The sequence below is a fragment of the Streptomyces sp. NPDC055099 genome, assembly GCF_053607685.1.
Genome location: NZ_JBSGUA010000004.1, coordinates 1 through 54,935 on the forward strand (window position 1 = coordinate 1; position 54,935 = coordinate 54,935).

Below are 54,935 nucleotides of genomic sequence, written 5' to 3' on the forward strand. Positions count from 1 at the left end.
CACCCCATAGGGGTGTCTGGACGGAGGAGCCCCACCCAACAGCCAGTTGGGCGCTACCTCCAAGCCCGGCCCTTCAGGGCCGGGTCAAGTTGACGACAGCACCTTGCCGGGGTTCAGCACCCCGTACGGGTCGAGGGCCTGCTTCACGGCCCGCTGCATGGCCATCACCTCCGGCGTGACCTCCGCGGCAAGTCCCGGGCGCTTGAGCAGGCCCACTCCGTGCTCGCCGGTGACCGTGCCGCCCAGGGCGATCGCGTCGGCGATGATCTCCTCGAAGGCCGCCTGGGCGCGCGTGCGGGCCGCGTCGTCACCGGGCTCCGTGATCAACAGGGGATGCAGATTTCCGTCACCCACATGTGCGATGTTGGCGATGAGGATGTCGTGCCGTGCGGCGGTCTTCTCGATGCGGCCGAGCATCTCCGGGATGCGCTCCTTGGGCACGCAGACGTCCTCGGTGAGCACCGGGCCCAGGCGTTCCAGCGCCGGGTAGGCGAGCCTGCGGGCCGCGAACAGTGCATCGGCCTCGTGCTCGTCGGTGGACCGCTCGGCCCAGGAGGCGCCCGCCCCGCGGAAGCAGTCGACCATGCGCTCGGCCTGCGCGGCGCCGGTCTCGCCCGGCTCGTCGATCCGGCCGAGGAGCACCACGTCCGCGTCGAGCGAGAGGCCCATGTTCTTCCACGCGTCCACGGCGCGCAGGCAGTGCCGGTCGATCAGTTCGAGCGCCGAGGGGGTCAGCCCGGCCTCGGCGACCGCGCGTACGGCGGCTCCCGCGTCCACGACGGAACCGAAATGCCCGGCGACGGTGACCGCGGCCGGCGGCAGGGGCCGCAGGCGGACGGTCACCTCCGTGACGATGCCCAGCGTCCCTTCCGACCCGACGACGAGACCCGTGAGGTCGTAGCCCGCTACGCCTTTCGCGGTACGCCGGCCGAGCCGCACGATCTCGCCGAGTCCGTTGACCATCTCCAGGGCCAGTACGTAGTCCCCGGTGACGCCGTACTTGACGCAGCAGACGCCGCCCGCGTTGGTGGCCACGTTGCCGCCGATGGTCGACCACGGGGAACTGGCCGGATCGGGCGGGTACCACAGACCGTGCTCGGCCACCGCGGCCCGCAAGTGGTCGTTGATCACCCCGGGTTGGACCACCGCGAGCCGCTCCAAGGGGCTGACCTCGACGATCCGGTCCATGGCGTCGAGCGCCACGACCACGTGCCCCTCACCCGAGTTGGCTCCCCCGGAAAGGCCGGTGCCCGCCCCGCGGGCCACGACCGGGGTGCGGTGACGGATACAGGCGCGGACCGTGTCGGCGACCTCTTGGGTGGAGGTCGCGCGGACGACGGCCGCGGGGCGGCCGCTGGGCGCCCATGCCGCTTGGTCACTGCGGAAGGCCTCGACGCTGTCCGGATCGGTGAGCACCCGGTCGGCTGGAACGTGCTCGAGGATCGCTCGAACGACCGTGGTACTCATCGTGTTTCCTCTCGGTGGGTTCGCCCCGAGGCGGGCCTTCCGGTGGCGTGCATACCTGTATCCGTCCCCTCGGCGCAGGACCGCCTGGCCGGCGCGGGCGGTGCTGCTGATGTCGATCGAAACACGGCGGCACGGCGATCCGTACGGAGACAACCTCCAGGCTCTGGCCCCCGCCACGGAGAGACCCTCCACAGTGGGCCGGTGGAGCCCCCTGCATCATGAGGGGGTGCACATGAGTGAGAACCGCTGGCTGCGGCTGCTGTCCGAGGCTCCGTCGCCCGACGAGATCGACGCGCTGCGCCGCGCGCTCCTCACCGAGGGGCGGCCCGCCGCGGAAGTCGAGGACTCCGCCGCGCACGCCCGCGAGATCCTGCGGCGCATGAACCGCCAGCAGCGCGAGTCGGCCGAGCTCGCGGCGCTCAACGACCTGGCCCGGCGCCTGGGGGCACTGACCGCGTCCAGCGGAGTCCTGCGGGAAGTGGCGGCGCACGCGCGGCGCCTGCTCTCCGTGGACCTCGCCTACATCATGGTGCTCCACGACGACCGGCGGCTGCGGATCGAGACCGTCGACGGCTCGATGGGCTCGACCCTGCGGGGCATCGAACTCGAACCGGACACGGGCCTCGGGGGACTGGTCCTGCGCAGCGGTGCTCCGCAGTCGACCGTCCGCTACCGCGAGGACCCGGCCATCAACCGCTCCCCCGCCGTCGACAGTGCCGCGGCCGCCGAGCAGCTCGGCGGGATCCTGGGCGTGCCGATGATCGTCGACGACGAGCCGGTCGGGGTGCTGCTCGCCGCCGACCGCAGCCCGCGCCGGTTCACCGACCGGGAGGTGGAGCTGCTGGCCGCGCTGGCGGCCCACGCGGCGGTGGCCCTGCGCAACGCCGCGCTCATCGCGGACCTGCGCGAGGCCAACCTGACGCTGCGCGGCAACGATTCCCTGCGTCGGGCCGAGGCCGAGCTGCGCGACCGGCTCACCGACGTCGTGGTCGGCGGGGGCGGCTACCGCGAGGTGGCGCAGGCCATCACCGGCGCCACCGGCCTGACGGTGTCGGTCCTCGACTCGCACGGCGAGCTGGTCGCCGGGCCGCGGTGCGAGCGCCCCCGGCCCTGGGCGGACGACGAGCCGCAGTCCCCACGCCGGTTCGAGCACGACGGCCGCCACGGCGTGGCCCTGCCCGTGGTGGTCCGCGGCGGTCACACGGGCTCGCTCGTGGCGACCGGGGAACGCGCGTTCCACGACGAGGACGTACGGCTCCTTTCGATCGGCGCGGACACCGTGGCGCTGGTGGCCGCGCTGGAACGCTCGGTCCTGGAGACGCAGTTGCGCACCCGCGGCGAGGTGCTGACCTCGCTGCTGTCCGCCGAGGCCGACGAGGCCGGTGTACGGCGCCGGGCGCTGGGCGCGGGCATGGACGTGGACTCCGTGGCGGCTGTCGCCGTCGTGGACGCCCGCGACACCGACCACACTGCCGACCAGGTCGCGCGGCTCGCCCAGGAGACTTCGGGCTGGAGTGCCCAGCTCGGCGACCAGATCACGTTCCTGGTGCCGGGTCTCGACCTGGCCGCGCTCAGGGCGCTGGTGGAACAGCGCGCTCTGGCCGGGCCCGTGGGCCTCGCGGCGTGCGGGCGGGGCGTCGCGGAGATCCGCCGGGCGCACCGGGAGGCCAGGCAGACGGCGACGATGCTGCGGGCCCTCGGCCGGCAGGGCGTGGTGGCCGAGCCGGCCGAACTGGGCGCCTACCGTTCCCTGTTCACCCAGGCCGGGGCCGACGAGGCCCGGGTCTTCGTGCGTACGACCGTGGGCCCGCTGCTCGATCACGACCGGGCGCGGGGGCGGGGCGGCGACCTGGCGGCCACGGTGGGGGTGTACCTGGCCAACGCGCAGCACCACGCCCGCACGTGCGCGGACCTGCACATCCACGCGAACACGCTCTACCAGCGCCTCAGCCGGGCCGATGGGCTGCTCGGCGAGGGCTGGCGCGGCGCGGACCGGGCCCTGGACATCCAGCTCGCCCTGCGGCTGCACGAACTGGCGAGCCGGCTCGTCTAGGCTCCCGCCCATGCTGAAGCTCGGAATCCCCGTCGTCGGAGTCACCGACATCCCCCGCGCTGTCGCCTTCTGGACGCAGGCCCTGGACCTGGTCGCCACCGAGGAGTGGAAGAGCGAGACCTGGCGGACACTCGATCACGCCGACGGACGTGGCCGCGCCCTCGGCCTGCAGCACAGCGCGTCACCGGCGGAGCCCCGGCCGCGCCTGCACCTGGATCTGTTCGCCGACACCACCGAGGAACAACAGGCAGAGGTGCGTCGGCTGATCTCGCTGGGCGCGCGAGCCGTCGACTGGGAGCTGTATCCGCCCGACCCCGACTTCGTCGTTCTCGCCGACCCCGACGGCAACCTCTTCTGCGTGGTCGACCTGAGCCGCGCGCCCAGCGGCAGCAACCGGCCGCCTACCTGACGGACGCCCCTCCCCTGCCCCCTTGGACGGCCGGCCTCGCACGGACCGCCGATTCGCCGCCCTTGCCCCGCGGCCCTTCGCGCAACACGGCCGCCCCCACCCCGGCGGCGACCATCACGATGCCGACGATCCACAGCCCGGTGTCCATCTCCCCGGTCGCGTCACGGGCCCACCCCGTCACGTACGGCGCGAGGAAACCCGACGCGTTGCCGAGGGTGTTGATCAGCGCGATGCCCGCCGCCGCTCCGGCGCTCGTCAGGACCGTGGGCGGGAAATGCCAGAAGACCGGCAGCGCGCAGAAGATGCCCACCGAGGTGACGGTGACCATGAGCATGACCGCGTACGGCGAGTCCAGGTAGAGGGCGACGGGGATCGTCAGGCCGCCGACGACGGCGGGTCCGGCCAGGTGCCAGCGCCGTTCCCCGGTGCGGTCCGAGTGGCGGCTCCACAGGACCATCGCGATCGCTCCGGCCACGAAGGGCACGGCCACGATGGCGCCGGTCTGCACGAGGCTGGACTCGGTGTCGAAGCGCTCGGAGAAGCCCGCCACCAGCGTCGGCCCGAAGAACGACAGGGCGTACAGGCCGTAGACGATGCCGAAGTAGATGCCGCCGAGGGCCAGGACCTTGCCGCTGAGCAGGGCCCGCCAGGCGGAGCCCTCCGCGGCGGGCGCGAGCTCGGCCCGCTCGGCGTCCAGGGCGGAGGTGAGCGCCCGGCGTTCGCCGGGAGTGAGCCAGGCGGCGCTCTCCGGCCGGTCGGTGAGGTAGAACCAGCAGACCACGCCGAGCACCACGGCAGGCACGCCTTCCAGCAGGAACATCACACGCCAGCCCTCAAGTCCGAGGAACCCGTCGAGGTAGGTGATGATCGCCGTGGACAGCGGTGCGCCCAGGGCGCTGGACAGGGGAATGGCGACCAGGAACGTACCGATCAGCCGCACTCGTTCGGCCCTCGGCAGCCACCACGTCAGGTACAGCATGATCCCGGGGAAGAAGCCCGCCTCCGCGACCCCGAGCAGCACGCGCACCGCGTACAGCTGCCCGGCCGACTGCACGAAGGCCAGCAGCATCGCGCACAGGCCCCACGTCACCATGATGCGGGCGATCCAGCGCCGGGCGCCGAAGCGGTGCAGGGCCAGGTTGCTCGGCACCTCGAACAGCAGATAGCCGATGAAGAACAGCCCCGAGGCGAGCCCGAACATGGTCTCCGTGAGCCCGAGGTCCGCGCTCATCGTCAGTTTGGCGAAGCCGATGTTCGTGCGGTCCAGGTAGTTGATGAAGTACACGAGGCCCAGGAACGGGATGAGCCTCCGGGCGATCTTGCGCAGTGCGCTGCGGCGCAGCGTCTCGGCTTCCGTCATCGACGACTCCTCATGTCCCTGTGCCGGGCGTACGACCGTCTCGCCAGGTGAGCCCGCTCACCGTAGGCAGGCGGTCGCGCCAGGCACAGGGAGAAGTCCTCCGGCCTCACGGAGTGTCGATGGAGAGAACGTCCATCCCGAAGGGCGGGTCGGCGCCCCAGGCGACCACGGCTCTCCCGTGGCGAATGGCAGGCTGGGCACCGCACCCGTACAGGAAGGTCGGCCCGAACCTCCATGAACAGCAGCACCGTTACCGCCGCCAGCACCGCCAGTGCCTTCGAGCGTGCCGCAGGCCACCGGCAGCGCTTCGACGCGGCCTTCGAGAAGTACTTCGCCGGGCTCGCGGGTGACCTCGACGGCGCACGTCTCGGCCGCTTCCCGCCTCGCTGCCTGGAACTTCTGGCGCAGTTGTCACTGCGCGGCGGGAAGCGGATACGGACCACCCTGCTCTACGAGGCCGCCGCCCTCGTCACCCGGGACGAGATACCGGGGCTCACGGAAGCCGCGTTGAGTCTCGAACTGCTCCACAGCCACGCGCTCGTCCTCGACGACATCATGGACGACTCGCCGATGCGGCGTGGCGGCCCCTCGACGTACTACGCGTGCCGCGAGGATCTCCCCGACCACCCGCAGGCCGCGCTGGGCCTGGCCATGATGGCGGGCGATCTCGCCGGTTTCCTGGCGCTGCGCGTCCTGTTCGACGCCGACCTGCCCGCCGACCGCAAGCAGGCCATGCTCGACGTCCAGTTCGGGGTGACGACCGACACCGTCATCGGCCAGGTCCTCGACCTCGAACGCGACGTGCACCCCTCAGCCGGCGAAGGCGACGCGGGCGGGCAGGGAGACGACGAGCTGCTGGAGACCGTGTGCGAGTACAAGACCTCGCGCTACACCATCCTCGCGCCCATGCGCCTTGGCCTGCTCGCCGCCGGCCAGGACCTGGCGGAACACGAGGAGAGCCTGCACCGCTACGCCCGGCTGGCCGGTCTCAGCGGCCAGATGCGCGATGACCACCTCGATCTCTTCGGCGATCCCGGCCTCACCGGCAAGCCCAGCGGCGCCGACCTGCGGGCAGGCCGCCACACCTACCTGACCCGCGAACTCCTGGCCGCCACCGACGGCGACGATCACGACACGGTGAAAGCCGCCCTCGCCGACCCCGACTGCACCCCGGAGACCATCGACCGCATCCGGGACATCGCCCACCGCCACGACGTCCACACCCGCCTCCAGGCGGCCATCGACCGGCACGCCCACGCCGCGGCGGCCGAAGCCGCCTCCTGGTACCGGCACTGGAACAGCGAGGCCGTCGAGCTGTTCGAGCAACTGCCGCTGTGGAACACCCGCAGGACCCGGTGAGCGGCACGGGTGCGCGCTCCATCGCCCACTACAGCATCCGCACCTCGCCCGCGGGCTCCGGGAGCTTCGCCCACCAGTGGTGGTATCTGCTGTAGACGGCCACCTCGCGCTCACTCAGGAGGGCCTTCAAAGACTGGGCCTCCGCGGCCAGTTGGTCCCATGTCGCCGGTGGCAGCGGGTGGAAGGCCGTGGCCTCGATGCCGTCGTCCAGCGGGCGCCACACACCGGCGACATGGCCGTCGACCAGCAACGTGGGCAGTACGTCGCCGTTGCGCCGGATGACCCACGGCCGGTAGGCCGGGGGTATCACCCGGCCGCGGTCGGAGTACGCCAGCAGAACGCTGTCCCACATGGCCATGAGGCGGGAAGGAGCGGGCGTTTCGGCGGGTGGCCGGGAGGCGCCCGGGATGTCGAAGAGGACGTCCCCGTCCGGTCCCTTGAGCTGCTCGACGCTGTCGCCCAGCGCGAGGAACGCCGCGCGGACAGGCGCTCGTTGCACCATGGCGAACTGCGCCACGTCCGCGACCGACGCGGGCCCGAACCCCGCCAGATAGCGCAGGATCAATGCCCGCAGCGCCTGCGGGTCCGCCGCCCGGCCCGTGGGGACGAACCCGTTGGGGGCCGCCACGAAGGACGGCCGGTGGCCGAAGGACCAGGGATGTTCCGTCGGGGCGTGGTGCAACGGCGCGTACGCCTTCAGGCCCCACCACGCCCCTTCCTTCTTCTCCGCGCCGAGGCGCTCCTCGACCCACGCCTGCATCTGCGCCGAGGTCCGCGGCCGTGCGGCGAAGTCGAGGAGTTCCGGGACCAGTGCGTCGGCGTCGTCCGGGCTCAGCCCCGAGACCGCGAAGCGGGAGCCGAGCCGGGAGGCATACAGGGTGGGCTGCAACGCGGCACGGAAGTCGGGGTAGTCCTCGGCGTGTACGGCGTGCAGCGTGATGCGCATCAGGGTCGCCTTGACCAGCGAACGCTCGGTGAACGCGGCGTCGAGGTCCGCCGCGGTGAACTTGGTGAGCCGGTTCCACAGGGCGACGTAAGGAGAGGCGGGCTGCTGCGCCTGGAGTGCGACCACGCGCCGCATGCCCTCCTGGACGGTCAATGGCTCACGTTCGAGCAGCAGTTGGCGGCTGAGGGTGGCCCGGTTCAGTTCGCGCGCGGTGATCGTCACGGTCAAGGATTCTGCCCTTCCCGCGCTCCCGCGTCGTACGCGCTCAGCGCGGCCCGCAGTGTCAGCAGATCGGTGTGTGCGGCGAGGTCGAGGCCCGTGAGGGCGGCGATGCGGCGCAGCCGGTAGTCGACGGTGTTGGGGTGCACGTGCAGGCGGGCCGCCGTCTCGCGGCGGTCCAGGTTCGACGTGAAGTACGTCCGCAGGGTCACGGTCAGGTCGGGGCCGTCCGCCAAGGGGGTCAGTAGGGCGGCCAGGTGCGCGCGGGCGGGGCTCGCGCGGGTGAGCTGGTAGTCGAGGAGCAGCGCGGTCAGGGGGTAGACGCCCGGTGGCCGCCCGGTGCCCGTCGCGGTGTCGCGCAGCTCGGTGGCCAGGCGGACGGCGTGCGGGACGTCGGCCGGGGTGCTGGCGGCGACTCCCGCGACCAGGGGCACGCCGCTGGCGGTGATGAGGGATGCCGTCAGCCTCTCCAGGCGGGCCCGGTCGCCGTCGGCCGCCCGGTCCGGCGCGAGGTCGGACGGGATGAGCGCGAGCCCCTCGTCGGCCGAGAGGCGGGTGAGCACGGGGTGGCCGAGGGCGCGGTCCAGCTCCGTACGCAGGCGTCTGATCTTGCGCCGGGAGGCCACGGTGGTGTCGACGTCCGCGCGGTCCTCGTCGGGGTGGCGGCCGATGGTGAAGGCGAGCACCAGATAGCACGGTGGGAGGCGTATCCCGAGCTGGGCGGAGTCGAGTTGCGGGCCTCTGCCGTCGAGCAGGGCGGACAGCACGGTGTGGCGGGCCGCGTCGCGCTCCCCGATCAGCGACTGGCTCTCCTCCACGTATCCCGATGTGACGGCGGCCGTGATCTCCCGCAGGCAGTCGAGCAGCAGCCGGTGGGCCTCGATCAGGTCCTGCGGTTCGGCCTTCGCCGTCACCTCCTCCACGCAGATGCGGGCGCCGTAGTAGTAGGCGCTGACCACGGCCTCCACGGGGATGCGTTCCTCCGCGCGTCTGGCCGCCGAGCGGCGCACCGTTTGGAGGAACTCCGGGGGCGGCATGCGCTCCGTGCGCAGCACGTCGGCGAAGACCCGGATCGTCATGTCGACGATGGCGCGCACGTCCCCGTGCAGTTCCTCGGCGGGCAAGCGGCCGTAGACCGGCAGGTCGTCCGCGAGGCGCCGGGTGACGGTCGCGGCGAGCCCCGGCACGTCGGCGATCAGGAAGCGGCCCACGCTTTTGTCACCGGTCACAACTGGCCCCTCGGAAAGTCTGGTTGCGCGCCTAGAACACCAAGGCGTCGATGGCCCGGATCATAAGGGCGTCCGTTACCCCCGGTACACCCCACTCAGGAGAGCCCGTGCGCCCCACACGCGCCCGCACCACCGCGGTCATGGCCGCCGCCCTGTCCGCCTGCGCCCTCGGCGTGTCTCCGGCCGGCGCGACGTCTTCGCAGGCCGAGGAGCCTTTGGAGTACGTCGCCATCGGCGATTCCTTCGCGGCGGGGCCCCTCATCCCCGACCAGAGCCAGTGGTCCTGTCTGCGCTCCGCACGGAACTACCCGGCCGTCGTCGCCGAGGCGCTGGGCGCGCGGCTCACCGACGTCAGCTGCTCGGGCGCGACGGTCGGTGACTTCTCCGGCCGCCAGTTCGGCCTGCTGCCGCCCCAGTACAACGCCCTCAAGCCGAGCACCGACCTGGTGACCCTGACCATCGGCGGCAACGACGTCAGCCTCGTCAGCACCGCGCTCGGCTGCGTCAACCTCCTGCCCAAGCCCGCCGGCATCTCCTGCGCCGACACCGCCGCGGCCAAGGGCGACCCCACCGCGAAGGCCATCGAGGCCTGGCGCGCCTCCTTCGGCCAGGCCCTCGACGAGGTCCACCGGCGCGCCCCGAACGCCCGGGTCGTCGTCGCGGGGTACGCCACCTACATCCGTAAGGACGGCTGCTGGCCCGCCCAGCCCGTCTGGGACAAGGACGCCAACTACCTCCAGGCACGCGTGAACCAGCTCAACGGCGTGCTCGCCGAGCAGAGCAAGGCCCACGGCGCCACGTACGTCGACACGGCCGCCATCAGCGCCGGGCACGACACCTGCGCCGCGCCGTCCGAGCGCTACATCGAGGGCCTGGTCCCCACCAGCGTCGCCGCGCCGCTGCACCCCAACGCCCGCGGCATGGCCGCCTTCGGCGAGGCCATCGCGAAGGCGGCGCGCCCGTGACGGCCGGCGTCCCGGGACGGGAGACCCTCATGCCGATGAGCCACGTCATGCGGCGGTCCGCCGCTGTATCGGCGGCGTCCGGCGTGCGGCGGTATGCCACCGTGCTGGCCGCGTCGCTCCTGCTGTCCGTCGCGCTCACCGGCCAAGGCCTGGCGCAGCCGGACGGCAGCGGCCCGGCAACGGCCACTCAAGCGACCGGCAGCTGTCCGTCGGCCGGCGGCTACTGGGCCGACGAAGGCCCCTTCGCCGTGACCAAGGAACGCGCCGGGCTGAGCCACACCATCCTGCGCCCCACCGATCTCGGCAGCCAGGGCTGCACGAAACACCCGGTGATCATCTGGGGCAACGGTTCGTTCGTGACGCCGGTCATCTACGACGGACTCCTGAAGCACTTCGCGTCACACGGGTTCATCGTGATCGCCGCGAACACCACGCAGGCGGGGTCCGGCAACGCCATGCTCGGCGGCCTCGACGTACTGAAGAAGGCCGAGGCCGACCCCCGAAGCCCGTACTACGGCAAGGTCGACCTGGACAAGGTCGGAGCGTCGGGGCACTCGCAGGGCGGCGGTGGTGCGATCAACGCCGGCGCGGACCCGCGCGTCGACGTGACCGTCCCCGTCGAGCCGGGCCCCCAGGGCAGGATCGGTGACCTGAAGGGCCCCCTGTTCATCCTGGGCGGCGAGCGCGACCTGGTGGTCATCCCCGAGCTCCTGGTGATCCCCCGCTACAACAGCGCCGATCATGTCCCCGCCGTCTACGGCGAGTTGGCTGGCGCCTCGCATGTGACGCCCGCAGGCGACGGCGGCGGATTCCGGGGCCCGATCACCGCCTGGTTCCGCTACTTCCTGATGGGCGACCAAGAGGCGCGCGCCGAGTTCTTCGGTCCCGACTGCGGGGCCTGCTCCTCGCCGGTCTGGTCGGACTTCCGGCGCAACGCCAAGGCGCTCGGCCATCAGGGCGTGGGAGGTGGCAGTAGCGCCTGACACCGGGCCGGCTGTCCGGAGACACGGAGAACGGGATTGATCTTGGTTCTCTCCCACGAACCACGCCCCTCCAAAGTCGCATAGCGTCTTTCGCATGCAACTGAGGAGGAGTCGAAGGTGACCGAAGACCTGCACAGCCGAAGCGACACGACACAAGGGCTGCCGGCGCCCCACCTTCCGGCGATGCTCGCGGACCTCGAGGAACTGGTGGTCTGCGAGTCCTTCTCCTCCGACCTGACCGCGGTGGCACGCAGCGCGGACGTCGTGGCCGCCCAGGGGACCCGTCACCTGGGCGTCCCGCCCGAACGCATCGTCGTCGACGGCGTCACCCACCTGCGGTGGATGTTCGGCACACCCCGGGTGCTGCTGCTGGGACATCACGACACGGTGTGGCCGATGGGCTCGCTGGCCACGCACCCGTGGTCGGTGTCCGACGGCATCGCGCGTGGTCCGGGGATCTTCGACATGAAGGCCGGGCTCGTGCAGATGTTCCACGCGCTGGCCTCGCTGCCCTCCCTGGAGGGGGTCTGCGTCCTGGTGACCGGCGACGAGGAGGTCGGCTCGGACGCGTCGCGGCCGCTGATCGAGGAGGTGGCGCGGCAGTGCGCGGCGACCTTCGTGCTTGAGGCCGCGGCCGACGGCGGCGCGCTGAAGACGGCCCGCAAGGGCACCTCTGCCTACGAGTTGGTGGCGCACGGCAAGGCGGCCCACTCCGGCTTGGAGCCGGAGAAGGGCATCAACGCGGCGGTGGAGGCCGCGCATCTGGTCCTCGCCCTCGAGGGACTGGCCGAGGAGATCAACGTCGGCGCCCCGCAGGACTGGCGCACCACCGTGGTCCCCACGGTGGTCGGTGCCGGCACGACGACCAACACGGTGCCCGCCGAGGCACGCGTCTTCGTGGACGTGCGTGTCCCGACCCTCGGTGCGCAGGAACGGGTGGACGCGGCGATGCACGCCCTGAAGCCCACCGTGCCCGGAGCACGCCTCGACGTGCTCGGCGGCCCCAACCGGCCGCCGCTGGAGCTGACGTCCTCCGCCGACCTGTTCGAGCGGGCCCATCGCCTCGGCGCGCAGCTCGGGCTTGAGCCGCTGTCGTCCGCGGCGGTCGGCGGAGCGTCCGACGGGAACTTCACCGCCGGGCTCGGCTGCCCCACCCTCGACGGCCTGGGCGCGGTGGGCGGCGGGGCGCACGCCGACCACGAGCACCTGATCGTCGCCGAGATGGTCCCCCGCGCCCGCCTGCTGGCCGCCCTCGTGGAGGAGGTCGCCCGATGAGCGCCGACAGCGTGCACGAGCCGGCCACAGCGCACGGCCTCGTCGTACGGGAACTGCACGACCTGCGTGCGCTGGAGGGCGCCAACGCCCTGTTCGAGGAGATCTGGGGCAGCGCCCCCGGCGCCTCCCCCATGGGCGTCGAACAGATGCGGGCACTGTCCCACGCGGGCAACTACGTCGCCGGAGCCTTCGACGACGGCCGACTGGTGGGCGCGTCCGTCGCCTTCTTCGCGGCCCCGGTCGGCGTGGCCCTGCACTCGCACGTCACCGGCGCCCTGCCCGGCCGCCGAGCGGGCCTGGCCCTCAAGCTCCATCAGCGCGAGTGGGCCCTGGACCGCGGGCTGCGCCGGATCACATGGACCTACGACCCGCTGGTGCGGCGCAACGCCCACTTCAACCTCTCCAAACTGGGCGGGCTGCCGGTCGAGTACCTCACCAGCTTCTACGGACCGATGGACGACGTGATCAACGGCGGTGACGACACCGACCGGGCGCTCGTCGCCTGGGAGTTGAACGGTGCCGGGGCGATGGCCGCCGCGGCCTCGCGTCCCGTACCCGTGACGGTCCCCGAGGACGCCGCGATCGCGCTGTCCGTGCACGACGGCCTGCCCGTCATCGGCAGCCCCGACGCCGCGACCCTGCTGGTCGAGGTTCCGCCGGACATCGAGGGGCTGCGTCGCACCGACCCCGGCGCGGCCAAGGCGTGGCGTCTCGCGATGCGCGAGGTCCTCGGCGGTCTCCTGGCCGACGGCGCCCGCGTCACCGGCTTCCACGACCGCGGCTACTACGTCGTCACGCGCGCCACCACCGCGTGACGCCCGAACCACTTCACCAGGAGCCAAGCAGCATGAGCAGCATGAAGATCAACGGAATTGAACTGCGCCGGATCGCGATGCCCCTGCGGGCGCCCTTCCGGACCTCGTTCGGTGTCGAGACCGCACGCGACGTCCTGCTCGTCCGCGTGGTCACCCCCGACAGCGAGGGCTGGGGCGAGTGCGTCGCCATGTCCGAACCGCGCTACTGCTCCGAGTACGTCGACGGGGCGGCCGACGTGCTGCGCCGCTTCCTGATCCCGGCGCTGCCCGCCGTGGCGGACGCCCACGCGGTCAAGCGCGCCATGAAGCCCTTCAAGGGCCACAAGATGGCCAAGGCGGCACTGGAGACGGCCGTTCTGGACGCCCAACTGCGGGCCGGCGGGCAGTCCTTCGGGTCCTACCTCGGCGCCGAGCGCGAGCGCGTTCCGTGCGGGGTCTCGGTCGGCATCATGGACTCGATCCCCGAACTCCTCGACTCCGTCGGCGGTTTCATCGACGAGGGCTACGTCCGCATCAAGCTCAAGATCGAGCCCGGCTGGGACATCGAGCCGGTCCGCGCGGTGCGGGAACGCTTCGGCGATGACCTGCTGCTCCAGGTGGACGCCAACGCCGCCTACACCCTGGCCGACGCCCGGCAGCTCGCCAAGCTGGACGACTTCGACCTCCTGCTCGTCGAGCAGCCGCTGGCGGACGACGACCTGGTCCAGCACGCGGCGCTCGCCAAGCAGTTGCGTACGCCGGTGTGCCTGGACGAGTCCATCGAGTCCGCCGAGGACGCCGCAGCGGCCATCACCCTGGGCGCGACATCGATCATCAACGTCAAGCCGGGCCGGGTCGGCGGCTACCTGGAGGCCAAGGCCATCCACGACCTGTGCGTGGCCCACGGCGTCCCGGTGTGGTGCGGAGGCATGCTGGAGACGGGGATCGGCCGCGCCGCCAACGTCGCGCTGGCCGCGCTGCCCGGCTTCACCCTCCCCGGCGACACCTCAGGCTCCAACCGCTACTTCGCCACCGACATCACCGAGCCCTTCGAACTGGCCGACGGCCATCTCGACGTCCCCACCGGACCGGGACTGGGCGTCGAACCGCTCGACGAGATCCTTGAGCGGGTGACCACCGCCAAGGAATGGATCCAGCTGTGACGGCGCTCGGCCGGCCCGCGGGCTCCCGTCCTACGCCCGCGCGGCCGTGCCCGAGGAATGCATCAACCGCAGCTGGAGCATGAGCGCGAACCGCACCGACGGGTCCTGCAGGTCGGCCTGCGCCACCTCGGCGACCCGTCGGATGCGGTAGCGGAAGGTGTTGGGGTGGACGAACACGCTCGCCGACGCGGTGTTGATGTCGCCGAAGGCGTCCAGCCACGCGCGCAGCGTCTCGACCAGGTGTGAGCGGTGCCTGGTGTCGTACTCCACCAGACGGGCCACCGGGCTCAGCAGCTCGTCCCCCTGCACCGCGGCCAGGTCCCGCAGGTCGAGGAGCAGCGCGTCGATGTACACGTCGCCGATCGAGGCGACCCGCCTGCTGCCCAGGTCGCTCGTCAGCACCCGCAGCGCGCGGTCCGCCGTGGTGCGTGAGCGGCCCAGCGCCGACGGGTCGGTCGCCACCGATCCGATGCCGATCACCACCCGCGACCGTTTGCCGGCCCGCTCCAGGAAATGGGCCGCGATCTGCTCCGCGCGCTCCCGGCCCGCCACCGGGTCCGCCGGAACCGGGACCACGGCGTAGGCCACGTCACCGAGGAGTGCGAGCGCCGACCGCGGCTGCACCGCGTTGAGGTGGATGCCCAGCGCGCTGGTCAGGCGTTGACGCTCCGCCGCGAGCTGAGCGTGATCGCCCTTCTTCCCGGCGAGGCCCATGGCCATCACCACCGTGGGCTCCTTCACCAGGCCGAGCCGGTCCAGGGCGTCCACCGCGCCCGTGCCGCCTTCGAGCACCGTGCTCACGAGGTCGGCCCGCAGCCGGTTCCGCGCGTCGGCGCCCGCCCGGTGGCGCAGCAGGTGCAGGGCGACGAGCTTCGCCGCGTCCTGGAACGCCTGCTCACGGTCGGGTGTCAGCGGCTCCTCGACCGCCGCCCACACCGACCCCAGGAACTCGTCACCGGCCCGCACCGCGACGGCCACCCGCGGGATGGCCGTCTCCCCCTCCTCGACCGTCGCCGGGGCGATGTGCACCGGGCGGTCGCTGCGGTACAGCTCGCTGAAGACGCCCCGGCTCTCCAGGATGCGCAGATACCCGTCCGGCACCTGGCGGGCCAGGATCGTGGCGACGCGCGACTGGTCGGCCTCGTCCTGACGGCCTGAGAAGGCCAGGATGCGCTGGCGACGGTCCTCGATGGTGATCGGCGCGTCCAGCAGGGTCGCGACGGCGTTGGCCAGCGCGAACAGATCACCGGAAGGAACTCCCCCGAGCGACTCGACCCCCGCGTCACCGACGTCTCCCTCGGTGAGCAGCGTCCGCAGGAGCTCCGTGAGCTGCGACCACGAGGCGCCCTGCGTCAGGCTGATCAGGACCACCGACGAGGCCGCCGACGCCTGGGCCAACACCTCGTCCCGGTCCACCGGGCCGCGCACCACCAAGGCCGCCGCACCGTGCTCGCCCAGCTCGCGCAGGAGCCGGGCGATCTCCTCCACCCCGTAGACGCCGACGCCCAGCACGATCGCGCGCGGCGGGTAGGTGACCGTGTCCCCCGGGTCGTGGATGACGACCCCGCCGACCCCTCCGCCTTCGTCGGCCGGCCCGGGGCTGCCGTGCACGAGATCGAGCAGGGCGGGACTGAAGTCCTCCAGTACGCGGGCAAGACTGGTGCGAAGGTTCGCGGGCACGTCACTGATCACCACCTCAGGCTACGAGGGAGACCATCACTGACGTTCGTACGGGGCCACAAGTCGGCCGTACGCATTCGTCGCCACGTACGAAAGGATCGACGGGCGAGCAGCCGGACCGCGTGCTCAGCGGCCGCGCAGTGCCTTCCAGTCGTCCTCGAGAATCGAGTACTGGACGATGTCGTGCCACACCCCGTCCACATGGCCGTAGTGGCGCAGTCGCCCCTCACGGACCATGCCGGCCTTCTCGATGGCCCGCTGCGCGGCGACGTTCGACGGCATGAATCCCGACCAGACGCGGTGCAGGCCGAGCCGGTCGAAGCCCAGGACGCCCAGCAGGAAGCCGATCTCGACGCTGTGGCCCACGCTGACCCGGTCGGCGCGCAGGGCCAGTCCCACCTCCGCACTGCGGTAGCCGACGCGGACCATGCCGCCCTCGCCCGACTGGTCCTCGACGATCAGCTTCGCCGAGCCGATCAGCTCGCCCGTGGCGATCTCGCTGACGCCCAGGCGGTAGTGCGTGCGGGGAGTGCGCCGGGCACCCGCCCTCGCCTGCTCGACCAGCGCCGCGGCGTCGGCATGCCGGAAGGGTGGCATACCGAACTCCCGGGTCGTGCGGGGGTCGCCGAAGATGCCGAGCACGCCCTCGACGTCGCCGGGCAGGAACTCCCGCAGGCGCAGCGTGCTGCCTTCCACGAGGACCGCACGCTGCTCGGGCACCGGCGCCGGCCGCTCGTCGACCCGCGCCTGGGGCGATGGTCGCGGAGGCCACAGGTGGGCCTGCTCCCGCGCGGCTTCCAGGCGTTCGGTCATCGGTTGACTCCTTGGGGCTGATTCGTCGGGCCGAACGACACACGCGTGACCCAGAGTGGTTTTCGCGAACGGATCGCAGGAAGGAAGTTGGCCAGCGGCAGGAGCCATCCGCAGAGGAAACCCCGCCCCCGTGGTTCGCGGACCGCCCGCACGGCGCTGATGTTGGGGTGGACCGTGCGCAGCTTGCGCTGCTCCGTCGGTGTCATCCCCCAGAGCATGGGCGGCGGGCGGTACCCGGCGGGGTACTGCCAGCGGCCGCGTTCGGTGCGCGCCGCCATCCAGGCGGGCGGGGTGTCGAACACCAGCTCCGCTCCGGGGAATCGGGCGGCGCAGGCCTCGATGAGCCGGTGGACCACATCCCGCGTGAGGTACATCAGCATCCCCTGGGCGATGATCAACACCCCGCGCGAGGCGTCCACTTCGTCCATCCACCGCATGTCGGTGGCCGAACAGGGCAGCGTGCGGTGGCGTGGCGCGTCCGGCAGCAGCCGTTGGCGCAGCTCCGCGACCTCGGGCAGGTCCACGCCGAGCCAGCGCACCCTGCCGTTGTCCACCCGCCAGAACTGCGTCTCCAGACCCTCCCCGAGCGAGACGACCGTGCCGTCCGGGTGGTCCCTGAGGAAACGTCCCACCTCGCGGTCGTAACAGCGTGCCCGTACTGCCATTCCCTGCGCGAAGCCCCAGTTGCCGGTGCCGAACCGTCCCTCGAAGGGATAGTCGACAGCGTCGATCACCTCGATCGCCTTCGGGTCCCGCAGTGCCGAGCCAGGGTCCTTCGCGGCCAGAGCGCGGTGGTGCAACGTCCATAGCGTCGTCTCGGCGACGCCATCCAACTCGGCCTTCCGCTTCTGTCCGTTCATCCGGCGATGGTCACAACACTGTCGGCGCGCCAGCAAGGAGCGTCACTCCTGCGAGCGCATAGATCACTCCTTCAGTTGGGATTTCCGGGATGGAGCCCCTTTCCCGGCCTTACGTGCGGCGCGCGGGCACCGTGTTGACGCCCGCACGCCCGCCCGGCCCGGCTCAACTCCCCGGGCGCCGCGGCCCTCTCGCCAGGATGTGGAGGAACAGGACGGCCATGACGGCAACGCCCGCCCACATGGCCTGCTGCCAGCCGTCGACGAACGACTCCTGGGCGGCGCGGACCAGCTCCTGCGCGTGGGCGCCGGAGCCGTCCGCTGCCCCGATGGCGTTGGCGACGCCCTCGCGTGCGGTGTCGGCGACGCCGTCGGGCACGCCGTCGAGCCGGTCGTCGATGGCGCCGCGGTAGCCGGCGGAGAGCAGCGCGCCGAGCAGGGCCACGCCGAGCGCGGTGCCGAACTCCCGTGTGACGTCATTGAGTGCGGAGGCCACGCCTTGGTGCTCGCGCGGCAGGGAGTTGGTGATGGCCTCGGTCGAGGGCGTCATCGACAGGCCCATGCCGGTGCCCATGGCGAGCATGCCGGGGAGGACGGAGAGGTAGCCGCCGTCGACGGAGACGAAGAGGGCCATGAGCGTCAGACCGGCCCCGGCCAGCAGGATGCCCGCCGCCATGGTCGAGCGTGCGCCGATCCGCACGGCCAGCTTGGGGGCAAGGCCCGACGACGCCATCATCAGTACGGCCATGGGCATCAGGGCCAGCGTGGACAGCAGGCCCGACCAGCCGAGCACGGCCTGGAAGAACGGGAAGAGCACGACGAAGATTCCCGCCTGGACGCCGAAGACCACAAGAAGCGTGAGCGAGCCGCCGCCCAACGAGCGCTCGGCGAACAGGCGCACGTCCAGGAGCGCCGCGTCCTTGCGGCGCAGCTCCCAGGCCACGAACCCGACGGCGGCCGCGGCGCCCACAACGAGGCCGAGCAGGGTCACGGGGGCGGTCCAGCCTCGCGCGGGTCCCTCCTGCAGGACGAAGATGAGCCCGACCACCGCGACGACGGAGGTCAGCGCACCGACAGTGTCGAACCTGCGCCCGGACTCGCCGCGGGAGTTGGGAACGGACCGCAGCGCCATGGCGAAGGCCACGACGACCAGCGCGACCGGCAGGACGAAGAGCTGGCGCCAGCTCGCCACGTCCACCAGCGCGGCGGAGAGAAACATGCCCAGGATGCCGCCGCCTCCCGCTACCCCGGTCCATACACCGATGGCCCGCCCGCGTTCCTCGGCGGGGAACGTGGAGGTGATGACGGCCAGCGTGATGGGCATGATCATCGCGGCGCCGACGCCGCTGAACAGGCGTGCGCCCAGCATGACTTCGGCCGACGGGGCGAGAGCGGCCACCACGTTGGCGACCCCGAAGACGGTCAGACCGGTGAGCAGCATGGGCTTGCGCCCCCAGCGGTCACCGAGCGCGCCGAGCGGCAGGAGCAGGGCGGCCAGGCTGAGCGTGTAGATGTTGATGATCCACAGGATGGTGCTCTGCGAGGCACCGACGGCCAGGGCGAGGTCGGGCTGGGCGACGTTGAGCCCGGACACCGAGGCGATCACGGCCATCAGGGCGATGCAGACAGCGATCAGGATCGTACGGCGCTGTCGCGCGTCCGGCGCCCCGACCTCATGGGCGCCGACGGGATCGGCAGGTGGAGCGGCAGCGCTCGACTGCGGAGGCTGGGGGTGGTTCGTGCTCATGGGTTCCTCTCCAAGGGCGAGCGTCAAGGGGTGTGTCCGAAGGCGTGCAGGATCAGCGCCGGATCGGACGAGGGGCGCGGAGGGGGGGCAGCGGGACCGGGCGCGGTGCCGTGCGACGGCGGGCTGGGGCTGGGGCTGGGGGCCCGCGATATCAGAAGGTGCAGCGCAAAGGCTCAGACGCGGGCTGCGCCCCTTCCTTCCCGTGCTTCTCGCAACCCCCAGCGGTTCAGGGGTTACGTCACGAAGATAGGCACACCTTGCGGACACGGCATACGATGTTGCCCATGACGCAAGACAATGGCGAGATGGACAGCCTGGTGCGCAAGCGGATCCGTGCCCTGCGTGTGGCGCAGGGCTGGTCCCTGGAGGAACTGGCCACCCGCGCCTCGGTCAGCCAGTCCACGCTCAGCCGCATCGAGAACGGCCAACGCCGGCTGGCCCTGGACCAGCTCGTCACCCTCGCCCGCGCACTGGACACCTCCTTGGACCAACTCGTCGAGACCGCCACCGACGACGTCATCGCCAGCCCGACCATCGACGCGGCCCACGGCCAAATGCGCTGGCCGATCAAGGCGGAACCCGGCATGAGCGTCGTACGCCAGCGGATGACGAATCCGCCGCCCGACAACCCGGCACGCATGCGCGCGCATCCCGGCCGCGAATGGCTCGTCGTGCTGTCCGGTACGGCGGTCCTGCTGCTGGGCAACCGGCGCCTCCGCGTCGAGACCAACCAGGCCGCGGAGTTCCCCACGATGCTTCCGCACGCCATCGGCGCCGAGGGAGGGCCGTGCGAGATCCTGGGCATCTTCGACCGCGACGCCCGCCGTGGCCATCAGCGAGCGGAGAGGGCGGACGAGGCCGTCAAGGACGACGGCGAGCACTCCGACCTGTGACGCTGCGACCTGTGACGCTGAGGCCTGTATCGCTCTGGCCTATGCCGCTCTGGCCAGATGCGAGACGCGAGGGCCGGCCCTTGCGCGTACGGCACCGCAGCGGGCCACCTTCTTGCGCACCCCGGGATACTTGCTGCCCCGAGCACATGACCGGCTTAGCGTCGTGGGCATGAAGCACTCTCCCTCGCACGCGGGCCACCAGGCCGCCGACCATCACTCCCACCACGCACCGGACACCGACAGCCAGGCCGAGATCCTCGATCTGGACGCGGAGGTGCTCGCCGAGCACATCGCGTCGATCACCGCTTGGCTGCCCGTCGAGAAGGCGCCGCGGCACATCGTGGACCTGGGGTGCGGCACCGGGGCGGGCACCTTCGCTCTGCTGGCCCGCTTTCCCGAGGCGGAGTTGACCGCCGTCGACGCGTCGGCCGATCACCTGCGCCGCCTGCGAGCGAAGGCGGAGGAGCTGGGGTTGAGCGACCGGGTGCGCACGGTGGCGGCCGATCTCGACGCGGACTGGCCCGACCTCGGTAGGCCCGGCCTCGGCAGGCCCGAGCTGGTGTGGGCGTCGGCGTCGATGCACCACATGGCCGACCCCGATCGCGCCCTGCGCATGGTCCATGACCTGCTCGCGCCCGGCGGCCTGTTCGCCGTCGTCGAGCTGGCCGGCTTCCCGCGCTTCCTGCCCGCCGACGCTCCGGCGGACCGGCCCGGCCTCGAAGAACGCTGCCATGCCGCGCTCGATCATCACGACGCCGAGCACATGCCGCACCGCGGCGCTGACTGGGGGCCCAAGCTGGCGGCCGCCGGGTTCACCGTCGAGAGCGAGCGCACGATCAGCGTGCACGTCGACGGCTCCCGCAACCCGGCGGTCGGCCGGTACGCGCTGAGCAGCCTGAAGCGTCTGCGTGCCGGCGCCCATGCGCTGGGCGCCGAGGACCTCGCCTCCCTCGACCAATTGCTCGACGACGAGAGCCCGTTCAGCGTCCTGCGCCGCGCCGACCTCGCGCTCCGCACCGAGCGCAGCGTATGGGCCGCACGCCGCGCCTGAGCCGATCACGCGCAGGCGCACGTACACGCGGACGCCAAAAGGGGTGGGCCCGTCACGTGCGAACGGAGACGGGCCCACCCACAGCGTCCTCGGGAACGCCTTCGGCCACCGTACGATCACTCGCTCCCCCGCGCCCGCTGGGCGGCGGTGCCGGCAATCGGTTCGCGGCTCTCGGGCGCCTCAGGCCACCGGCACGGGTGCCTCTCCGGTCGGACCGCTGTCCTCGGGCGACTCGCCTTCCGGGCCCAGCGGGCGGCCCTCCCACACCAGGGCCCGCCAGCCCTCGTCGGGTGAGCCTTCCAGGATCACCACGCCCGTGTTGGCCAGCGGGTGATTCGCTGCGTACTCCACGTCCACGTTGACCGCCCGGGCCGCCACCCACGTACGGATCACGGCGCCGTGGCTGACCAGCGCCACCGTCCCGGCGCCCGTGGCGGCAGCCTCGGCGACGACGGCGTCGAAGCGGCCCAGAGCCTCCCGGCCGTTCTCGCCGCCGGGCATCCGGCGCTCCAGGTCGCCCCCGGGCCAGGCGAAGGCGGTGGACATGTAGACGGCGGCGGCCTCCTGGTCGCCCCGCATCTCCAGGTCCCCGGCGGACAGCTCCCGGATGCCGTCCCTGATCCGCGGCTCAAGACCGGTCGCGGCGGCGAGCGGCGCGGCCGTCTTCTGGGTGCGCAGCAGCGTGGACACGTACAGGGCATCGATCTTCTCCGCCGCCAACGCCTCCGGCAGCGCGGCCGCCTGCTCCTGCCCCAGCGGTGTCAGCCCCGGGCCCGGGACCTCGGTGTCCAGGAGGTGCTTGAGGTTGGACGGGGTCTGGCCATGGCGTATGAGCAAAAGGCGCATGCGGGGACTACCTTCCCTGGGCGGCGACGGATCAAGCTCTTCCACTCTGCCACCGAAATCCGGCATCACGGCACCAGGGCATTACGGCGTCACGCTCGTCCTGACGCCGTCCGGGCGGGCTTGCTCCCACCCTCCCGGACGGCTCGGCCACGTGACATGCGGGGCAGGACCTACCCGCGGGCGATGCGATAGACGCTGCCGCCGATGTCGAGCACGTACAGCTCGCCGTTGCCTGCTTGTACGAACGAGACGACCTCCCCGGCGCTGACTCCGAGGTCATTCACGCCGGTCACCTTGCCGTTCTGCATCCGCAGGGAGCGGATGGTGCCGTCGCAGTAGTCGCTGAAGACGTACTGGCCCTTGAGTTCGGGGATGGCCTTGCCCCGGTAGACGTATCCTCCGGTGACCGAGCAGCCGAGGCCGGTGCGGTCGTACTCGTGGACCGGCGGCACGTGGTTGGCGGGTTCCGTGCCTCCCCGGAAGGGGTGGGTGCCCTCCATCTGGTTCCAGCCGTAGTTCTCGCCGCCCTTGCTGCCGGCCGGGGCCCAGTCGATCTCCTCCCACGCGCTCTGGCCGACGTCACCGATCAGCAGGTCGCCGGTGCCTGCGTCGAAGGAGAACCGCCATGGGTTGCGCAGCCCGTACGCCCAGATCTCGTCCCTCGCCTTCGGGTCGCCGACGAACGGGTTGTCCCGCGGGATCGCGTACGGCTCACCGCCTCGCGGGTCGATGCGCAGCAGCTTGCCGAGCAGGGTGTCGAGGTTCTGGCCGTTGCCGTGCGGGTCGCCGCCCGCGCCGCCGTCACCGAACGCGATGTACAGGTAGCCGTCGGGGCCGATCTTGATGTCGCCGCCGTTGTGGTTCGGATAGGGCTGTGTCTGTGTGAGGACGGTGCGTCGGGTGTCGGGCCGGATCTTGCCGTGCCGCACGGCGAACTCGTCCACCGTGCTGGTGCCTTCGAGGTTCGTGTACGAGATGTAGAAGTGCGCGAACTTCTTGTCGAACGCGATGCCCAGCAGGCCGCGCTCGCCGTCGGTGGTCGTCTCCTTGGTGATGTCGAGGACGGGCTTTCCCAGCCCGTTGCGGTCCAAGACCCGTACGGTGCCCGCGCGTTCGGCCAGCCAGACCGTGCCGCCGGGTCCTGCGGTGCCCGCGGTCGGGTTCGTGGCCGTGGTCACTTTCTTGAGTGCGACCGTCGGGGCCTGTGGTGGGGTGGTCTCGTCGGCGGACGCGTCGGCCAAGGCGAGGGAGGCGACGAGGCAGAGGGTGCCGATGATCGCCGAGCTTCTGGTGCGAACTTTCACCGTGATCCTCCTGGAGGCGGCGAAGAGGAAGGTCACCCGGCTGCTGGGGGCAGAGTTCGGTGGGTGTTCGCCCGTGCCGGCACGCAACCTGGGTGGGGGGATGGTGTGCCACTGGCACGCATGAGGATAGTGGGACAACGGTCGCTGGTATAGACCAAGAAGTAGCCTTCTGGAGGCGGTTGTTGAAGGCGGAGTTGAAGTGGAGGGAAACTCTTCTGTCCCGTCTTCCGCACTGCTCCGCTAACATGATCGAACTCACGACGAGTGCCCTGATCGCCCATACTTCACCAGGAAACAACGCCATTCAGCACGAAGAGTGAGTTATTGCCCGCAACTAACAAATCGGCCAAAACAATTGATATCTAGAGACTCGCGAACCTCTTCGCGCATCGATTACAGGGCAGTGCTCACGGCATGGCGCCGACCCCGCGCGATGGCGTGGACCGCGGCGGCCGTGGTGGCCCTCGGGTTCCTCGTCGCACTGGAGATCGCCGCGCGCCATTACGGCGTGGCCGGGCCGATCACCAACCAGGCGCGCGAGGTGATCTTCGCCCCCAAGTCAGGGCCCCTGCTGTACGCGGGCATGGCGTTGATGATGGTGGTGTTCACCTGGCGTCAGCGGTTCATCGCGCTGGGTGTCGCGGTCGGCATCGATGTCGCCTTCTTCCTGGTGCGATGGGCAGTCGACGCCAAGATGATGTTCGGCAACGGCGCGTTGTGGGTGATCCTGGGCTGCGCGGTCATCGCTTTCACGCGCCGCACCGGACAGGAACGTGTCCTGCTCCTGAAGGGCATCGGCCTCAGCCTGCTCCTCGTGGCCGGCCGCAAGACGGGCGACACCTGGCTGCTCATCACGTCGAAGACCCGCCCGGCGGTGCTCGACCAGTACGTGGCCACCGCGGACCACGCACTGGGCAACCCCTCGTGGCTGGTGGGCCGGCTGGTCTCGGCCACCGGGCCCGTCGGCGCCCACGTGCTCGACTACGTCTACATCCAGCTCGCGGTGGCCGCGGTCATCGTCGCGCTCTATCAACTGCGCAACGTGTCGGTCGAGCGCCGCTTCCCGGCCCATCATCTGGTGCGTACGTTCCTGGTAATCGGCCTGCTCGGACCGGCCATCTACATGATCTTCCCGGTGGTCGGACCGATCTTCACCTACGGCGACGGCGCCTTCGGCACCGGTGGCGAGCAATGGGCCCTTGCCAACCTGTGGCCGCATACACCGCCGCCGCTCACCACCCCGGAATCGATGCCGTTCGACGAGATCACCCCGCGCAACTGCATGCCCAGTCTGCACACCGCGTGGGCCACCACGATCTTCATCCATTCCCGCAAGGGCCCACGGGCACTGCGCTACGCGGGCGTCTTCTGGCTGGTCGCCACGCTCGGCGCGACGCTGGGATTCGGCTACCACTACGGCGTGGACATCATCGCCGGTGTCGTGTTCGCGTTCACGATCGACGCGGCGCTGCGCTCGCTCGCCCGTGGCTGGGACAAGGCCGGAATCCAGCTCGTCGCGTACGGCACAACGGTATTCGCGCTGCTCCTGGTGTCTTATCGCTATCTGCCGATGCAGATGGCCAAGCACCCGTGGATATTCGGTCCGCTTCTCGTCCTGGCGATGATCTCGGTGGTTCAGGGTTATGTGCGGACCACCAAGCTGTGGGAGCCGAAGGCCGTGCCCGCACAGCAACCGGAACCCCAGCCCGAACCGGTCTGAGTCAGGTCGCGGGCGATTGATCGACGGGGCACCGGAGCGGCGCGGTCAGCGGCCGGTGGACCCGTCGATCTGTTCGCGGAGGATGTCGGCGTGACCGGCGTGCCTGCCGGTCTCCTCGATCATGTGCACCAGGACCCAGCGCATGGACGGCGCAGCCCCTCGGCGTGGGGCCCGTGGGGCGGGCCCCGCCAGGTCCGGGCAGGCGTCGATGACCCGGTTCGCCCGCTCGGCCGTCTCCCGGTAGTCGGCGAGCAGACCGTCCACGGAGTCCTTGGCCGACGGCCGCAGGGTCGCGGGCCAGTCGTCGGCATCCTCACCGAGGAAGTAGAAACGTTCGACACACGCCAGGTGCTTGAGCAGCCCGAGAAGACTGGTCCCCGAGGACACCCCGGCCGTCCGCACCTGCGGCTCCGGCACACCCGCGACCTTGTCCGCGACCGAGGTCCGCAGGTGGTCGAGGAAGCCCCGCAGGGTGTCCTTCTCGTCGGCGCCGGTCCGCGGGGGGCCGGTGTGCGCACGGTTTTCGGGCATCGGGTCACTCCGTTTCGACGTGCTGCATGAGGGCGTGCTGTATGGGGGCGTGCTGGACGAGCAGCACGTTGTCGATGACGGTGGCGCTCTCACCGGCGGGCCCGGTGGCCCGGCGCTCGGGCATGTCGGCGCGCAGGACGGACCAGCGCGCCGGGTCGAGACCGAGTTCGGCGGCGATCTCGGCGGGTGTGGGGTGGTGGATGTCGGGGTCCTGGTTCCAGGACCAGGGCGCGGTGGAGCCGTGGTCGACGATCAGCAGCAGCCCACCTGGCCGCAGGGCCCGCGCGGCGGTGCGCAGGACCCGGGCGCGGGGCAGCCTCAGCGGGGTGTGGAAGTACTGGGCGGAGATGAGGTCGAACCGTCCGGCCGGGAAGCTCGCGGCCAGGTCGTGCTGTTCGGCGGTGACCCGGTCCGCGATGCCGAGCTCCCGGGCGCGGTCTCGTACGCGTTCGACGGCGGTGGTGGAGATGTCCACGGCGGTGACCTGCCATCCCTGCCGGGCGAGCCAGATGGCGTCACCGCCCGCTCCGCAGCCCAGGTCCAGGGCGGCGCCGGGGTTCAACGATGAGGCCGTCTCGGCGAGCAGTGGGTTGACGCGTGCGGCCCCGGGGCGCCGGGAGCGGTAATGCCGCTCCCAGAACAGTTCAGCGTTCTCGTCCGCCCCGCCTTGGCCTTGGTCGCCCCCGGCGGCTGGGTCAGCCACGGCCCGGCGGTCTGCGGTGGAATCCATCTCGGTACCCCTTCGTCGGCCGACGTGCCGAGCGCGTTGCGATGCGCTGCCACGCGAGGTGACGCCGTGCGCGCCCGGACGTCGGTGATGTACCGACAGCATCGGCACCGCCATTCCGCCCTTGCAAGAAAAGTTGCCGATCCGCATCATCGGGGCATGGACACCACGGACAGCGGGAGCAACCCCGCGCAGGACGTCTTGGCCGGGGTCGGGCCTCGGCTGCGGGCCCTGCGCCAGGCGCGGGCCGCCACGCTGGCGGCGCTGGCGGACGAGACCGGCCTCACGGCGAGCACCCTGTCCCGCCTGGAGAACGGCAAGCTGCGGCCCACGCTGGAACAGCTGCTGCCCCTGGCGCGGGCGCACGGCGTCCCGCTCGACGACCTCGTCGCGGCGCCGCCCACCGGCGATCCCCGCGTCCATCTGCGGCCGGTGCGGCACTCGGGCCTGGTGATGGTGCCGCTGACCAGACGGGCCGGGGGCATCCAGGCGTACAAGGTGATCTACCCGCCCGCAGGCCGATCGCCCACCTTGAGCCTCCAGACCCACGAGGGGTACGAGTGGTTCTACGTCCTCAACGGACACATCAGGTTCGTGCTCGGCGAGCAGGAGTTCCAGCTCGGCGAGGGCGAGGCCGCGGAGTTCGACACCCGCGTACCGCACTGGATCGGCAGCGCCGACAACCGGCCCGCGGAGCTGCTCGCCCTGTTCGGCCCGCAGGGCGAGCGCGCGCATCTGACGCCGGCAAGCCACTGACCGCCTCGGCCTTGGGGAGCAACGGCCCGTGGCTCAGGCGGTGCGCCTCGGCTTTCTCGCTGCGGACTTCTGTGCGGCCGCTTTCTTGGTGCTCGTCTTTTTGGCGGTGGTCTTCTTGGCGGTCGCTTTCGTACCGGTCGTCTTCTTGCCGCCGGTCTTCTTCGCCGTCGAGGTCTTGGCCGTCGTCTTCTTCGCGGCCTTCTTGGTGGCCGCCGTCTTCTTCTTGGGCATCTCGTGGACGGTGGCGTCCTTGCCGGTCTCGCCGCGGGACGACTGGGCCTTCTGCACGGACTCCTGGAGCGCGGCCATCAAGTCGAGGACCTGCCCGCCCTGGGCTTCCTCCTCGTCCGGCTTGGGCGGCTTCTTCCCGTCGGCCTTCGCCTGGATGACCTGCTCCAGGGCTTCGGTGTAGCGGTCGGTGGCCCAGTCCTGGCCCGCGATGCCGTCCGTGGTCATGGAGTCGATGAGGAGGATCGCCCGTTCGATCTCGTCGTCGTCCAGGTCCATCTCCTTGGGAGCCAGCTCCTGGGGGCTGCGGACCTCGTCGTCCCATTTCATGGCGTGCAGCAGGATCACGTCGTCCTGCACGCGCAGCAGGCCGAGACGCTCCCGCCCGTGCCAGGCGAACTTGGCGACGGCGGCCTTGCTGTTCCGCTCCAGGGCCTTGCGCAGGAGCGTGTAGGGCTTGTTCGCGACCTGCCCGTCGGCCTGCAAGTAGTACCCCTCGCCGATCCTGATCGGATCGATCGATTCATAGGGCACGAAACCGGCGATCTCGATCGCCTTCGCGGTCGGCAGCGGCATCTCGTCGAGCTCGTCGTCGGTGACCGCGACGATCGTGTCCTTGCTGACCTCGTAGCCCTTGCCGATCTCGGCGTTCGTGAGCTGCTTGCCGTCGAGGTCACAGATCTTGCGCGTGCGGACCCGGCCCATGTCCTCCAGGTGGTACTGGTGGAAGCTGATGCTGTGGTTCTCGGTGGCGGGCAGAACCTTGATCGGGATCGTGACCAGGCCGAACGAGATCGCGCCTGACCAGACGGGTCGGGGCATGCGGTACCTCCGTGACAGCCCCGAGGACACCAGCCTAGGAGCGACTCCGGCGGGCGGCACGTGGAGCGCACCCACCGGCATGGCACCGCGTCGCAGGGCGGGATCTTCAGGTCGTTGATCTTGGGCACACGGAGACAAGTGATCTTCGTTGCCGTCCTCCGTGAGGGAGAACAATGACCGTACCCACGCGCCCGGTTCGACGTGTCGACCGCGAGCGGCGCTTCAATCTGCGGGCCACCGCCCTGTTCTTCGTCCTGCTCGCGCTCATCCTGTGCGTCCTGGCGTTCGTAGTCCGCGCGGCCGCCGACATCGTCGAAAGCCGCCCGCTGTGGGCGGCCTCGATCGGCGTGGTGGGCATCGCGGCCGCACACCTGTGCCGTTCCAGGTGGCGGCGCTTCTCCGCCGCGAGGTACGCGCGCCGCGCGGCCGAGGCCCTGGAGGAGGCGGCCGAGCGAGCCTCCGAGAGCCTCGGCGCCGCGGAAACGGTTGGCGGGGCGCGGCCCGACGCGATACCGGACGGCCCTCCGGAGCGGGTGATACCGCTCGACGTGCCGCAACCCGGCCCCGCGGCCGAGGTGTTGGACGGCGAAGAGGCCACTGTCGTCCTCAACGCTCCGGACGACTTCGCGGAACTCGACCCCGACGGCTTCGAAGAGGCCATAGCCGAACTGTGCACCCGTGACGACTGCCGTGAGGTGGAAGTGGTCGGCGGGGCCTGCGACTTGGGCGCCGATGTCCTGGCGATCACCCCGGACGGGCTCCGCGTCGTCATCCAGTGCAAGCGCTACGGCGACGACAACAAGGTCGGCTCGCAGGACCTGCAGCGCTTCGGCGGGACGTGTTTCACCGTCCACGAGGCGGACGTAGCGGCGCTCGTCACGACGAGCGACTTCACCGCTCCCGCCCTGGAGTACGCGCACCAGTGCGGCATCGTGTGCGTGAACGGCGAAGAGCTGCGGGCCTGGCTCGACGGGACCGGCCCCAGTCCATGGGAGACAGCGAGCGTCGAGATCTGACCGGGCCGGGGGAAGCCCCGGCCCGCTTCATGACACTGCCGGCGTGCCGCCGCTAGCGCAGCTTCACCTTGCTCAGCGCGGCAACGCCCAGCGCCGCCAGACCGATCTGGATGAGCCATTCGATCCAGTCCACGCCGTCGGTGTTCGCCACGTCCAGACCCGCCGCGACGGCCGTGCCGATCAACGCCGCCACGATGCCGACGACCAGGGTCCAAAGGATGCCGATGCGCTGGCGTCCGGGAACGACAAGTCGTCCGAGTATCCCGATGATGATTCCGATCACCACAGCGCTGATGAGACCCGAAATCTCCACGATGTCCCCTTTGTTGGCGTACTGTCACCCTCCGAGTGCCCCTGGTCCGGACGGATAGGCCCCGTTTCCCCGGCGCCCTCTCATCGGTTGTCGTGGCCGGCCTTTGTCCAGGCGCCTGAGCACGGGCGAAGCCGCGGTTCCGTGCAGCACCACCGACAGCAGCACGATGAACGTCACCACCGCCCACAACTCCTCCTGGAACGCCTGGAGATCCCCCTCCCCCAGTGCGTAGGCGAGGTAGAAGACGGACCCGATCCCCCGGATGCCGAAGAACGAGGTCACCACGCGTTCCTTGGGGGTCGTCCGCCCCCGCAACTGGGCGATCCAGCCGGTGAGCGGGCGGATCACGAGCAGCACCAGGACGGCCGTCACCGCGCTGCCCCACGAGAGCGCGGAGAGCCCGCCGCAGGCGATGAACCCTCCGATGAGCAGCAGCACACCGGCCGTGAGGAGCCGCTCCACCTGCTCCATGAAGGTGTGCATCACCACTTGGTAGCCGTGGGCGCGCTCGGCTGCCCGGATCGCGCAGGCCGTCGTGAACACCGCGAGGAATCCATAGCCGTGCAGTACTTCCGTGAGGCCGTACGAGATGAAGGTCGCCGCCAGCGCGACGAATCCCTCCCGGTGCTCGGAGAGCCGCAGCGCCTCCCAGCCCGCCCGGAAGAACATCCACCCCAGGAGGCGGCCGACCAGCAGACCCACCGCCACGCCGACCGTGACGCGTACGATCACGTCGCTCCACAGCCAGTGGCCCACCCACGCGCCGGACCAGCCGGTCTGCGAGGCGGCGAACATCGCGAGGGCGGCCATGACCAGCGGGAAGGCGAGGCCGTCGTTGAGGCCCGCTTCCCCGGTGAGGGCGAAGCGCACCTCGTCCTCGTCGTTCTCGGCGTCGGTCGGCTCACCGACCCGTACCTCCGCCGCGAGCACCGGGTCGGTGGGGGCGAGCACCGCGCCCAGCAGCAGGGCGACGGCCGGCGGCCAGTCCACCAGGCCCCAGGCGACGAGCGCCGTGACCACGACGGTCAGGGGCATCGTGATGCCGAGGAGGCGCCACGCGGTGGACCAGGACCGTCGGCCGAACGGCCGGTTGATCGCGAGCCCCGCGCCCATCAGGGCCACGATGACGCACACCTCGGTGAGGTGCTCCAGCCACACCCGGTGTTCGTAGGGGTCGAGTTCGGGCAGCCCGGTCGGCAGCAGATAGACGAGGAAGCCGACGGCGAGGAAGACCATCGGCATCGACATGGGCTGTCGCGCCACGAGCCGGGGCAGCACCGCGGCGAGCAGTGCGCCGATGCCCATGCAGGCGTATCCGATGTCCGCGGCAGTCACGTCCATCTGTCGGCGCCCGCCTTCGTGCTCATCCCACTTCCTTCCGCCGCCTGGTCCGCCTCGGGGGTGTCAGGGTGCCGGGTAGGGCTTGCCCGCGAGCAGTTCGGCCAGGTGGCAGGCGTTGACGGCGAGCGCGTGGGTGGCGGAGGCGACCGACTCGGGGGTCTCCTCCAGATCCTGATAGTCGGTGCCCTGCTTCGCCTCGCCCACCCAGTAGGTGACGGCGTAGGGCGCCAGCGAGAAGCCGAGGTCGTTGAGGCCCTGGAAGACGTCCGCGCTCACCTTGTGGGCGCCGTCCTCGTTGCCGACCACGGCCACTGCCGCGACCTTCCCGTACATCAGGGGCCGGCCGTCCTCGTCGGTCTCCGACATGTCCGCGTTCAGCCGCTCCAGGACGCGCTGGCAGATGCTCGACGGGTGGCCCAGCCAGATCGGCGTGGCCAGGAGCACGATGTCGGCCGCCAGCACCTTCTCGCGCAGGGCCGGCCAGTCGTCGCCGTTGCCCAGGTCGGCCGAGATGCCGGGGTGGATGTCGTGGTCGGCCACCCGGACCGTCTCCACCTCGACCCCCAGCTTGTCGAATTCGGCCATGACCTGATCGGACAGTGTGTGGCTGCTGGACGCGGTGGGCGAGGAATTCAGCGTGCATACCAAGGACAGCGCGCGCATGGGGTGCTCCATTCTTCGGTGCCGGGGGCGGGTGTATCTCTGGAGGCGTTCCCGATCGGATCAGCCCTAATCAAGCGGGCTTTAAAGAACGGGGGCGCGCGGCATCCGGTCCTTGTGCAAAGTGGCCCATGTTTTCGTCGTCATTCGCAGGGCAACCGGTAGTGAGCAAGCCGTACGGCAGTTAACGAACTGACGGCAGGCAAGAAGCGCAACACACGGCAAGACGAGCAAGTAAAGACGTTCTTTGGAGGTCCCTCATGCTGAAGGCCATTGCAGATGTTCTCCGAGCCATCGGTGGAGCCATCGCCACGGTGGTCACCCTCCCCTTCCGCGCCGTCGCGCGGCTCTTCGGCGGTGCCTCCGCCAGCGCCCATGGCCATCACTGACCGCAGGGTCACCCATGGACGCGGGGCCCCGGCGCAGATCGCGGATCGTGCCGGGGCCCCGCTCACGCTTACTGGTCGACGTACCGCTGAAGCACGTCACAAGCGTGCTGGAACTCCTCCATCAGCCGGGTGGACTCCACGACAAGGACCCCGTACGGACGAGCCGGGTCGGCCAGCGGAAGGCCGGCCCGGCTCGCTCCGTCCCGCACCTTCCGGCAGGCCTCCTGAGCCTCGTCGGCGAGCCGGCACAACTGCTGGGCCTGGTCCGTCAGGGAGTCCTCGTCGAGCTGGGAGAGCACCTCTCCGATCTTCGCGAGCGATTCGAGGAAGCCGGCGTAGTCGTCGAGAAAGGCCCGGTCGTCGTACCTCTCCCCTTCGTCCTCCTGCCACAGATGCAGGCCCCGCGTCAGTGACGCCACCTGGTACAGCGAGCGTTCGAGGGCTCCGAGCACCGCGCCGTAGCCCTCGAACGAGGCCCGGCCCCGATGCCTGCGCAGCAAACGCCGCGGGTTGAAGTAGAGGCTTTCCTCCGCCGTACGCAGCCCTTCCCTGGCCTGCGTGATCTGGCCCCCGGTCTGCTCGGCACGCCGGCGCCACTGGCTGCAGTGCTCCTCGTCCACCTTGCCCTCGCGCAGCGCCGGATACATGTCGCTCACCAGGTCGTGCAAAGCCATGGACAGCGTGCGGATGCCGTACTCGGCACTGCGATAGCGCATCGGTGGAGCCACCGTGACGTTGACGACGACACCGATGCCGCAGCCGATGAGGACCAGCAGGATGATCTCCCCGAGCTGGGTGATCTTCTGCGTGGCGGACGTCGCGGCGGCGTACGTGGAGAAGGCGAAGAAGGCCGCGGTGGCGACCTGCGAACCCTGCGCGCCGAGCGCGGGCCAGCGTCCGATGGACAGGCCCACCAGCGCGACCAGGACGAACGTCAAAAGGTCGGGGCCGCCCAGGAATCCCAGGGCGGCCACCATGGCCACACCGACGGCCACCGCGCCGAGGTAGCGCAGCGACTGCAGCAGGGACTGGTACACCGTCACCTGCATGATCAGCACCGCGGAGAACGGCGCGAACGCCGGTGACGGTGCGTCGAGCAGGTAGTAGGAGACCACCCAGGACAGCGTCGCCGCCAGGGTGCTCTTCAGGACGAGGAGCAGGGTGTGGCGTTCATAGCCCGGTGTGTCCAGGGCGCGCCGCCACCACTGGTGCACACGGTCCAACCACCCCTGGGCCGCGGACCGTGTCCGCTGCCCTCCGCCCTTGCCGGCCATGCACCGACTCCATTCCGTCCAGCAGGTTGATCGAGTTCAGCCTGTTACCCGGAGGAGCCGTCCGCATGCGCGCTTCGGGCCATGGGGCCCGCGGGGCACATCGATGATGCGCCTACCAGTAATGCTTTCGCCCGCCCACCGCATGGCCGACAGATCCGAGAATCCAAAGGACCACACCGATGACGAGGAGAATGACACCGATGGTCCACAGGATGGAGATGCCTGCCACTAGACCGATGATGAGCAGGATGATTCCGAGTGCGATCATTGCGCCTCCGACCCTCAGAATTATTTCAAGTATGCACCTTCCGAATGCCGATGACAGCTTCGGCGCCGGTGCCGCGCGAGGGGCGGAAAAATCCCTGTCGGTCGGACCATTCAGACACCGACGTGACGGTGTGTGATGCCGGACCATCCATTCGTGTATCCACATCCGTGTTGATCTTGTGCATCTTTCCGGTCCGTGGCCTCGAACCCGGACGAGACCTCCCATCTCGCTGAGTGGCGGTTGCCGTCGGCGTGATAACACGGAGTGATCAAATCCGAAGGAGACGACGCGACATCATGGGTATCTTCAGCCGTCGCCAGACCCCGACCCTCGAGCCGATACCGGCGGTCGGCCCCAGTACGCCCTTCTCGGCAACCTCCGGCGCCGCACTCGACCCGGCGCTGCGCGCGCTGACCGGGGAGTGGACCATCGACCGCCCGCACAGCCGGATCGGATTCTCCGTGCGGCACGCGATGGTGACGACGGTGCGGGGTGCCTTCGGTGACTACGACAGCACGCTGTACTTCGACGGCGCCCGGCCCTCCGAGTCGCGGGCCGAGATCGTCATCCAGGTCGGCAGCGTCGACACGGGCGTGGAGCAGCGGGACGCGCACCTCGTGGGCGGCGACTTCTTCGACGCGCGCCGCCACCCGGAGATGTCGTTCCGCAGCACCTCCACGGTCCATGAGGGCGGGGAGACCTTCCGGATGGCCGGGGAACTGACCATCCGCGGTGTCACCCGGCCCGTCGAGCTGCAGCTCGACTACCTCGGTTCGGTCGTGGACCCCTTCGGCTTCGAGCGGGCCGGCTTCGACGGCACCACCACCATCGACCGCACCGACTGGGGCCTGGTCTACAACCAGCGCCTCGAGACGGGCGGCGCCATGGTGAGCGAGAAGGTCCGGCTGCAGTTCGACATCTCCGCGATCCGCGCCACGCCGCTGAATTAGCGCCGGGTCGGCACGCCGACGCGGAGGCGGGGCAGGGAAAGCGCGGGCAGGCTCTCCGGGGCCCGCATGGCAGCCTTGTCCCCCTTCGCCGCGCCCCACTACGTTGACGCCGTGGATCTCTTCTCGCGCTCATGGACGGCCCTGCGCACGGCGGTCGCCGAACTCCCCGACGATGCCTTCGCGCGGCCGTCCGGCTGCACGGGCTGGCTCGTGCGGGACCTGGTGTGCCATCTGGTCGTCGACGCCCAGGACGTGCTGATCACCCTGGTCACCCCCGCCGAGGCGGAGCCGACCCGTGACGCGTTGACCTACTGGGACGTCTCCGCGACGCCACCGACCGGCGAGGACCCGCTCGACGCGCTGACCGTGCGGCTGGCCGCCGCGTACGAGGAGCCCTGGCTGCTCAAGTTCCACCTCGACGACGTGGGTTCGGCCGCCGGCCGCGCCGCCGCGCTCGCCGACCCCGAGGCCCGGGTGAGCACGCGCGACGAGGTCCTCACCGCGGGCGACTACCTCACCACGTACGTCATGGAATGGACCCTGCACCACCTCGACCTGATCGCCCACCTCCCGAACGTGGCCGGGCCGCCCGCCGAAGGGCTCGCCCGGAGCCGCGAGATGCTGGAGCAGATCGCGGGCGCCGCCTTCCCCGCCGCGTTCTCCGACACGGACGCGCTGCTGGTCGGCACCGGGCGGCGCGCCCCGACCGACGCGGAGAAGTCCGCACTGGGTGACCTGGCCGGGAGGCTCCCGCTCATCCTGGGTTGATCACCGCTCCGGCGGACGCGCGCCGTGCGGCAAGCTCCCGCCGGGCACCAGATACCGCTTTCTGCGCCGAGGCGCCCAACTGCCGCCTCACCCTTGAGTGTTCGGACACGGCCGTGCTAGAAACCGCTTACCACGCGAGCCCCTCCCCCACTCGCAAGGAGCCCCCATGCGCAAGCGAACCGGCACGCTCACGGCCGCCGCGTCCTCTCTGGTCCTGATCACCGCCGCACCCGCCGATGCCTCCGTCATCTGGGACGGCGACGCATCCGGTGGGACCGGCGTGTTCTCCTCGACGTTGTGCGACTCGCCCGGCAGCGTCACCGCGCAGGACAACGGCGACGGCCGCGGGCAGGTCTTCAAGTTCAACAAGCCGCTCGGCCTGGAACGTTGCGAGGCGCACGGAATCAGCGTCGGCGGCTCGCGATACACCTTCAAGAACAACTCGACGTACTGGATCGGCTGGGACACCTCTACCAACACCCCGGACGCGGGCACGATCTTCCAGTGGAAGTCCTACGGCACCAACGACCAACACCAGCAGAACTACCCGGTGTTGATGAAGGTCGAGGGCGGCGCACTCAAGCTGTTCCACATAGAGGCCGGCGAGAAGTGGACCATGAAGTGGTCCACCCCCGTCACCACCAGCACGTACAAGCGCATCGTGCTCGGCATCCACACCTCCTCCGACGCCTCCGAAGGGTGGGTGTCGGCCTTCTACAACGGCACCAAGGTCGCCGAGTTCTCCGGCCGCACCTGGGACGACCTGGGCAATGACACCCGATTCGGGTCCTACGGCTCCGAGGTCAAGGACAAGCGCGTCATCAACTGGATCGACGGGCTCAAGGTCGGCACGGTCTACGGCGACGTGGACAACTGAGGGGGGTGTCGGCCGACCGGCCTCAGACCTGCTCGACCAGCCGCCCCCCGGACAGCTCCAGCAGGCTGCCCCGATGACGTTCCCGCACGGCCCGGTCGTGGGTGACCATCACGACCGGCCCGGTGAACTGCTCGACGGCTTCCTGGAGTTGCTCGACCAGCGCCAGGCTGAGGTGGTTGGTCGGCTCGTCGAGCAGCAGGAGGTGCGGGCGCCGCGAGAACAGCAGCGCGAGTTCGAGGCGTCGCAGCTGGCCCACGGAGAGCCGGTTGACCGGGACATCGAAATCCGAGGCCGTGAACAGGCCGAACCTGGTCAACTCCCGTGCCGCGTAATCGACATGGGCCACGCGGTGGGCGGCGAAGGCGGCCAGCACGCCGCGCCCCTCCCGGGCGAAGTCACTGTCCTGCGGCAAGTAGCCCACACGCAGCCCCGGTTCACGGACCACCACCCCGGCATCGGGCTCCCGTAGTCCTGCCAGGACGGTCAAGAGGGTGGTCTTGCCCGCGCCGTTCGCTCCGGTAATCACGTGCAGCGCGCCGGGAGCGAGCTCCAGGTCCACGCCCCGCACCACATCGCCGACGACCAGGCCCTCGGCCCGCAGCAGCACACCCCTGGTCTCCGATCCCTGATCCGACGCCTGCCCCGCCGCCGGGAACGGCGGCCGGAAGGACAGCGGCTCGGGCGGGCGTCGCACCTCCTCGTCAAGCAGCCGCGCCAGTTGCTGCCGGGCCGCGCGGGTGGCACGGGACGCGGCGGCCTGGGCACCGCCTCCGGCGAGGTTGTACGACAGCTTGTCGCTGTCGCGCATCGCGCCGAAGGTGCGGCCGGAGCGGCCCGCCCTGTCGAGCCGGCGCCGCGCCTCGGCCAGTTCCTGGCGCCAGTCGCGGTACTGCTGCCACCAGCGCGCCTGGGCCGCCGCGCGTTCGTCGAGATAGTCGCGGTAACCGCCGCCGTACCGCACGGTGGAGCCGCGAAAGCCGTCCAGGTCGACGATGGCGGTGACGGCGGCGTCGAGCAGCAGCCGGTCGTGCGACGCGATGAGGCACGGCCCCTGGTAGCGGACCAGCCACTGGACGAGCCAGTCCACCGCACGGTCGTCGAGGTGGTTGGTCGGCTCGTCGAGGAGCAGCCCGGCGGGTTCGGTGAGGACCAGTTCGGCCAGCGCCAGGCGGGATCGCTCGCCTCCCGACAGTGTCTCGGTGGGCCGACGCCGGTCCAGGCCGCCGAGGCCGAAGACGTCGAGGACCTCGCCGACGCGGGCGTCGAGTTCCCAGCCGCCGCGTCGGGCGAATTCGTCCTGGAGGCGACCGTAGTCGCCGAGCACATCGCTCAGATCCTCCGTGCCGGACGACATCAACTCCTCGGCGGTCCGCATCTGTTCGGCCATCTCGGCGAACTCGCCGGTCGCCCGCGCGATGACCGCCTCGATGGTCGCCCCGGCCGGGAAGCCGGGCTGCTGCGGCAGGAATCCCACCTGGCCCGCGACCGCCCGTACGACCTGCCCGCGCTGCGGCACGAGGTCACCGGCGAAGGCGCGCAGCAGCGTCGACTTGCCCCGGCCGTTCTCGCCGATCAGACCCACGCGTTCACCACGGGACACCTTCAGGGAGACATCGCGCAGCACCATGCGGTCCCCGAGGACGCAGTGCACGTTCTCGGCGAGGAGGTGCGCGGAGCGGTGGCCGTCGGCCAGGACGTCCTGCGCGACGGGTTGTTCCGGTCGGCCCGCCTTCGCGTGCGGCATCGGTCAGTCCACCAACGGCGTGGCGCAACGGGCGCAGTACCGGGCGTCACCTTCGGTGGCGAGCCGGCCGCAGCCGGGGCAGACGCGGCCGAGCAGGCACACCGGCTCACCCGCGTCGGAGACACCGTCCGGGCCGACACCCAGGGCCGGGCGGCGGCGATGGGAGGTCGTGTAGACGAGCCCTTGCTCCCCCGCGTCCACGCAACGGGTGAGGCCCGCGGGAAGCCAGGCCAGGGCGCCCGGTGCGAGCGGCCAGGAGTGGCCGGGCGTGCGCAGCTCTCCCGTACCGGTCAGGACGCCGAACAGGAGCCCGAACTCCTCCATGTGGTCGCCGAGGCTCGCCCCCGGGGCCAGCCGGACGACGGCGGCGTCCAGATCCCTCGCCTGTTCGCCGAGCGACCACACGACGCTGATCTGCCCCCGCCCCGCGGCCGTGGTCTGCTCCGGTCCGACGAACACCGCGGCGGCGGGGACAGGCGTGCTCATGCGAACTCCAGTCAGCGGAGGCGGACCTACGGCCTTCGTACGGGTCGGCTGCGGCACCGGCGGGATTCGAACCCGCGGAAAGGGAGAGGCAAGGCCCGCCCGGCTCCCGTCAGTCGGCGTACGGGGGGCTTCCCGCACGCCGATCGCATTGGGCCGCTCTGCCACGGCACCGCAACCTGCGGGACCGCGCGGTCCCGCTTCGCCGAGGATAGGTTCAGCGCGCGGCGGGAGCGAGTTGATTTCCCGGCATGGACCCGCCCCGGCAGTCCAAGATCATCGGGTGCAGAATGATCCGTATGTCAATGACGACTATGCCCAAGACGGCCACCATCGAGGATGCTTCGCAGATCGGCCGGACCCTGGCCCGTGCCTTCGACGACGACCCGATGATGCGCTGGTTCTTCCCCGACGACGCGACGCGCGAGTCGGGGCTCGGCCGCTATTTCTCGACGCTCTTCACCCGCCAGTACGTTCACCACGGCGTCTGCGAGCACACCGCGTCGGCGGCCGCGTACTGGGTGCCGCCGGGCGCGCAGGACAAGGCCGTTCCCGACGCGGAGACGATCCAGGAGCTCGTGGAGATACTGGGCGACCGGGCCGCGCTGTTCCAGGAGGCCGCGGCGGCCGCCGCCGCGCACGGCCCGAAGGAGCCGCACTGGTACCTGGCGGTGGTCGGCGCCGACCCGGCCGCCCAGGGCCAGGGGCATGGCGCCGCGCTCCTGCGCTCGGGGCTCGCCAAGGCCGACGCGGGCGGCCTGCCCGTCTACCTGGAATCCTCCAAGCCCTCGAACCTCCCCGTCTACGAGCACTTCGGCTTCACGGTGCTCGGTGAGGTCCAACTGCCGGGCGGCGGACCGACCTTGTGGGCCATGCGCCGCGAGCCCCGCCACCCGGCCGGCGCCTGAGCTAGCCGCCCGCGCGCATCAGGAGGTGGCCGCGGCGGAAGCGCTCGTCTTCTCCCGGTTCGCGCAGCATCCGTCCGACTTCCACGAATCCGGCCTCGCGGGCCAGTTCCGCGAGGCCGTCGACCGGCCACCGGTAGGCGGTCGTGACCTTGTGGTCGAACGCCGTGACCGGCCCGCCCTCCGACTCGAAGAACCCGAGCAACAGGTGGCCGCCGGGGGCCAGGACCCGCCGGAACTCGGCGAAGTACGGGGGCAGGTCCTTCGGCGGGGTGTGGATGACCGAGTACCAGGACACGATGCCGCCCAGCTTGCCGTCGGCCAGGTCCAGGGCGTCCATGGAGCCGACCTCGAACCTCAGGTCCGGGTGGTTCTCGCGCGCGAGGTCGATCATCACCGGCGACAGGTCGACGCCGAAGACGTCAAGACCCAGATCCCTCAGGTGCGCCGTCGTCCGCCCGGGACCGCAGCCCAGTTCGGCGACCGGCCCGGCCCCCGCGGACGCGAGTTCGGCGAAGGCGGCGAGCACCGCGCGATCCAGCGGGAAGGCGTCGAGCGCGCCGCGGGCGAGTTCGTCGTAGAGGGGGGCGACGGCCCCGTAGGCGTCCGCTGTCGTGGCGAGGTAGGAGGGGGAGGTCTCAGTCATGGAGGAGGAATCTACTGGCGCCGCGGCAGGCGTACCACCTGCACGAAGAAGTCATCGATCTGCCGTACCGCGGCGATGAACTGGTCCAGGTCGACCGGCTTGGTGACGTAGGCGTTCGCGTGCAGTTTGTAGCTGCGCAGGATGTCCTCCTCCGCTGCCGACGTGGTGAGCACCACCACCGGGATGTCCTGCAGGTCCGGGTCCGACTTGATCTTTTCGAGGACCTGGCGCCCGTCGTACTTGGGCAGGTTGAGGTCGAGCAGTATGAGGTCGGGCCGCGGCGCCGAGGTGTGTTCACCGCGCTGGTAGAGGAAGTCGAGCGCCGCCTCGCCGTCCCGGACCACGTGCAGGTTGTTGCGGATCTTGTTGTCCTCGAACGCCTCGCGCGTCATCAGTTCGTCGCCCGGGTCGTCCTCCACGAGGAGCACGTCGATCGGCGCGGCATCAGGGGTGGTCATGTCAGGGCCTTTTCCTCGTTGCGGAGTGCGGTGTTCTCGGTGGCGTTCTCTGCGGAGTCACCGTCGGCGTCGGTCCCGGCGTGGGACGGCAGGGTGAAGCACAGGCGGGTTCCCTCGGCCTGGCCGCTGTCGATCCAGATGTGTCCGCCGTGATGCTCGACGATCTTCTTGCACAGTGCCAGGCCGATGCCGGTGCCTCCGTAGGCGTCCCGGCCGTGCAGGCGCTGGAAGATCACGAAGACCTTCTCCGCGAACTCCTCGGGGATGCCGATGCCGTTGTCGGTGACGCTGAAACTCCAGGTGCCGGAGTCCTCGTCCTCCTCGCACGTGATCCGGATCCGCGGGGTGCGTTCGGGGTGGTGGAACTTGACGGCGTTGCCGACGAGATTCTGCCAGAGCATCGTCAGGAGCGTCGGGTCGCCGACGATCTCGGGGAGACTCTCGGGGCGTTCGACGATCGCACCGGTGTCACGGACGGAGGTCTCCAGATTGCCCAGGGCCTTGTCGAGGGCCTGGTCGAGGCCGACGGGCACTCTGGCGTCGTTGAGACGTCCGACGCGGGAGAAGGTGAGCAGGTCGTTGATGAGGACCTGCATGCGCTTGGCGCCGTCGACCGCGAAGTCGATGTACTGCTTGCCGCGGTCGTCGAGTGTGTCCCCGTACCGCTTCTCCAGGAGCTGGCAGAAGGAGGCGACCTTGCGCAGGGGTTCCTGGAGGTCGTGGGAGGCGACGTAGGCGAACTGCTCCAGTTCGGCGTTGGAGCGGCGCAGTTCCACGGCCTGGGCGTCCAGTTCGGCCGCCTGCTGGGTCAGCGCGTCGCGCTGACTGCGCGAGGCTCCCAGTTCCTCCACTATCTGCTGCCGCATGCCCTCCACGTCCGCGGCCACCGCCCTGAGGTCCGCGGGGCCGTCGATCGCGATGACGTGGTCGAAGTCGCCGCGCGCCACTTGGCGGGACGAGACGCGCAGCGCGTCCAGGGGCCGGGCCACCAGCGCGCGCACCAGGAACGCCAGGACGATCCCGGCCAGCAGGAAGACCACGACCATGGCGCCGAGGATCACGGTGCGCACCGTGCGCGAGCTGTCCAGCTCGTCCTTGCCGTCGTCGACGGCCTCGGCCAGGTCGGTGTTCTGTGTGGCCCACGCGGTGCGGATCTGGTCGAAGACCTTTTTGCCGCGGTCGGCGTCCGTCTCGGCGACGGCCTGTGGCCGGCCGGGTGTGACCTTGTCCACGAGGGGCTGGGCGTAGGCGCGCCGCCAGTCCGCCGCCTCCCGCTGGACCGTCTTGAGGTCCGCGAGGAGCCGGGGCTGGTCCGCGAGGAGCTTGCGGAGTTCGGCGGCGGCGCGGTCCTCGTCCCGCTTGCCCTGGGTGTAGGGCTGCAGGAACTGCCGGTCGGCGGTGATGGCGTAGCCCCGGACGCCGGTCTCCTGGTTCACCAGGGCGGCCTGCAGGCGGTACGTCTGCGTACGGGCGGGCTCCAGGCGGTCGACCAACTCGTCGGTCACGTCCGCGGTCTGCCCCAGCAGGCGGGCGCCGATCACGGTGCCGGCCACGACCAGGAGCACCATCAGGGCCAGCACCAGCTGGAACCAGCCCTGCACGGTCAGCCGCCGGCCGATCCGAGTTCTGCTCGTCGTCTCAACCATGGCGCTGTTCTCCGATGCTGCTCTTGTACCGGCCCTCGACGACGGATCGCGTCGGGCCCTCTTCTTCCCCGTGCCAGTGCAGGTGCACCACGGCCACGTCGTCGGCCAGACCGCCCTGCTCCTCGGCGAGGTCCTCGGCGCGCTGGATCAGCGTGTCGACGAATGCCTCGGGGGCCAGGTCGCCCAGCTCACGGGCGAGGCCCAGCAGTCCGTCTTCGCCCAGTCGCTCGCGTCCGTTTCCTATGTGCCCCTCGAAGAGGCCGTCGGTGAACAGCACCAGGGCCGATCCCGCGGGCAGGGTCAGTTGCTCGACCGGCCAGAGCGAGACACCGGGTGCGACGCCCAGGGCGGGGCCGCCGGGCGTCTCCACCCACTCGACGTCGCCGTCCGCGCCACGCAGCAGCATCCCGGGGTGGCCCGCGCGCGTCACGTGCGCGTGCGCCGCCCCGACCGGTACGGACAGGCTCGTCAGCGTGGCGAAGACGTACGGCTTCACCCGCTCGGCCAGCATGATCTCCTCCAGCCGGCCCACCTGTTCGGCGCCGGTGACACCGCTGAGCACCAGGGTGCGCCAGGCGATGCGCAGGGCCACGCCGAGGGCCGCCTCATCGGGCCCGTGGCCGGAAACGTCCCCTATGAGGGTGTGCACGGTGCCGTCCGAGCCCTGGACGATGTCATAGAAGTCGCCGCCCAGCAGGGCCTGGGCGCGGCCGGGGCGGTAGCGGGCCACGACGTCCACGCCCGCGCTGTTCAGGAGCGGCCTGGGCAGCAGACCGCGCTCCAGGCGGGCGTTCTCCTGTGCCTGCATCTGGCTGGCCTGCAGGGCGACGGCCGCCTGCTCGGCCTGCTTGCGCTGGATCGCGTAGCGCACGGCCCGGCCGAACAGCTCCGGCTCGACGCGGCCCTTCACGAGGTAGTCCTGGGCTCCGGCGGCCACGGCGGCGGAGCCGGTCTCCTCCTCGGCGAGGCCCGTGAGCACGACCACCGCGACCTGTTCGGCGCGCGACCGGATCATGGAGACGGCCTCAAGGCCCTGGGCGTCCGGCAGGTGCAGGTCGAGCAGCACGCAGTCCGGCACCTCCACGGTCAGTGACTCGCGCGCCTCGGCCATGGAACGCACCCATTGCAGCCGCATCTTCAGGGCACTGTCGGCGACGAGTTCCTCGACCAGGAGTGCGTCGCCGGGATCGTCCTCGACCAGCAGCACCAGCGGCGGCGACAGCTGACGGGTCGCCGCAGCATCACTTGCACCGGCCGAACGCACGCCGGAAGTCCATGGCTGTGACGCCACCGCTATTCTCCCGCCCTTCCCACCCGGTAAGTTCACCTGGCCCTGCGGCCGTTGCCGTCGGCACTTCCACAGCGACTATGCCGCAACGGCCGTCAAACGGTCTCCGGATCTTCGCACAATGCGCACACCGCTCGGTAGCCGACCGTCAAGGACGGGGAGCTGCCACCGAGCGGCACATGGGGGCGGGACGCGGGCAGGAAAGAGCACAAGGGGCATATACCCCGAAATCCTACGAGCAGGGCAATTGCGTCACTGCCCCACCCTGCCGTCGATGCACTCGCGCAACAGGTCGGCCTGCCCGCAGTGGCGGGCGTACTCCTCGATCCTGTGCACCATCAGCTCGCTAACGGCGAAGCCGTCCTTGCCCAGACGCTCCCCGAGGTCGGGGTGTCCGGCCAGTTCGGCGTCGAGCGCCGCCTGCTCGCGCGCCAGGTCGGCGTACGCGGCATCGACCACGGCCTGTTCGCCGACGGCGCCGTGGAAGTCCGCGTCGCGCTCGCCGTACAGCTTGGGCAGGGGTTCGCCGTCCCTGATCCAGTTGCGCCAGTCCCGTTCCACCTCGGCGAGGTGCCGCAGCAGGCCGAGCAGCGAGAGCGTCGACGGCGGGACCGAGCGCCGGGCCAGTTGCTCCGCGTCCAGGCCCTCGCACTTCATCTTCAGGGTCATGCGGTAGTTCGCCAGGAAGTCCTGCAGGGTCGCCAGCTCACCGTCGGGACTGACTCCGTCGCTGTTGCGCGGGTCGTCTTCCGGGTCCGCCCACATGTCGGGGTAGGTGGTGGCCTGGCTCCAGCGTTCGGGTTGGTCGCTCATGCGGGACATGGTCGTCCGCGTGGGGCCCGGCGCGCCACCGACTTAACCGCCGTGCTGGATCTGGATCAGGTTGCCGCAGGTGTCGTCGAACACCGCGGTGGTGACCGGGCCCATCTCCGTCGGCTCCTGGGTGAACGTCACGCCGAGCCCACGCAGCCGGTCGAACTCGGCGGTCACGTCCTCCACGGCGAAGGAGGTCACCGGGATGCCGTCCGCGACCAGGGCCGTCTTGTACGGCTGCACCGCGGGGTGGCCGGAGGGCTCGAGGAGCAGTTCGGTGCCGTGCGGGTCCTCCGGGGAGACCACGGTCAGCCAGCGGTCCTCGCCGACGGGGACGTCATGCTTCTTCACGAAGCCGAGCACGTCGGTGTAGAAGCGCGCAGCCTTCTCCTGGTCATCGACGAAAACGCTGGTCAGGTGGATCCTCATGGCGTGCGCTCCGGTGCTTGGGGCCTGAGCCATCGGGTCACGATGCACTCAAGCGGTTCGGTGTTCAGATCGTGGAACTTGTAGCGGCCCTCGCGTCGCGAACGGACCAGGCCGGCGGATTCCAGGACGGCCAGATGCTGGCTGATCGCCTGTCGGGACAGCCCGAGACCGTGGTTGTTCACCAGCCTGGCGCATATCTCGAACAAGGTCTGACCGTCCCGTTCCACCAGCCCGTCAAGGATGTACCGACGGGTGGGGTCGGCCAGCGCCTTGAACACATCGTCCGACATGACCACCACCATAGGCAAGTCGTCGCTTGCCTATCAAGTCGGAGTCAGGCCGCCTCCCACCGGCCGCACCAGACCGCGCCGGGCGATCAGCGCCAGTCAGGGGCGCCCGAGACGGGCGACAGCAGGCTTTCGATCTTCGTCTGGACCTCCCGCATGACGGCCACGACGCGGCTCTGGTGGTCGTCGGTGAGCCGGGCCACGGGCACCGAACAACTGATGGCGTCGACGGCCGGAGCGTCGTACCGCAGGGCGAAGCCGAAGCCGGCGATGCCGGTCACCGTTTCCTCGCGGTCGATGGCGTAGCCGCGCTCACGCACCCGGCCGAGGTCGGCGAGCAGGGCGGCGCGGTCGGTGTGCGTGCCGGGGGTGAATGACTCCAACCGGCCGTCAGGAAGCGGAAGTTCGCCGTCAAGCCGTTCTGCGAGCAGCGCCTTCCCCAAGGCTCCGGCGTGCGCGGGAACGCGGCGGCCGACCCGGCTGATGGTGCGCAGGTACTCGTGCGACTCACGGGTGGCGAGGTACACGACGTGCCGGCCGTCGAGCCGTGCCAGGTGGATCGTCTCGCCCAGGGCGTCCGACGCCTCGTCCAGATGCGGGCGGATGGCGCGCACCCGTGCGTCGCCGTCCAGGTAACTCGTGCCGGTGAGCAGGGTGCGGATGCCGATGCCGTAGAGGGAACCGGTGGTGTCCGTGCGCACCCAGCCGCAGTCGACGAGGGTCCGCAGCAGTTGGTACATGCTGCTGCGCGGCACGCCCAGTTCCTCGGCGAGTTCGTCCAGGCGGGCGGGCCGGTCGGCGCGCTCGGCGAGCAGTTCGAGGAGCGCCACGGTGCGCAGCGCCGACTTCACCCCGCGAACGCCCGCGCCCGTCCCGGAGTCCACCCCAGGGCCCGTCCCGGCCTCCGCCCTCGGGCCTGTTCCGGGGTCCGTCTCGCTCTGCGACATCCGCCCATCGTAGATCCGCCGCAGATCCGCGGCGTCTGGCCATTGACCCCCATCGTTCATGACTCTAGCCTCCATTCTCATACGTGGACGCCATCTGCATATAGAGATGAGATTCGTGAGCGCGCTCAGCATGGACAAGTTCGGTACGACGCCCCAGGACATCGCCCACCGGCTGCGGGAAGGCATGGCACGCGGCGTGCTGTCCTTCCCGCTCACGAGCATGGGAAGTGACGGCAGCCTCGACGCGGAGGCCTACCGGGCCTATCTGACGGCCCAGTTGGCGACGGAGCCCGGCGCGGTGTTCCCCGCATGCGGGACCGGCGAGTTCTTCTCACTGGACGAGGACGAGTACCGCACGGTCGTCAGGGTCACCGTCGAAGTCGCCGCCGGCCGCCTGCCCGTGGTGGCGGGCACCGGATACGGGTGGGCCCAGTCGCTGCGGTTCGCCCGGATCGCCGAGGAGGAGGGAGCGGACGCCCTCCTGGTCATGCCCCACTACCTGGTGGAGGCCTCGCAGACCGGTCTGGTGGAGCAGCTTCGCCGCATCTCCGCCGGCACCCGGCTCCCTCTCATCGCCTATCAGCGCGGCCAGGTCACCTTCACCGCCGACGCCCTGCGCGAGATCGCCGCCATCCCCACCGTCATCGGACTCAAGGACGGGCACAGCGACCTCGACCGGCTGCAGCGCCTGACCCTCGCCGCCCCCGACGGCTTCCTCTTCTTCAACGGCGCCGCCACCGCGGAGATCCAGGCCCGCGCCTACGCCACCGTCGGCGTACCCGCCTACTCCTCCGCCGTGCACGCCTTCGCCCCCGAGATCGCCGACGCGTTCTTCGCCGCGCTGCGGCAGCGGGACGACGCGGCGGTGGACCGGCTGCTGCGGGAGTTCTATGTCCCGCTGGTCGAACTGCGCGACCGGGCACCGGGATACGCCGTCGCCCTGGTCAAGGCCGCCGCCCGGCTGCGCGGCCTGCCGGTGGGCCCGGTGCGCGCGCCCCTCACCGACCCCGGCCCGGCCGACCTCGCCGACCTGGAGAAGGTCCTCGACGCCGGCCTTGACCTGGTCTCGGCCCCTCGCAGCAGGGCCTGAGCGCCCTGCCCTTCCTGACTTCCCCACCCCCCACACCGACTTGACCCACAGTTCAAAGGGGAACTGAAATGCCGCTCGTCGTAGTCGGGGTCAGCGTCTTGATCCTGTTGTTCCTCATGACCCGCCTGAAACTGAACGGCTTCGCCGCCCTCCTCCTCGTGGCCGTCGGCGTCGCGCTGGTGCAGGGGATACCGGTGGCCACGATCCCGGACATCCTCTCGGAGGGCATCGGCGGCCAGATCGGCGACACGATGCTGGTCATCGGGCTCGGCGCCATGGTCGGCCGTGTCATGGGGGACTCCGGCGCCGCCCAGCGCATCGCCAACAAGATGCTGGACGCCTTCGGACCGCGCTGGGTCCAGGTGGCCATGGTGGTCACCTCCATGCTCATCGGCGTCACCATGTTCTACGAAGTCGCCTTCATCATCATCGTGCCCATCGCGTTCACCCTCGTACGCGTCACGGGCGCGAAGCTGCTGTGGATCGGGCTTCCGATGTCGATCACGCTCTCCACGATGCACAGCTTCCTGCCGCCGCACCCCGGGCCCACCGCCGTGGCCGCCACGTTCCACGCCTCGGTCGGGCTGACCCTGGTCTACGGCCTGTTCATCGCGATACCCGCCGGCGCGCTGATCGCGCTGACGTGGCCCCGGCTGCCGTTCGTCAAGGCGATGAACCCCACCATCCCCACGGGCCTGGTCAGCGAGCACGAGTTCACCGACGAGGAAATGCCCGGCATGGGCTGGTCCCTGGCCGTGGCCCTCTTCCCCGTCGTACTGATCGCGGGCGCCTCGGTCACCGAGATGGCCACCTCCGCCGAAAGCCCGTTCCTGCACTTCGTCACCTTCATCGGCTCGGCACCGATCGCCCTGCTCCTGACCCTCCTCCTGGCGATCTGGGCGTTCGGGCCGCGCATCGGCCGCAGCCTTGCCGACGTCAGCGCCTCCTGTACGTCGGCGGCCAAGGCCATGGCCATGATCCTGCTGGTGATCGGAGCGGGCGGCGCCTTCAAGAACGTCCTCGTCGAAGGCGGCATCTCCGACCACATCAAGGACACCACCGACGGCTGGGCCATCTCACCGCTCATCCTCGCGTGGCTGATCGCGGTGATCCTGCGCATCGCCCTCGGCTCCGCCACGGTCGCCGTCGTCACCGCGTCCGGTGTCGTGCTGCCGCTCCTGGCGGGCAGCGGCGTCCACCCCGAGATGCTCGTGCTCGCCGTCTCCTGCGGATCGATCGCCTTCTCCCATGTCAACGACCCCGGATTCTGGCTGTTCAAGGAGTACTTCAACCTCTCCGTCATCGAGGCGATCAAGGTGCGCACCACCTATACGACGGTGCTCGCGATCCTCGGCCTCGGCGGCGTCCTCGCGGTGGAGTGGGCCCTGGACGTCCTGAGCCTGTGACCCGCGCACCCCTTCTTACCTCCCCCACCCGCTCTCACCCCTGAGCACCCGCTCTCACACCTGAGGAATCGCCGATCATGAACAGGCAGCCGATCGTCACCGCGTTCAGCGTCTACCCGGTCGCCGGCCGGGACTGCATGGAGCTCAACCTCTCCGGCGTCCACGGCCCCTACTTCACCCGCAACATCGTGGTCCTCAAGGACTCCGACGGCCGCACCGGCCTGGGCGAGGTGCCGGGCGGCGAGAAGATCACCCAGACCCTGCGCGACGCCGAGTCCCTCGTCGTCGGCGCCCGCGTCGGTGACTTCAAGCGCGTCCTGCGCGAGATCGGCGACCGCTTCGCCGACCGCGACGCCGGCGGCCGCGGCGCCCAGACCTTCGATCTGCGCACCGCCGTCCACGCCGTCACCGCCGTCGAGTCCGCGCTGCTCGACCTCCTGGGCCAGCACCTGGAGGTGCCCGTGGCGGCGCTGCTCGGCGACGGACAGCAGCGCGCCTCCGTGCGCGTGCTCGGCTACCTCTTCTATGTCGGCGACCCCGATCGCACCGACCTCGACTACGTCCGCGAGCCGAACGCCTCCGTCGGCTGGCACCGCATCCGGCACGAAGAAGCCCTGACCCCCGAGGCGATCGTCCGGCAGGCCGAAGCCGCCTACGACCGTTACGGCTTCCGGGACTTCAAGCTCAAGGGCGGCGTCCTGGCAGGCGCCGAGGAGGTCGCGGCCGTACGCGCCCTGAAGGACCGCTTCCCCCAGGCCCGCATCACCCTCGACCCCAACGGCGCCTGGTCCCTGCGCGAGGCGATCGAACTGTGCGCTCCCCTGACCGACACCCTCGCCTACGCCGAGGACCCCTGTGGCGCCGAGGGCGGCTACTCGGGCCGCGAGGTCCTCGCCGAGTTCCGCCGGGCCACCGGACTGCCGACCGCCACCAACATGGTCGCCACCGACTGGCGGCAGCTGACCCACGCCCTGGCCCTGCAGTCGGTCTCCATCCCTCTGGCCGACCCGCACTTCTGGACCATGCAGGGCTCCGTGCGCGTGGCGCAGTTGTGCAACGCGATGGGCCTCACCTGGGGGTGCCACTCCAACAACCACTTCGACATATCCCTGGCGATGGTCACCCACTGCGGGGCCGCGGCCCCCGGCGACTACAACGCCCTGGACACCCACTGGATCTGGCAGGAGGGTTTGGAACGCCTCACCACCGCCCCGCCCCGCATCGTCGACGGGGAGATCGCCGTACCCGAAGCCCCTGGACTTGGCGTCGAGCTCGACATGGACCGGCTCCTGGCGGCCCACGACCTCTACAAGGAGAAGGCCCTGGGCGCGCGCGACGACGCCACCGGCATGCGCTATCTCATCCCCGACTGGCAGTTCGACAACAAGCGCCCCTGCCTGGTGCGTTGACAGCTCCCCTCAGTGCCTGGCGATGAGCGCCTCGACCCCGTCCAGGAAGCGCTCGAGTCCGAACTCGAAGAGCGTGCCCAGTTCGAGATCGAAGTCGTCGTCGCCGAAGAGGTCGAGGAGGACCGGATAGGCCCCGCTGGACTGGATCGCGTCCATCCGGGGCTCGTTCGACGCCATCCACTCCTCGGGGGTCATGCCGGTGTCCTGCCGCGCCTGGGACTCCAGCTCCATGGCCAGGGTGACGCCTTGGGCGTACCCCAGCAGCGTGAGATGGACATGGATCATCTGGTACGGCGAGAGCCCGAGCCCGCTCAGGGCGCCAAGGACCCGCTCCGTGTAGCGCATCGCATGAGGTGAGGCCATCGGCCGGGTCAGTCCGGCCATGGCCCGCCCCAGCCAGGGGTGGCGCTCATAGCGTTCCCACAACCACCGTGCCTCCTGCGCCAGTTGGGCACGCCAGCCGTGCGGCCGCGGGCCCGAGGGCTCCTCGCTGAACACTGCCTCCGACATCAGCCGTACGAGCTCACCCTTGCTCGGGACATGCCGGTACAGCGCCATGGTGGAGGCCCCGAACTCGGCCGCGACACGGCGCATGGACAGCGCCGCCAGGCCCTCCGCGTCGGCGAAGGCGATCGCGGAGCGGATGATGCGTTCGCGCGTCAGCCCCTGCCCCGACGCGGCACCGCGTTCCCGCACGGGCTCCGCCACCACCGTGCCGACACCGGGCACGGCGCGCACCAGACCCTCCTGCTTCAGCGCGGTGAGCGCCTTCGTGGCGGTCGCCATCGCCACTCCCCATTCCTGGGTGATGTGCCGGGTGGAGGGGACCCGGTCGCCCGGAGCGAGAGCACCGGAGTCGATCCGGTGACGGATGTCGCGCGCGATGCGGAGATAGGGCGGGTCGGCGGTCATGACAGCACTGTACTAGTGCACTGGTGTGCCGCTTCGCCAGTTCAGCGGGGCCACCGGCGGAGGTGCACTAGGCCATTGTTTGCGGCATACGCGTCGACCCGATTCCGTGTCGGTCATGGAGAACACACCCCGCCCCCGCGCGGGCCGCAGGCAATGGTCCGCACTCGGCGTCCTGATGCTGCCCCTGCTGCTGGTCTCGATGGACGTCTCGATCCTCTACTTCGCCATTCCGTACATCAGTCAGGACCTGGAGCCCAGCGCCACACAGCAGTTGTGGATCCTGGACATGTACGGCTTCGTCCTCGCCGGGCTGCTCATCACGATGGGCGCCCTCGGCGACCGGATCGGCCGGCGCACGCTGGTGCTCACGGGCGCCGCCGTCTTCGGCGCCGCCTCGGTCGCCGCCGCCTACGCGCACTCGGCCGAACTGCTCATCGCCGTAAGGGCGTTGCTCGGGCTCGGCGGCGCCGCCCTGATGCCCTCGACGCTCGCCCTGATCCGCAACCTCTTCTGGGACGAAAAGCAGCGCCGCAAGGCGGTGACCGTGTGGACGGCCGTCATGACCACCGGCATCTCGCTGGGCCCCGTGGTCAGCGGCCTGCTCCTGGAACACTTCTGGTGGGGCTCGGTCTTCCTGATCAATCTGCCCGCCATGGTGCTGCTGCTCGCCCTGGTGCCGTTCCTGGTGCCGGAGTTCAAGTCGCCGCAACAGGGCCGCTTCGACGTCCTGAGCGCGGCGCTCTCGCTCGCCGCCCTGCTCCCCGTCATCTACGGCATCAAGGAGATGGCCCAGCACGGCTACGAGCCCCTGCCCGCCCTCGGCGTCACCTCGGGTCTGGTGCTCGGCTACGTCTTCGTGCACCGCCAGCAGCGCCTGGCGCACCCGATGATCGACCTCGGGCTCCTTGGCCGCCGCGCCTTCGGCGGCCCGATGGTCGCCAATCTCCTCGCCATGTTCGCCACGGTGGGCATGGCCGTCTTCCTCACGCAGTACCTGCAGTCCGTCCGCGGCATGAGCCCCTTCGAGGCCGCCCTGTGGAGCATGGTGCCGGCCGCGGGCATGGCCGTCATGGCTCCGACCGCGGCGGTGTTCGCGCAGCGTGTCGACCGCGCGTATGTCATGGGCGGCGGCTTCCTCGTGTCCGCCTGCGGCTTCCTGTGGCTGACCCAGGTGCACACCGACACGGCTCTCTGGGTCACCCTGGCCGCGGCCTCGGTCTACGCGGGTGGCCTGGTCGCCGCCATGACGCTCGCCAACGAACTCGCCCTGGGAGCCGCCCCGCCGGAGCGTGCGGGCTCGGCCGCGGCCGTCCTGGAGTCGGGCCAGGAACTGGGCGGCGCCCTGGGCATGGCGATCCTCGGCTCCATCGGCTCGGCGGTCTACAGCCGCGACATGGCCGACGCCCTGCCGCCCGGCATCCCGCAGGCCGACGCGGTACGCGAGACCCTGGGCGGGGCGACGACGGTGGCCGCGCGTCTCCCGGACGAGACGGCGCAGAGGGTGCTGTCGGCCGCGCGCGACGCCTTCACCCACGGGATGGGCTACGCCGCGATCGGGGCGGCCTGCGTCATGGCGGCGGCGGGCTTCTTCTCCTTCGCGCGGCTGCGGGGCACGGGCAGCACCGGGGCTGGTGCCGAAGGTGGTGCCGGTGCCGGAGCTGGAGCCAATGCCGGTGCCGGTGATCCTCGCGAGCCGCACAGCGCGCCCGGAGCCGCGGAACCGGCCGGGAAGGCACCCCACTGATCCCCCACTGATCCGTGTCACGCCTGGTCAGCAGGGTGGTCACGGGACCTGGCCGCAGGTCCCGTGACCGGGCTTCGTAGGATCTTGGGTGAGTACGCGGACGCCCCGACCCCGGGCCACGGCCGCCCCCGCGCTCGCTGCCGACCGCAGGGGCGGCCGTGGCGACTCCTGCCCTTTGTCATCCCGCCGTCCGGGTTTCCCGTCGGCTGAAGTCCGGAACGTCCTTACTTGAGCACCGACGAAATGATCGAGGCGCCGCCCGCGCCTGTCCCGCCGAGCCCGCCCCTCCCCGTCCGTCCCCGCATCCTGCCCCGCCTCGTGGGCCGCGCCCCCGCCCCGCCGCCGACGAGCACCACCCTGCACAACATCAGCGCCGTCACCGCGGTACTGCTGGCCCTGGTGGCGGTCGGTTCCGTCGTCCACGAGCCGGTGCTCATACCCCCGCTGGCGGCATCCGCGGCGATCGTGCACAGCGCTCCCGGGCTGGCCCTTGCCCAGCCGCGCAGCGTGATCGCGGGGCACCTGCTGTGCGCGGGTGTCGGGTACGCGATCCTGGCGGCGTTCGGCAGCGCCCCATGGGCCGCGGCGCTGGCCGCGGGCCTCGGCCTCGCCGTGATGACCGTGGCGCGCACCCCGCACTCACCGGCCTGCGCCACCGCGGTCGTCATCGTCCTGCACCACCCCCGGCCCGCGACGTTCGTGCCTCTGCTCGCCGGGGCGGTCGTCGTGCTCGTCCTCGCGGGGTGGGCGGCCTCGTGCGCCCGGCCCGGCGCGCCGCGCTATCCCGCGTACTGGTGGTGAGCGGTTGTGCGTCGGCGTACGGCAGTGTGAAAGTCACGGCGTGACGTCCGTGGCCCGCACACGCGGACGTACACGCGAAGACACGAGAAGGGACATGCGATGACAGCGGCCAAGACGGTGACGTTCCCCTCCGGAGTGAGCGTGCCCGCCCTGGGCCAGGGCACCTGGCGCATGGGCGACGACCCCGCGCGCCGCGCCGAGGAGCTCGCCTCCCTCCGCAGGGGCCTGGACCTGGGCATGACGCTGATCGACACCGCGGAGATGTACGGCAGCGGTGCCTCGGAGGAGCTGGTCGGCGAGGCGATCCGCGGGCGGCGGGACGAGGTGTTCCTGGTGAGCAAGGTGCTGCCGTCGAACGCCGACGCCCGCGGCACCGTCGACGCCTGCCAGGCCAGCCTGCGCCGCCTGGGCACCGACCGGATCGACCTGTATCTCCTGCACTGGCGGGGCGGGGTGCCCCTCGCCGAGACCGTCGAGGCCCTCGAAGGTCTGGTGAGCAGCGGCAGCATCGGCGCCTGGGGCGTGAGCAACCTCGATGTCGACGACCTCTCGGAACTCCCCGACGGGGCCCTCCCGCAGACGGACCAGGTGCTCTACAACCTCACCCGCCGCGGCCCCGAGTACGACCTCTTCCCCTGGTGCCGTGAGCGTGCGGTGCCTCTGATGGCGTACTCACCGCTGGAGCAGGGACGCCTGCTCGGTCAGCGGGCCCTGGAGTCCGTGGCATCGGAGCACGGCTGCACCCCGATGCAGGTGGCGCTCGCCTGGGTGCTGCGGCACGACGACGTCATCGCCATCCCGAAGGCGTCCACCCCGGCGCACGTGGAGGAGAACCACGGCGCCCTCGACGTCAGCCTCACCGAGGCGGACCTCAAGGCACTGGACGCCGCGTTCCCGGCGCCGGTGCGCAAGGAGCCCCTGGAAATTCTCTGATCACCCCGGGCGGGGGAAGTGTGCGCTCCACATGTCAGGGCACTCGCACGTCCTGCGCATGCTTCCCCGCGCAGGTCGCTCTAGGGTGAATTCGGAGGCCGTACATGACCCTCGCCGCAGGCGGATCCTCGTCACTGTTGCTGATCATCGGCGTGGTGATCGTCCTCGTGCTGCTCGCCCTCTTCTGGTTCGGACGGCGGCAGGTCACCCGGCGCCCCAACCCACCGCAGGAGCCCCAGCCGCGCGCGAACTCCTGGGAGGAGCCCCACCAGGGTCCCTCGCAGTCGCGCTAGGCGTCCCGAGGAGGAACGGCATGCCCATCGCCACGGTCAATCCCGCCACCGGCGAGACACTCGAGACCTTCGAGCCGCTCGAGGACGCGGAGGTCGAGCGCCGGGTGGCGGCGGCCCACGCCGCGTTCGGCCACTACCGCACCAGCGCCTTCTCCGAGCGTGCCCGGCTCATGAACCGGGCCGCGGACCTGCTGGAAGAGGACAACGCGTCCATCGCGCGGACCATGACCACCGAGATGGGCAAGCCCATCAAGGCGGCCAGGGCCGAAGCGGCCAAGTGCGTGAAGGCCATGCGCTGGTACGCCGAGCGCGCCGAGGGCCTGCTGGCGGACGAGCACCCCGATCAGGCCGACGTCGAGGACTCCGGGGCGAGCCGGGCGATCGTCCGCTACCGCCCGCTCGGCGTCGTGCTCGCGGTGATGCCGTGGAACTTCCCGCTGTGGCAGGTCGTACGGTTCGCCGCGCCCGCCCTCATGGCGGGCAACGTCGGTCTGCTCAAGCACGCGTCGAACGTGCCGCGGACCGCCCTGTACCTCGAAGACCTCTTCCGCCGCGCCGGGTTCCCCGAGGGCTGCTTCCTGACGCTGCTGATCGGCTCGGGCGCCGTCGAGGGCCTCCTGCGCGACGACCGGGTGGTCGCCGCGACCC

55 protein-coding genes and 1 tRNA gene (1 of these 56 running past the window's edge) are annotated in these 54,935 nt (G+C 70.7%); 26 read left to right on the forward strand and 30 right to left on the reverse strand.

The window, feature by feature from the left end:
- Positions 1–84 precede the first annotated feature (84 nt).
- Positions 85–1,467, reverse strand: coding sequence for an FAD-binding oxidoreductase (locus ACWFRU_RS11370; RefSeq protein WP_453685899.1), 1,383 nt, complete (start codon positions 1,465–1,467; stop codon positions 85–87).
- A 232-nt stretch (positions 1,468–1,699) separates the two neighbouring features.
- Here ACWFRU_RS11370 and ACWFRU_RS11375 point away from each other — a divergent pair, with 232 nt between their 5' ends.
- Together ACWFRU_RS11375 and ACWFRU_RS11380 are read left to right on the forward strand one after the other, a co-directional pair.
- Complete coding sequence (locus ACWFRU_RS11375) at positions 1,700–3,520, forward strand: GAF domain-containing protein (protein ID WP_453685900.1); 1,821 nt, start codon at positions 1,700–1,702, stop codon at positions 3,518–3,520.
- 10 nt (positions 3,521–3,530) lie between these two features.
- The gene (locus ACWFRU_RS11380; protein ID WP_453685901.1) at positions 3,531–3,929 is read left to right on the forward strand and encodes a VOC family protein; all 399 of its coding nucleotides are present in this window, start codon (positions 3,531–3,533) and stop codon (positions 3,927–3,929) included.
- On the opposite strand, the gene ACWFRU_RS11385 is transcribed toward ACWFRU_RS11380, so the two are convergent.
- The gene (locus ACWFRU_RS11385; RefSeq protein ID WP_453685902.1) at positions 3,922–5,289 is read right to left on the reverse strand and encodes an MFS transporter; all 1,368 of its coding nucleotides are present in this window, start codon (positions 5,287–5,289) and stop codon (positions 3,922–3,924) included. The genes ACWFRU_RS11380 and ACWFRU_RS11385 overlap by 8 nt on opposite strands.
- 234 nt (positions 5,290–5,523) lie before the next feature.
- On the opposite strand from ACWFRU_RS11385, the gene ACWFRU_RS11390 reads away from it, so the two are divergent.
- Positions 5,524–6,648, forward strand: coding sequence for a polyprenyl synthetase family protein (locus ACWFRU_RS11390; protein WP_453685903.1), 1,125 nt, complete (start codon positions 5,524–5,526; stop codon positions 6,646–6,648).
- A 28-nt stretch (positions 6,649–6,676) separates the two neighbouring features.
- On the opposite strand, the gene ACWFRU_RS11395 is transcribed toward ACWFRU_RS11390, so the two are convergent.
- Positions 6,677–7,816 carry a winged helix DNA-binding domain-containing protein gene (locus ACWFRU_RS11395; RefSeq protein ID WP_453685904.1) on the reverse strand — a complete coding sequence of 380 codons (1,140 nt, stop codon included), beginning with the start codon at positions 7,814–7,816 and terminating at the stop codon, positions 6,677–6,679.
- A gap of 2 nt (positions 7,817–7,818) precedes the next feature.
- Positions 7,819–9,042 (reverse strand): PucR family transcriptional regulator, encoded by a 1,224-nt coding sequence (locus tag ACWFRU_RS11400; RefSeq protein ID WP_453685905.1) that lies wholly within the window; start codon positions 9,040–9,042, stop codon positions 7,819–7,821.
- A 107-nt stretch (positions 9,043–9,149) separates the two neighbouring features.
- Between ACWFRU_RS11400 and ACWFRU_RS11405 the strand changes: the two genes are divergently transcribed.
- The 5 genes from ACWFRU_RS11405 (at position 9,150) to menC (ending at position 14,222) form a co-directional block, all read left to right on the forward strand.
- The gene (locus ACWFRU_RS11405) at positions 9,150–10,007 is read left to right on the forward strand and encodes an SGNH/GDSL hydrolase family protein (RefSeq protein WP_453685906.1); all 858 of its coding nucleotides are present in this window, start codon (positions 9,150–9,152) and stop codon (positions 10,005–10,007) included.
- A 35-nt stretch (positions 10,008–10,042) separates the two neighbouring features.
- Positions 10,043–10,990 (forward strand): poly(ethylene terephthalate) hydrolase family protein, encoded by a 948-nt coding sequence (locus tag ACWFRU_RS11410; protein WP_453685907.1) that lies wholly within the window; start codon positions 10,043–10,045, stop codon positions 10,988–10,990.
- A 183-nt stretch (positions 10,991–11,173) separates the two neighbouring features.
- Complete coding sequence (locus ACWFRU_RS11415) at positions 11,174–12,265, forward strand: M20 family metallopeptidase (protein ID WP_453686752.1); 1,092 nt, start codon at positions 11,174–11,176, stop codon at positions 12,263–12,265.
- On the forward strand, positions 12,262–13,080 hold the full coding sequence (locus tag ACWFRU_RS11420) for a GNAT family N-acetyltransferase (protein WP_453685908.1): 819 nt from the start codon (positions 12,262–12,264) through the stop codon (positions 13,078–13,080). Before ACWFRU_RS11415 ends, ACWFRU_RS11420 begins: the two co-directional genes overlap by 4 nt.
- 41 nt (positions 13,081–13,121) lie before the next feature.
- Positions 13,122–14,222, forward strand: a complete 1,101-nt coding sequence (gene menC / locus ACWFRU_RS11425) for an o-succinylbenzoate synthase (RefSeq protein WP_453686754.1) — start codon at positions 13,122–13,124, stop codon at positions 14,220–14,222.
- Positions 14,223–14,252: 30 nt separating this feature from the next.
- Here the strand turns inward: menC and ACWFRU_RS11430 are convergent, their stop codons facing one another.
- The 4 genes from ACWFRU_RS11430 to ACWFRU_RS11445 all read right to left on the reverse strand — a co-directional run bounded on the left by ACWFRU_RS11430 (position 14,253) and on the right by ACWFRU_RS11445 (position 19,319).
- On the reverse strand, positions 14,253–15,914 hold the full coding sequence (locus ACWFRU_RS11430) for a PucR family transcriptional regulator (protein WP_453685909.1): 1,662 nt from the start codon (positions 15,912–15,914) through the stop codon (positions 14,253–14,255).
- Positions 15,915–16,028: 114 nt separating this feature from the next.
- Positions 16,029–16,715, reverse strand: a complete 687-nt coding sequence (locus tag ACWFRU_RS11435) for a GNAT family N-acetyltransferase (RefSeq protein WP_453685910.1) — start codon at positions 16,713–16,715, stop codon at positions 16,029–16,031.
- A complete protein-coding gene (locus tag ACWFRU_RS11440) occupies positions 16,712–17,575 on the reverse strand; it encodes a class I SAM-dependent methyltransferase (protein ID WP_453685911.1) in 864 nt (287 codons plus the stop codon). The genes ACWFRU_RS11435 and ACWFRU_RS11440 overlap by 4 nt, the downstream gene beginning before the upstream one ends.
- Before the next feature lie 163 nt (positions 17,576–17,738).
- Complete coding sequence (locus ACWFRU_RS11445; RefSeq protein ID WP_453685912.1) at positions 17,739–19,319, reverse strand: MFS transporter; 1,581 nt, start codon at positions 19,317–19,319, stop codon at positions 17,739–17,741.
- A 284-nt stretch (positions 19,320–19,603) separates the two neighbouring features.
- On the opposite strand from ACWFRU_RS11445, the gene ACWFRU_RS11450 reads away from it, so the two are divergent.
- A complete protein-coding gene (locus ACWFRU_RS11450) occupies positions 19,604–20,212 on the forward strand; it encodes a helix-turn-helix domain-containing protein (RefSeq protein ID WP_453685913.1) in 609 nt (202 codons plus the stop codon).
- Between the two features lie 169 nt (positions 20,213–20,381).
- A complete protein-coding gene (locus ACWFRU_RS11455; protein ID WP_453685914.1) occupies positions 20,382–21,263 on the forward strand; it encodes a class I SAM-dependent methyltransferase in 882 nt (293 codons plus the stop codon).
- 180 nt (positions 21,264–21,443) lie between these two features.
- Here the strand turns inward: ACWFRU_RS11455 and ACWFRU_RS11460 are convergent, their stop codons facing one another.
- Positions 21,444–22,109, reverse strand: a complete 666-nt coding sequence (locus tag ACWFRU_RS11460) for a histidine phosphatase family protein (RefSeq protein ID WP_453685915.1) — start codon at positions 22,107–22,109, stop codon at positions 21,444–21,446.
- A gap of 170 nt (positions 22,110–22,279) precedes the next feature.
- Complete coding sequence (locus tag ACWFRU_RS11465; protein ID WP_453685916.1) at positions 22,280–23,413, reverse strand: PQQ-dependent sugar dehydrogenase; 1,134 nt, start codon at positions 23,411–23,413, stop codon at positions 22,280–22,282.
- 433 nt (positions 23,414–23,846) lie between these two features.
- On the opposite strand from ACWFRU_RS11465, the gene ACWFRU_RS11470 reads away from it, so the two are divergent.
- Entirely contained in the window at positions 23,847–25,133 is a 1,287-nt protein-coding gene (locus ACWFRU_RS11470) for a phosphatase PAP2 family protein (protein WP_453685917.1), read from the forward strand.
- A gap of 45 nt (positions 25,134–25,178) precedes the next feature.
- On the opposite strand, the gene ACWFRU_RS11475 is transcribed toward ACWFRU_RS11470, so the two are convergent.
- Complete coding sequence (locus ACWFRU_RS11475; protein WP_453685918.1) at positions 25,179–25,664, reverse strand: DinB family protein; 486 nt, start codon at positions 25,662–25,664, stop codon at positions 25,179–25,181.
- Between the two features lie 4 nt (positions 25,665–25,668).
- The gene (locus tag ACWFRU_RS11480; protein WP_453685919.1) at positions 25,669–26,394 is read right to left on the reverse strand and encodes an SAM-dependent methyltransferase; all 726 of its coding nucleotides are present in this window, start codon (positions 26,392–26,394) and stop codon (positions 25,669–25,671) included.
- A 156-nt stretch (positions 26,395–26,550) separates the two neighbouring features.
- Here ACWFRU_RS11480 and ACWFRU_RS11485 point away from each other — a divergent pair, with 156 nt between their 5' ends.
- Positions 26,551–27,147, forward strand: coding sequence for a helix-turn-helix domain-containing protein (locus ACWFRU_RS11485; protein ID WP_453685920.1), 597 nt, complete (start codon positions 26,551–26,553; stop codon positions 27,145–27,147).
- Positions 27,148–27,180: 33 nt separating this feature from the next.
- Here ACWFRU_RS11485 and ku read toward each other — a convergent pair whose 3' ends face one another.
- Positions 27,181–28,197, reverse strand: a complete 1,017-nt coding sequence (ku, locus tag ACWFRU_RS11490) for a non-homologous end joining protein Ku (RefSeq protein WP_453685921.1) — start codon at positions 28,195–28,197, stop codon at positions 27,181–27,183.
- A 173-nt stretch (positions 28,198–28,370) separates the two neighbouring features.
- Here ku and ACWFRU_RS11495 point away from each other — a divergent pair, with 173 nt between their 5' ends.
- Positions 28,371–29,213: a restriction endonuclease gene (locus ACWFRU_RS11495; protein WP_453685922.1), complete on the forward strand. Its 843-nt coding sequence runs from the start codon at positions 28,371–28,373 to the stop codon at positions 29,211–29,213.
- A gap of 52 nt (positions 29,214–29,265) precedes the next feature.
- Here ACWFRU_RS11495 and ACWFRU_RS11500 read toward each other — a convergent pair whose 3' ends face one another.
- The 3 genes from ACWFRU_RS11500 to ACWFRU_RS11510 form a co-directional block, all read right to left on the reverse strand.
- A complete protein-coding gene (locus ACWFRU_RS11500; RefSeq protein ID WP_453685923.1) occupies positions 29,266–29,526 on the reverse strand; it encodes a GlsB/YeaQ/YmgE family stress response membrane protein in 261 nt (86 codons plus the stop codon).
- Positions 29,527–29,550: 24 nt separating this feature from the next.
- The gene (locus ACWFRU_RS11505) at positions 29,551–30,867 is read right to left on the reverse strand and encodes a cation:proton antiporter (RefSeq protein ID WP_453685924.1); all 1,317 of its coding nucleotides are present in this window, start codon (positions 30,865–30,867) and stop codon (positions 29,551–29,553) included.
- Between the two features lie 63 nt (positions 30,868–30,930).
- A complete protein-coding gene (locus tag ACWFRU_RS11510) occupies positions 30,931–31,530 on the reverse strand; it encodes a flavodoxin family protein (protein ID WP_453685925.1) in 600 nt (199 codons plus the stop codon).
- A 257-nt stretch (positions 31,531–31,787) separates the two neighbouring features.
- Between ACWFRU_RS11510 and ACWFRU_RS11515 the strand changes: the two genes are divergently transcribed.
- Positions 31,788–31,916: an LPFR motif small protein gene (locus ACWFRU_RS11515; protein ID WP_268251272.1), complete on the forward strand. Its 129-nt coding sequence runs from the start codon at positions 31,788–31,790 to the stop codon at positions 31,914–31,916.
- A gap of 68 nt (positions 31,917–31,984) precedes the next feature.
- Here ACWFRU_RS11515 and ACWFRU_RS11520 read toward each other — a convergent pair whose 3' ends face one another.
- Together ACWFRU_RS11520 and ACWFRU_RS11525 are read right to left on the reverse strand one after the other, a co-directional pair.
- Entirely contained in the window at positions 31,985–33,190 is a 1,206-nt protein-coding gene (locus tag ACWFRU_RS11520; RefSeq protein WP_453685926.1) for an FUSC family protein, read from the reverse strand.
- Positions 33,191–33,302: 112 nt separating this feature from the next.
- Entirely contained in the window at positions 33,303–33,458 is a 156-nt protein-coding gene (locus tag ACWFRU_RS11525; RefSeq protein WP_363206802.1) for a DUF6131 family protein, read from the reverse strand.
- 296 nt (positions 33,459–33,754) lie between these two features.
- Here ACWFRU_RS11525 and ACWFRU_RS11530 point away from each other — a divergent pair, with 296 nt between their 5' ends.
- The 3 genes from ACWFRU_RS11530 (at position 33,755) to ACWFRU_RS11540 (ending at position 36,053) form a co-directional block, all read left to right on the forward strand.
- Positions 33,755–34,408: a YceI family protein gene (locus ACWFRU_RS11530; protein ID WP_453685927.1), complete on the forward strand. Its 654-nt coding sequence runs from the start codon at positions 33,755–33,757 to the stop codon at positions 34,406–34,408.
- A gap of 111 nt (positions 34,409–34,519) precedes the next feature.
- Positions 34,520–35,176, forward strand: a complete 657-nt coding sequence (locus ACWFRU_RS11535) for a maleylpyruvate isomerase N-terminal domain-containing protein (protein ID WP_453686755.1) — start codon at positions 34,520–34,522, stop codon at positions 35,174–35,176.
- Positions 35,177–35,342: 166 nt separating this feature from the next.
- A complete protein-coding gene (locus tag ACWFRU_RS11540; RefSeq protein ID WP_453685928.1) occupies positions 35,343–36,053 on the forward strand; it encodes a heparin lyase I family protein in 711 nt (236 codons plus the stop codon).
- Positions 36,054–36,075: 22 nt separating this feature from the next.
- Here the strand turns inward: ACWFRU_RS11540 and ACWFRU_RS11545 are convergent, their stop codons facing one another.
- From ACWFRU_RS11545 to ACWFRU_RS11555, 3 genes are all read right to left on the reverse strand, one after another.
- On the reverse strand, positions 36,076–37,797 hold the full coding sequence (locus ACWFRU_RS11545; protein WP_453685929.1) for an ABC-F family ATP-binding cassette domain-containing protein: 1,722 nt from the start codon (positions 37,795–37,797) through the stop codon (positions 36,076–36,078).
- Positions 37,798–37,800: 3 nt separating this feature from the next.
- The gene (locus ACWFRU_RS11550; protein WP_453685930.1) at positions 37,801–38,283 is read right to left on the reverse strand and encodes a cupin domain-containing protein; all 483 of its coding nucleotides are present in this window, start codon (positions 38,281–38,283) and stop codon (positions 37,801–37,803) included.
- Positions 38,284–38,334: 51 nt separating this feature from the next.
- Positions 38,335–38,454 (reverse strand) — tRNA-OTHER (locus ACWFRU_RS11555).
- A gap of 125 nt (positions 38,455–38,579) precedes the next feature.
- Here ACWFRU_RS11555 and ACWFRU_RS11560 point away from each other — a divergent pair.
- A complete protein-coding gene (locus ACWFRU_RS11560; RefSeq protein ID WP_453685931.1) occupies positions 38,580–39,188 on the forward strand; it encodes a GNAT family N-acetyltransferase in 609 nt (202 codons plus the stop codon).
- Position 39,189: 1 nt separating this feature from the next.
- Here ACWFRU_RS11560 and ACWFRU_RS11565 read toward each other — a convergent pair whose 3' ends face one another.
- The 8 genes from ACWFRU_RS11565 to ACWFRU_RS11600 all read right to left on the reverse strand — a co-directional run bounded on the left by ACWFRU_RS11565 (position 39,190) and on the right by ACWFRU_RS11600 (position 45,603).
- On the reverse strand, positions 39,190–39,831 hold the full coding sequence (locus ACWFRU_RS11565; protein WP_453685932.1) for a class I SAM-dependent DNA methyltransferase: 642 nt from the start codon (positions 39,829–39,831) through the stop codon (positions 39,190–39,192).
- 11 nt (positions 39,832–39,842) lie between these two features.
- Positions 39,843–40,289: a response regulator gene (locus ACWFRU_RS11570; protein WP_453685933.1), complete on the reverse strand. Its 447-nt coding sequence runs from the start codon at positions 40,287–40,289 to the stop codon at positions 39,843–39,845.
- Complete coding sequence (locus tag ACWFRU_RS11575) at positions 40,286–41,935, reverse strand: sensor histidine kinase (protein ID WP_453685934.1); 1,650 nt, start codon at positions 41,933–41,935, stop codon at positions 40,286–40,288. The genes ACWFRU_RS11570 and ACWFRU_RS11575 overlap by 4 nt, the downstream gene beginning before the upstream one ends.
- Positions 41,928–43,199 (reverse strand): PP2C family protein-serine/threonine phosphatase, encoded by a 1,272-nt coding sequence (locus ACWFRU_RS11580; protein ID WP_453685935.1) that lies wholly within the window; start codon positions 43,197–43,199, stop codon positions 41,928–41,930. The genes ACWFRU_RS11575 and ACWFRU_RS11580 overlap by 8 nt, the downstream gene beginning before the upstream one ends.
- A 276-nt stretch (positions 43,200–43,475) precedes the next feature.
- Positions 43,476–44,045 carry a mycothiol transferase gene (locus ACWFRU_RS11585; protein ID WP_453685936.1) on the reverse strand — a complete coding sequence of 190 codons (570 nt, stop codon included), beginning with the start codon at positions 44,043–44,045 and terminating at the stop codon, positions 43,476–43,478.
- A 33-nt stretch (positions 44,046–44,078) separates the two neighbouring features.
- Positions 44,079–44,465, reverse strand: a complete 387-nt coding sequence (locus ACWFRU_RS11590; protein ID WP_453685937.1) for a VOC family protein — start codon at positions 44,463–44,465, stop codon at positions 44,079–44,081.
- Positions 44,462–44,755, reverse strand: coding sequence for an ArsR/SmtB family transcription factor (locus ACWFRU_RS11595; RefSeq protein WP_453685938.1), 294 nt, complete (start codon positions 44,753–44,755; stop codon positions 44,462–44,464). Before ACWFRU_RS11595 ends, ACWFRU_RS11590 begins: the two co-directional genes overlap by 4 nt.
- A gap of 86 nt (positions 44,756–44,841) precedes the next feature.
- Positions 44,842–45,603 carry an IclR family transcriptional regulator gene (locus ACWFRU_RS11600; protein WP_453686757.1) on the reverse strand — a complete coding sequence of 254 codons (762 nt, stop codon included), beginning with the start codon at positions 45,601–45,603 and terminating at the stop codon, positions 44,842–44,844.
- Between the two features lie 226 nt (positions 45,604–45,829).
- Between ACWFRU_RS11600 and ACWFRU_RS11605 the strand changes: the two genes are divergently transcribed.
- The 3 genes from ACWFRU_RS11605 (at position 45,830) to ACWFRU_RS11615 (ending at position 49,604) form a co-directional block, all read left to right on the forward strand.
- Positions 45,830–46,789: a 5-dehydro-4-deoxyglucarate dehydratase gene (locus ACWFRU_RS11605; protein WP_453686759.1), complete on the forward strand. Its 960-nt coding sequence runs from the start codon at positions 45,830–45,832 to the stop codon at positions 46,787–46,789.
- A 68-nt stretch (positions 46,790–46,857) separates the two neighbouring features.
- The gene (locus ACWFRU_RS11610; RefSeq protein WP_453685939.1) at positions 46,858–48,195 is read left to right on the forward strand and encodes a gluconate:H+ symporter; all 1,338 of its coding nucleotides are present in this window, start codon (positions 46,858–46,860) and stop codon (positions 48,193–48,195) included.
- A 77-nt stretch (positions 48,196–48,272) separates the two neighbouring features.
- A complete protein-coding gene (locus tag ACWFRU_RS11615) occupies positions 48,273–49,604 on the forward strand; it encodes an enolase C-terminal domain-like protein (protein WP_453685940.1) in 1,332 nt (443 codons plus the stop codon).
- Between the two features lie 9 nt (positions 49,605–49,613).
- On the opposite strand, the gene ACWFRU_RS11620 is transcribed toward ACWFRU_RS11615, so the two are convergent.
- On the reverse strand, positions 49,614–50,516 hold the full coding sequence (locus ACWFRU_RS11620; RefSeq protein WP_453685941.1) for a TetR/AcrR family transcriptional regulator C-terminal domain-containing protein: 903 nt from the start codon (positions 50,514–50,516) through the stop codon (positions 49,614–49,616).
- A gap of 115 nt (positions 50,517–50,631) precedes the next feature.
- On the opposite strand from ACWFRU_RS11620, the gene ACWFRU_RS11625 reads away from it, so the two are divergent.
- The 5 genes from ACWFRU_RS11625 to ACWFRU_RS11645 all read left to right on the forward strand — a co-directional run.
- The gene (locus ACWFRU_RS11625; protein ID WP_453685942.1) at positions 50,632–52,260 is read left to right on the forward strand and encodes an MFS transporter; all 1,629 of its coding nucleotides are present in this window, start codon (positions 50,632–50,634) and stop codon (positions 52,258–52,260) included.
- A gap of 228 nt (positions 52,261–52,488) precedes the next feature.
- The gene (locus ACWFRU_RS11630) at positions 52,489–53,061 is read left to right on the forward strand and encodes an HPP family protein (RefSeq protein WP_453685943.1); all 573 of its coding nucleotides are present in this window, start codon (positions 52,489–52,491) and stop codon (positions 53,059–53,061) included.
- A gap of 99 nt (positions 53,062–53,160) precedes the next feature.
- Positions 53,161–53,994 (forward strand): aldo/keto reductase, encoded by an 834-nt coding sequence (locus tag ACWFRU_RS11635; RefSeq protein ID WP_453685944.1) that lies wholly within the window; start codon positions 53,161–53,163, stop codon positions 53,992–53,994.
- A gap of 104 nt (positions 53,995–54,098) precedes the next feature.
- The gene (locus ACWFRU_RS11640) at positions 54,099–54,287 is read left to right on the forward strand and encodes a DUF6479 family protein (protein WP_453685945.1); all 189 of its coding nucleotides are present in this window, start codon (positions 54,099–54,101) and stop codon (positions 54,285–54,287) included.
- A 20-nt stretch (positions 54,288–54,307) separates the two neighbouring features.
- Positions 54,308–54,935, forward strand: partial view of an NADP-dependent succinic semialdehyde dehydrogenase gene (locus ACWFRU_RS11645; protein WP_453685946.1) — the start only. It continues 773 nt past the right edge of the window; 628 of the gene's 1,401 nt are visible here — the first part of the coding sequence; its start codon is at positions 54,308–54,310; its stop codon lies off the right edge, out of view.

Bases quoted from the DNA above. Each gene is read 5' to 3' on its own strand.
- ACWFRU_RS11550 (WP_453685930.1), bottom strand. From the start codon at position 38,283: ATGAGCACGCCTGTCCCCGCCGCCGCGGTGTTCGTCGGACCGGAGCAG.
- ACWFRU_RS11610 (WP_453685939.1), top strand. From the start codon at position 46,858: ATGCCGCTCGTCGTAGTCGGGGTCAGCGTCTTGATCCTGTTGTTCCTC.
- ACWFRU_RS11370 (WP_453685899.1), bottom strand. From the start codon at position 1,467: ATGAGTACCACGGTCGTTCGAGCGATCCTCGAGCACGTTCCAGCCGAC.
- ACWFRU_RS11375 (WP_453685900.1), top strand. From the start codon at position 1,700: ATGAGTGAGAACCGCTGGCTGCGGCTGCTGTCCGAGGCTCCGTCGCCC.
- ACWFRU_RS11590 (WP_453685937.1), bottom strand. From the start codon at position 44,465: ATGAGGATCCACCTGACCAGCGTTTTCGTCGATGACCAGGAGAAGGCT.
- ACWFRU_RS11510 (WP_453685925.1), bottom strand. From the start codon at position 31,530: ATGCGCGCGCTGTCCTTGGTATGCACGCTGAATTCCTCGCCCACCGCG.
- ACWFRU_RS11505 (WP_453685924.1), bottom strand. From the start codon at position 30,867: ATGGACGTGACTGCCGCGGACATCGGATACGCCTGCATGGGCATCGGC.
- ACWFRU_RS11495 (WP_453685922.1), top strand. From the start codon at position 28,371: ATGACCGTACCCACGCGCCCGGTTCGACGTGTCGACCGCGAGCGGCGC.
- ACWFRU_RS11470 (WP_453685917.1), top strand. From the start codon at position 23,847: ATGGCGTGGACCGCGGCGGCCGTGGTGGCCCTCGGGTTCCTCGTCGCA.
- ACWFRU_RS11635 (WP_453685944.1), top strand. From the start codon at position 53,161: ATGACAGCGGCCAAGACGGTGACGTTCCCCTCCGGAGTGAGCGTGCCC.
- ACWFRU_RS11390 (WP_453685903.1), top strand. From the start codon at position 5,524: ATGAACAGCAGCACCGTTACCGCCGCCAGCACCGCCAGTGCCTTCGAG.
- ACWFRU_RS11620 (WP_453685941.1), bottom strand. From the start codon at position 50,516: ATGACCGCCGACCCGCCCTATCTCCGCATCGCGCGCGACATCCGTCAC.
- ACWFRU_RS11545 (WP_453685929.1), bottom strand. From the start codon at position 37,797: ATGCCGCACGCGAAGGCGGGCCGACCGGAACAACCCGTCGCGCAGGAC.
- ACWFRU_RS11480 (WP_453685919.1), bottom strand. From the start codon at position 26,394: ATGGATTCCACCGCAGACCGCCGGGCCGTGGCTGACCCAGCCGCCGGG.
- ACWFRU_RS11540 (WP_453685928.1), top strand. From the start codon at position 35,343: ATGCGCAAGCGAACCGGCACGCTCACGGCCGCCGCGTCCTCTCTGGTC.
- ACWFRU_RS11595 (WP_453685938.1), bottom strand. From the start codon at position 44,755: ATGTCGGACGATGTGTTCAAGGCGCTGGCCGACCCCACCCGTCGGTAC.
- ku (WP_453685921.1), bottom strand. From the start codon at position 28,197: ATGCCCCGACCCGTCTGGTCAGGCGCGATCTCGTTCGGCCTGGTCACG.
- ACWFRU_RS11385 (WP_453685902.1), bottom strand. From the start codon at position 5,289: ATGACGGAAGCCGAGACGCTGCGCCGCAGCGCACTGCGCAAGATCGCC.
- ACWFRU_RS11605 (WP_453686759.1), top strand. From the start codon at position 45,830: ATGGACAAGTTCGGTACGACGCCCCAGGACATCGCCCACCGGCTGCGG.
- ACWFRU_RS11475 (WP_453685918.1), bottom strand. From the start codon at position 25,664: ATGCCCGAAAACCGTGCGCACACCGGCCCCCCGCGGACCGGCGCCGAC.
- ACWFRU_RS11525 (WP_363206802.1), bottom strand. From the start codon at position 33,458: ATGATCGCACTCGGAATCATCCTGCTCATCATCGGTCTAGTGGCAGGC.
- ACWFRU_RS11515 (WP_268251272.1), top strand. From the start codon at position 31,788: ATGCTGAAGGCCATTGCAGATGTTCTCCGAGCCATCGGTGGAGCCATC.
- ACWFRU_RS11625 (WP_453685942.1), top strand. From the start codon at position 50,632: ATGGAGAACACACCCCGCCCCCGCGCGGGCCGCAGGCAATGGTCCGCA.
- ACWFRU_RS11380 (WP_453685901.1), top strand. From the start codon at position 3,531: ATGCTGAAGCTCGGAATCCCCGTCGTCGGAGTCACCGACATCCCCCGC.
- ACWFRU_RS11520 (WP_453685926.1), bottom strand. From the start codon at position 33,190: ATGGCCGGCAAGGGCGGAGGGCAGCGGACACGGTCCGCGGCCCAGGGG.
- menC (WP_453686754.1), top strand. From the start codon at position 13,122: ATGAAGATCAACGGAATTGAACTGCGCCGGATCGCGATGCCCCTGCGG.
- ACWFRU_RS11560 (WP_453685931.1), top strand. From the start codon at position 38,580: ATGTCAATGACGACTATGCCCAAGACGGCCACCATCGAGGATGCTTCG.
- ACWFRU_RS11585 (WP_453685936.1), bottom strand. From the start codon at position 44,045: ATGTCCCGCATGAGCGACCAACCCGAACGCTGGAGCCAGGCCACCACC.
- ACWFRU_RS11565 (WP_453685932.1), bottom strand. From the start codon at position 39,831: ATGACTGAGACCTCCCCCTCCTACCTCGCCACGACAGCGGACGCCTAC.
- ACWFRU_RS11460 (WP_453685915.1), bottom strand. From the start codon at position 22,109: ATGCGCCTTTTGCTCATACGCCATGGCCAGACCCCGTCCAACCTCAAG.
- ACWFRU_RS11445 (WP_453685912.1), bottom strand. From the start codon at position 19,319: ATGAGCACGAACCACCCCCAGCCTCCGCAGTCGAGCGCTGCCGCTCCA.
- ACWFRU_RS11530 (WP_453685927.1), top strand. From the start codon at position 33,755: ATGGGTATCTTCAGCCGTCGCCAGACCCCGACCCTCGAGCCGATACCG.
- ACWFRU_RS11450 (WP_453685913.1), top strand. From the start codon at position 19,604: ATGACGCAAGACAATGGCGAGATGGACAGCCTGGTGCGCAAGCGGATC.
- ACWFRU_RS11420 (WP_453685908.1), top strand. From the start codon at position 12,262: ATGAGCGCCGACAGCGTGCACGAGCCGGCCACAGCGCACGGCCTCGTC.
- ACWFRU_RS11570 (WP_453685933.1), bottom strand. From the start codon at position 40,289: ATGACCACCCCTGATGCCGCGCCGATCGACGTGCTCCTCGTGGAGGAC.
- ACWFRU_RS11640 (WP_453685945.1), top strand. From the start codon at position 54,099: ATGACCCTCGCCGCAGGCGGATCCTCGTCACTGTTGCTGATCATCGGC.
- ACWFRU_RS11615 (WP_453685940.1), top strand. From the start codon at position 48,273: ATGAACAGGCAGCCGATCGTCACCGCGTTCAGCGTCTACCCGGTCGCC.
- ACWFRU_RS11485 (WP_453685920.1), top strand. From the start codon at position 26,551: ATGGACACCACGGACAGCGGGAGCAACCCCGCGCAGGACGTCTTGGCC.
- ACWFRU_RS11435 (WP_453685910.1), bottom strand. From the start codon at position 16,715: ATGACCGAACGCCTGGAAGCCGCGCGGGAGCAGGCCCACCTGTGGCCT.
- ACWFRU_RS11410 (WP_453685907.1), top strand. From the start codon at position 10,043: ATGAGCCACGTCATGCGGCGGTCCGCCGCTGTATCGGCGGCGTCCGGC.
- ACWFRU_RS11575 (WP_453685934.1), bottom strand. From the start codon at position 41,935: ATGGTTGAGACGACGAGCAGAACTCGGATCGGCCGGCGGCTGACCGTG.
- ACWFRU_RS11440 (WP_453685911.1), bottom strand. From the start codon at position 17,575: ATGAACGGACAGAAGCGGAAGGCCGAGTTGGATGGCGTCGCCGAGACG.
- ACWFRU_RS11415 (WP_453686752.1), top strand. From the start codon at position 11,174: ATGCTCGCGGACCTCGAGGAACTGGTGGTCTGCGAGTCCTTCTCCTCC.
- ACWFRU_RS11455 (WP_453685914.1), top strand. From the start codon at position 20,382: ATGAAGCACTCTCCCTCGCACGCGGGCCACCAGGCCGCCGACCATCAC.